Below are 57671 nucleotides of genomic sequence, written 5' to 3' on the forward strand. Positions count from 1 at the left end.
CACCACGTTGTTTACAGTCTGCATCTACTTGATATGGAGATAAATCCCCACTTTTCGCTACAGTACTACTTGCTTTGGCTGCTTTTATTGTCTTACTGTAGTTCTGGTTAGCACAAGGGGTGTCTTGAAAACTATTGCCACAACGATACATTGTGGCAGCCGTTGTCACCTGCGTATAACATAACACCACGCAGGTGGTGATGCTAAGCAAAAATAGTTTCATATGAATAAGCAGTGGGCGTTTTTTGTAATAAATGATACTAACTTATTAGTGGTGGTGGCCGCCTGCACCATGTACGTGTTGGTGCGCTACTTCTTCTTTATTTGCAGGGCGAACATCTTTAATGGTGGCAGTAAATACAACACGCTCGCCAGCCCAAGGGTGGTTTCCGTCAACAATCACCTTGCCGTCAGCAATTTCTGTTACTGTGTATAGTACAACATCACCAGTTTCATCTTCACCTTCAAACTGCATGCCTACTTTTAACTCAGCAGCAGGAAAGGCACTGGCTGGTTCAATTTGCACTAGCTCTTCATCGTACTCACCAAAAGCATCCGCTGGTTGTAAGTCCACAATCACAACATCGCCGACATCTTTACCATGCATGGCTTCTTCAACTTTTGGGAAAATATTGTCATAACCACCATGTAAATATGCTACTGGGTCATTGCTTGATTCAAGCACGTTGCCATCAGCATCTTTAAGTTCGTAAGTCATTGTGACAACAGTGTTCATAGCAATTTGCATGGTGAAATCCTCTACCTAGGTTTTTTAAAAATAATGTTGAAATTTTAATCTATATTTTTGAAATTGCTTAAATGTAGGCAATATTTATTTTCAGGCTTGCACGTTCTTCAGGTGTTTAGCGATTAGTCTATCTAGTGACGCAGCAAAAGCTTGTCTGTCACCTTGGTTAAAAGCTGATTGCCCACTGATTTCTACACCATTACTACGCAGCTCTTCCATTAGGTTACGCATACTTAGGCGTTCCTTAATATTGGCTTCGGTATAGAGTTCACCGCGTGGATTTAGGGCATAAGCCCCTTTTTCAACGACCTGTGCTGCAAGTGGAATATCCGCCGTAATCACCAAGTCTCCAGCTTCTAGCGCAAGCACAATGTGATTGTCTGCGACATCAAAACCACTCGGAACTTGTATGGTTTTAATGTACGCAGAAGGTGGCGTGCGTAAAAACTGATTAGCGACGAGTGTCGTCGTGATTTTTGTGCGCTCAGCTGCTCTAAATAAAATCTCTTTAATCACAACTGGGCATGCATCTGCATCAACCCAAATCTTCATCATTTATATTGCGTTAGCGACCTCTGCCACCAGTTCTTTGTTGGCTGCCTGAATTCGCCGTAGCCCTGTTTTGCTGACCACGCGGAGCATGGCTACGGTTGCCGTTGTTAGTAGGTTTCGGTGCAAATATCGCCGCTTGCGGCATGGCTTGATGTCTAGCCGCCTCAGACATTGGTTTTTGTGATCTAGGCTGAGCAGGTGCAGGCGGTGTACGTTTAGGTTGTTGGCCTTGAGGTGATGCACCATTTTTTTGTGGCGCAGCTTGTCTGCCATTTTCTTGAGGTTTACGACGTTGGCCTTGTTGCGGGCGAGGGGCGCGTGGCGCTTCTGGCTCTGGGTTGGCTGCTGGTGTAAATCCTTCAACGCTAACTCTTGGAATTTCGCGTTTAATCAGTTTTTCAATGTCTTTTAATAACTTAATTTCTTCTCTATCGACTAACGAAACTGCTGCACCACTACTGCCAGCGCGGCCAGTACGGCCAATACGATGGACGTAGTCTTCTGGTACGTTTGGTAATTCAAAGTTAACCACTTGCGGCAATTGGTCAATATCTAAGCCACGCGCTGCAATGTCGGTTGCCACTAATACGCGCATACTACCGTCTTTAAATTGTGCAAGCGCCTTGGTACGAGCGCCTTGGCTCTTATTGCCATGAATCGCAGCTGCCTGAATGTCGTCTTTGATTAGCTTCTCAGCTAAACGATTTGCGCCGTGCTTGGTGCGAGTGAATACTAACACTTGCTTCCAGTCGTGGTGTTTAATCAAGTGGCTCACTAAGTCACGTTTATGTGCTTGTGGCACCATATGTACCGTTTGCTCAACAAGTTCTGATGCTGTATTGCGACGCGCAACTTCAACAAAACCTGGGTTGTGCAGTAAGCCATCGGCCAATGTTTTAATTTCTTCAGAGAATGTTGCTGAGAACAGTAGGTTTTGGCGTTGTTTTGGTAACATCGCGAGTATTTTCTTGATGTCACGGATAAAGCCCATGTCTAACATGCGGTCAGCTTCATCTAGCACTAAAATTTCAATTCCTGACAAATCAACATTCTTCTGATTGGCATGGTCTAGTAAGCGGCCTGGTGTTGCGACTAGAATATCGAGTGGTTTTTTCAGTCTAGCTATTTGCGGATTAGCGTTAACGCCACCAAAAATGACAGTAGAACTCAGTGGTAAGTATTTACCATAAGTTTTTACTGATTCTTCAATCTGTGCAGCAAGTTCACGTGTGGGTGTGAGCATTAAGCAGCGCGGGCGGCTTTTTGCCACTTCTGCTAATGGCTTTTGGCTGAGTAGGTGCAAAATTGGTAAGGTAAAGCCTGCTGTTTTGCCTGTGCCTGTTTGTGCGCCAGCCAATAAGTCGCCACCAGTTAATACGAGTGGAATGGCATTGGCCTGAATTGGGGTTGGTGATGTGTAGCCTGCATCGCTAATTGCGCGCAAGATAGGTTCAGATAAACCTAACGCATCAAAGTTAAGTGTGTTTGTTGTTTCAATAGTCAAAGTGTAGCTCCAGCTTGGAAATTTAGCGAAGTTCTGTATGAGTGGTTGAACGGTTAAACAGCTTGAGGCTAAGTGAAAAATGCCTGACGTAGTATTTTTGTACAGTGTTCAGGTTTATTGCACGATGCTATTTATTTCGCTCGCTGACTTTTTCAGCGCTTCTATCGCCAACCTATCACTATCAAAGCAACACCAATCGAGGGAGGCAACAGTAATCATCATTTATTTGTGTGAATAAAGATGAGAGATAAAAAGACCGCTACGCTGATTGGTTGCGTAGGGCATTAGATTTTTTGTGATTATACGGTAGATTGAAATTAAAGCTAGATAAAAATATTTGGTCAAATGCCGGATGCGAATGAAGTCATGCTAACGGCACAGGTGATGAGTGTTGTAGGTTTATACTCAGCACTTGTTGCTAGTGGTTGGCATGGTTATGACCATGCTCACGATCTAATATGCTGTAATAGTTTGAAGGTTCAAGCACTGTAGGAATGGGGTCTTCGTCATTGTTGGGATGGTCTTTGCTGAAATGTAAGCCTCTGCTCTCTTTACGTTCAATCGCGCTTCTGACAATCAATTCAGCAACTTGTAGTAGATTTCTGAGTTCTATGAGGTCGTTACTGATTTTAAAGTTGCTATAAAACTCATGTACTTCATCACGCAGCATGTGGATGCGGTGCAATGCGCGGCTCAGGCGTTTATCCGTGCGCACTATCCCCACATAGTTCCACATAAATCGACGAAGTTCATCCCAAGTGTGCGTAATCAGCACTTCTTCATCGGCATCGGTCACTCGGCTCTCATCCCAATAGGGCAAGTTAGGTATTTTACGTGGTGGTTGATTGAGAATGTCTTCGGCCGCTGCTTTGCCAAACACTAAGCATTCCAATAAAGAGTTGCTTGCTAATCGGTTTGCACCATGTAAGCCAGTGCAAGAGGTCTCGCCTATCGCATATAAATGCTTAACGTCAGTTTGGCCTTTGTCATCTGTCATTACCCCCCCGCAGGTGTAGTGCGCTGCCGGGACAACAGGAATAGGCGTCTTGCTAATATCGATACCTAATTCCAAACAGCGCTTATAGATGTTTGGAAAATGTTCTTGAATGAAGTTGAGTGGTTTGTGTGAAATATCTAGATAAACACAGTCAAGCCCGCGTTTTTTCATTTCAAAGTCAATCGCGCGCGCCACGATGTCTCTTGATGCAAGTTCAGCGCGAGAGTCATGCTCAGGCATGAATCTAGTACCGTCTGGCAGTTTGAGCAAGCCACCTTCACCTCGTACAACTTCAGAGATTAAAAATGATTTAGCATGCGGATGAAATAAACAAGTGGGGTGAAACTGGATAAACTCCATGTTTGCAACACGGCAACCAGCGCGCCATGCCATTGCCATGCCGTCGCCAGTGCTAACATCTGGATTAGTGGTGTATAGATATACTTTTCCTGCACCGCCTGTGGCTAGTACAGTATTCTGCGCACCAATTGTAATTACTTTTCCAGTGCTGTTGTCCAGCACGTAAGCGCCAAGACATGCGTTGTCATCTGCAATGGTTTGATTGGGATTTTTCACCTTGTGTGTCGTAATTAAATCTACGGCAATATGGTTCTCAAGCAAGGTGATATTGGGATGTTGTCTGACTTGGTCGGCGAGCGTGGTTTGAACCGCATTGCCGGTTGCATCTGCTGCATGGATAATGCGACGGTGGCTGTGGCCACCTTCACGGGTTAAATGGTAATTGCTGTTGTCATTTTCACGCGTGAATTTGACGCCTTGTTCTATTAACCATTCAACTGTTTCTTTTCCGTGTTCAACGACTTTTTTGGTGACTGCTTCGTCACAAAGTCCCGCACCTGCGATTAGCGTGTCCTGAATATGCGCGTCTAATGAATCCTCATTGTTAAGCACTGCGGCGATGCCGCCTTGCGCCCAATTGCTGGCAGTATCGTTAATGCGACGTTTACTGACCAAGCAGATCTTTTTATGATCAGCCGTCCTCAGTGCAAGCGAAAGTCCTGCTAGGCCACTGCCAATAATTAAAACATCAAATTGCTGCATAATTTACGAGGATTGAGTGGAGGAGAATTGAATTATTAGGAACTTCTGAGAGTGTATCGTGGTCATTATAAAAGGCAATAGAAATAACGTTGTAAACATAAATAAAGTAATCGTTTAATTTTATTTAAATGAAAAATTCTAAGCTGTGGAGGCGAACATAATGATACAACCCAGTAAAATTCAGGAATTAGCCCAATTTAACTTCATTCAACCTGCTAGCCAAGGTTATACTTATAGAAGTGAGAAATTTGATAATAAAATTGGACAAGCTAAAGTGGGTCTGGCAGAAGGGTTGCAAGTAGTGGCTACTGCGCCAGTTTCTGGTAATCGTGAAATTGATCACGAGCTTGTTTTGCGCGCGCAGCGTGGGGATAAGCGTGCGTTCGGACTGCTCGTTGATAAATATCAACGTAAATTGGCTCGTTTATTGTCACGCATGATTCGTGACCAAGCTGAAATTGAAGACGTGGTACAAGAGTCCTTCATTAAAGCCTACCGTGCATTGCCAAATTTTAGGGGCGATAGTGCCTTTTATACTTGGTTGTATCGTATTGGCATCAATACGGCAAAAAATTACTTAGTTTCTATGGGTCGTCGCCCAACTGTATCTACTGACATTGAAATCGAAGATGCTGAAAACTTTGATAGTGGTGATGAGTTACGTACGACAGAAACACCAGAATCTAGCATGATGACCAAGCAGATAGCACAAACCGTCAATGATACCGTTGAGGGCCTGCCTGAAGAGTTGAAAACGGCGATTACCTTACGAGAGATTGAAGGCTTGAGCTATGAAGAAATTGCCACGATCATGGGTTGCCCAATAGGTACAGTACGTTCAAGAATATTTAGAGCGCGCGAAACGATCTCGCTAAAATTAAGACCTTTATTGGATACGCCAGATAACAAACGCTGGTAATTGTACAGAAGCCAAAAGTAACAATGCATTGCTTGAGTGTGTATTAGGAGTTAATAATGAGTGAACAAATATCTGCTTTAATGGATGATGAAATCGCGGTAGAAAATGCTGAGTTTCTGATTACGTCTATCCATGTCAATAAGCAAGCTTCTCAGACTTGGAATCATTACCATTTAATTGGGGATGCGATGCGCGGAGATGTTGCTCTTCCTTCCGACTTTAAACAAAAGCTAATGCAGAAGATTGAGCAAGAACCTACTGTATTGGCGCCAAGCGCTTCACAACCCAGTGTAAATAGAACAGAAATGCTTAAAGATAAATTGCCTGCGCGATGGTCAATCGCTGCATCTTTTGCTGCTGTGATGGTGGTGGGCTGGATGGCACTGCAGCAACAGTCTCAAACTGATAGTCCATCGGCGGTGATAGAGGTGGCTGAGGTGTCAACAACGACCAATGAATCAATCCCCGCGGAGTATTTAACTGCACATCAATCATCAGCACCATCAACAAGTTCATACTATATACAATCGGTGAATTATTCAGAATGATTTTAACCAGTCGAGTTGTTTGGGCTAAATTTCTCGCAGGAATTACGCTATTTGCTTTGTGTGCGATGAGCTTGACTGGTCATGCTTCCACAGACGATGAGCTTTGGATTGTGTTGCAAAAAGCTGCGGTTGCAGCGCGTGCTTTAAGTTATGAAGGTATTTTCGTCTGTCAAACTGCTCAGCAGTCTAAGTCTGTACAGATCACACATTTATTTGATGGGAAAAACGAATTTGCAAGAAACGTTGTCCTAGATGGTGCAACCCGTGAAGTATTAAGTCAGGGTAACAATCTGATTATATACAACCAAAAAAATGAAAAAATAGTCATTGAAAAAAGACGTGGTCAGAACATGTTCCCGGCCATATTGCCGCTGAATTTTGATTCGATACGTGATAATTACACCCTGCATTCAAGTACTCAAGAACGAGTGGCTGATCGACAAGCGCGAGTGCTATTCTTAGAGCCAAAGGATAGGCTACGTTATAGCTACAAATTCTGGATAGATAGTGAGTATGGCTTACTGTTAAAGTCTGTCAGGTTTAATCAGCGTAGTGAGATCATTGAAAGCATTGGATTTAACCGCTTGTCATTGTTAAACTCAATAGCATTAGATTGGTTTACACCGAAAATCGATAGCAAAAAGAACTACGTGATGGAGGATGAGCCAGTCATTCTTCCTGATGGAAAGCTATCGGTTACTTGGGAGATTAAAGAGTTGCCCGCAGGCTATCGTAAAGTAGATCAGATGGTGCGTATGGTGCCGGGTAAGCCTTATCCTATCATGCACATGATTTTTTCTGATGGTTTAGCATCAGTTTCCTTATTCATAGAGCCTACAAATAAAAGTGGTAAAACCAAGGTGGCACTCGTCACAACTGGAAGTACAAGCTTTTATGCGGGTGTTAATAATGGACATCTCGTCACAGCGGTAGGTGAAGTGCCCGAGGCAACTGTCGTGCAGATTGCAAACGCAGTGGTCATCAGTAAATAAATGTAAGGTTAGTTTTAGTCACACTATGATAGAAGAATATGCGGTAGTGCTTCATTGCAAACAGGATGTCGCGGAGTTGGAAATTGAACGCAGGACTGCATGCGGCATTTGTGGGCAAAAACGAGGTTGTGGCAATGCAACTTGGGGAAAGTTGCTTGGTCATAAAAGTCACACATTTCAAGCGCAAAATACCATAGATGCAAAAGTGGGTGACAATGTCATTGTTGGCATCGATGAGCAGGTTGCGTTGAAATCTGTTTTTTTTCTTTATGTAGTGCCGTTGTTGAGCCTAATCATTTTTTCAGTGTTAGCTGAAGCATTATTTGATCACCAGTTATACGTGGTATTTGCTGCGATAATAGGGCTGTTGATTGGTTTTGTCTGGGTTAAATCACATCTGGCCGGTCGTGATAGGCATCACGCAATTATATTGCGCCAGGCGGAGGCTATGCCATCTTGTGGTGCTAATAAAGAGGTTAAGGATATTTGATCCCTGGTGTGTTAATTATTTGATTTTTAAACTAAACGAGGTGAGTGGATGATGAGAAGTTGGCTTGCTGCAATGGCAGTTGTTTTGTTTTCTGCAGTGAATGTGAATGCTAAAGATTTGCCAGATTTTACCGAGTTGGCCGAAAAGCAAGGACCTGCTGTTGTTAACATTAGTATCACGCAAAGTATGCGCGCAAGTAATGTGCAGCTTCCTGGCATGTTAGGCGATGAGCAAATGCAAGAGTTCTTTAAACGCTTTGGTATTCCTAATCTTCCTGGTCAAAATGGCGGCGCACAGCCTGAGTATAAATCTCAATCTTTAGGTTCAGGTTTTATTATCAGTCATGATGGTTATATTCTAACCAATGCGCACGTGGTGTCTGAAGCTGATGAAGTGATTGTTAAATTGTCAGACAAGCGCGAGTTTAAAGCAAAGATTATTGGTGCAGATAAACGTACTGATGTTGCATTAGTTAAAATTGAAGCAACAGGTTTGCCAAAAGTCGTGACTGGCGATCCAAACAAGTTAAAAGTGGGTGAGTGGGTAGCAGCGATTGGCTCTCCATTTGGTCTTGAGAACACCATGACTGCTGGTATCGTAAGTGCAAAAGGTAGAGCTTTGCCACAAGAAAACTTTGTACCTTTTATTCAAACCGATGTGGCCATTAATCCAGGTAACTCTGGTGGTCCATTGTTTAATCTCGCGGGTGAAGTAGTGGGGATTAATTCACAAATTTATAGTCGTAGCGGTGGTTCAATGGGCTTGTCATTCAGCATCCCCATTGATGTGGCGCTAGAGGTGACTAATCAGCTGAAAGCTTCTGGCAAAGTGACTAGAGGTTGGTTGGGTGTTGTGATTCAAGAGTTAAGTAAAGAACTCGCAGAATCATTCGGCATGAGAAATACGAATGGCGCTTTGGTGGCTGGTGTTGAAAAAGGTGGGCCAGCGGACAAGGGTGGCTTAGAAGCTGGTGATGTGATTACTAAGTTTGATGGTAAGACGATTTCGAGCTCTTCTGATTTGCCTCGCGCGGTGGGTGTTGCTAAGCCAGGTAAAGCGGTACCTGTAGAAATATTGCGTAAAGGTAATGAAAAGACATTGAGTGTCGCGATTGGTGAAATGCCATCGGATTCATCAGAGTCTGTACAAGCGAGTAAGCCTTCAGCGAAACAAGATGTGGATCGTATAGGTTTGATTCTAAAGGAACTAACGCCTCAGCAAAAGAAAAAGCTTAACGGTAAGAGTGGTCTGTTAGTCATTGATGCTCAGGGCGCAGTCGCTCAGGCTGGTATTCGTCGCGGTGATGTCGTATTGGGCTTGAATAATACTGAAGTGCAAAGTCTTGAGCAGTTTAATAAGCAGTTGTCTAGTTTTGGCGCCGGTAAGACGATTGCCTTGCTAGTGCTGCGTGGCGAAAATACATTGTATGTACCAGTGAAAATTCCAGCCGCTAAGTAAATGTCATCTCACAGCATAATTAAGGGCATGCATAATCTATAGATGTTAATACTTTGAATTTGCTGTAAAATCCGAGCTGTTCGGTTAACAATAAGGGCGCCTAGTGCGCCCTTATTGTTAAGGCCGTATCTGTTCTACTTGAACAGCTCGTTAGTCGTCAATTTAGTCATTATTAAAAATTAAACATGAAAAATATTCGTAACTTTTCCATTATTGCTCACATCGATCACGGTAAATCCACCTTGGCTGACCGCATTATTCACTTGTGTGGTGGCTTGGCAGATCGTGAGATGGAAGCGCAAGTGCTTGATTCTATGGATATTGAGCGTGAGCGTGGTATTACGATTAAAGCGCAAACGGCAGCTTTGGAATATAAAGCAGATGATGGACAGATTTACCATCTGAATTTAATTGACACGCCAGGTCACGTGGATTTTAGCTACGAGGTTTCGCGGTCACTGTCAGCTTGCGAAGGCGCACTGCTGGTGGTTGATGCCAGCCAAGGAGTTGAGGCACAAAGTGTAGCTAACTGCTATACCGCATTAGATTTGGGTGTTGAGGTGACAGCAGTACTGAATAAAATTGACTTGCCGTCAGCAGACCCTGATCGCGTGATTCAGGAAATTGAAGATGTAATAGGTGTGGATGCCTCTGATGCTGTGCGCTGTTCTGCAAAAACCGGTGTAGGTGTTCGTGATGTATTAGAAGCAGTGATTGCTAAAGTACCACCACCTGTAGGTGATGTCACTAAGCCACTAAAGGCCTTAGTCATTGATGCATGGTTTGATAACTATGTGGGGGTCGTGATGCTAGTGCGCGTGGTAGACGGCATACTTAAACCTAAAGATAAGATACGCTTGATGGCGACAGGATCTGAGCATCTGTGTGAGCAGGTGGGTGTGTTTACACCAAAATCGCTACAAAAAACATCATTGTCAGCGGGTGAGGTAGGCTTTGTGATTGCCGGTATTAAAGAGTTGGCTGCCGCTAAAGTGGGTGATACTGTGACTTTGGCTGGTAAGCCAGCAGCAGAACCGTTGGCAGGCTTTAAAGAAGTGAAGCCGCAAGTGTTTGCGGGCTTATATCCTGTTGAGTCAAATCAGTTTGAAGCTTTGCGTACCGCGCTGGAAAAGTTGAGTTTGAATGATGCGTCTTTGCTGTTTGAGGCGGAAAACTCAACGGCATTGGGTTTTGGTTTCCGATGCGGTTTCTTAGGCTTGTTGCACATGGAGATTGTGCAAGAACGCTTAGAGCGCGAATATGACATGGACCTGATTACCACAGCGCCAACAGTTGTATATGAGCTACTACTCAAAAATGGCGAGGTGCAGCAAATTGAAAATCCATCACGCTTGCCTGAGCCATCACGTATTGAAGAAATTCGTGAGCCTGTGATTATCGTAAATTTGTTGATGCCACAAGATTATGTTGGCCCAGTGATGACCTTATGTAATGGCAAGCGAGGTATTCAGCGCAATATGCAGTACTTGGGTCGTCAGGTGATGTTGAGCTATGAAATGCCATTGAATGAAGTTGTATTAGATTTCTTTGATCGATTGAAATCTGTATCACGTGGTTATGCAAGTATGGATTACGAGTTTTTAGAGTTCCGTGCGGCTGATTTGGTTAAGTTAGATATCATGGTGAATGGTGAGCGTGTTGATGCCTTGAGTTTAATTGTACATCGCAGTAATAGTGTTTATCGAGGTCGTGAAGTGGCGGCAAAAATGCGTGAATTGATTCCGCGTCAAATGTTTGATGTGGCAATTCAGGCGTCGATAGGCGCTAATATCATTGCGCGTGAAACTGTGAAAGCGATGCGTAAAAACGTGATTGCAAAATGTTATGGTGGTGATATTACACGTAAGCGTAAGTTGCTTGAGAAACAAAAAGAAGGTAAGAAACGCATGAAGCAAGTGGGTAACGTTGAAATCCCACAAGAGGCGTTTTTAGCCATTTTAAGAGTTGAAGATAAATAAAAGCTATTGAAACAAAAGCCATATACAAACCAAAGTTAAAACAAATAAGAAAATAGGGTAAAACGCCATGATGTTCGCGCTTTTCATGATAATCGTATTGCTGGTAACAGGGCTAATATGGCTATTGGATAGTTTAGTATTAAGTAAAAAACGCCCAGCGGGGGTGGATGAGCCAGTTATCGTTGAATATGCCAAAAGCTTTTTCCCTGTCATTCTCGTGGTTTTTTTAATTCGCTCATTTGTTGTCGAGCCATTCAAAATACCATCAGGTTCGATGATGCCTACTTTGCTGGCAGGCGATTTTATTTTAGTAAACAAGTTTACTTATGGATTACGTGTTCCAATTTTAAACAATACTTTCTTAAAAGTTAATCAACCCGCGCGAGGTGATGTGATTGTGTTTCACTATCCACCTAACCCTTCTATTGATTACATCAAGCGTGTTGTTGGCTTGCCTGGTGATAAAGTTGGCTACCAAGACAAGCGTTTAACCATTAATGGGCGTCCAGTCGAGGTTGAAGATGCCGGTTATTACGAGTATGTCATGTCTGGCCTTAATGTCGTTGAAGCCAAGCAATATCATGAGCAGTTAGGCGCAAAAAAACATGATATTTTAGTGCATGATGTGATCGGTAGTTATGACGTAGACACAATTGGTGCTAAATTTGCAGAGGGTGAAGAAGTGACTGTCCCAGATGGACATTATCTAGCGATGGGGGATAATCGTGACAATAGTTCGGATAGCCGTGTATGGGGGTTTGTACCTGAACAGAACCTTGTTGGTAAGGCGTTTTTTATCTGGATGAACTTTGATCAGGGGTCTAGAATTGGTAATAAAATAAATTAATTTTAAGCTGTATCAACGTCAATCAGTATGGAGATAAGCATGATAAACAAATTGATGAATATGAAAAGTGCAAAAAATCAACATGGCGCAACACTACTTGGCATGCTCATAGTTGGCGTGTTTATCGTATTTGTTGCTTTAATTGTCATGAAAGTGACACCAGCTTATATTGAGTTTATGTCGGTAAAAAAAGTATTAAAATCGATGCAGGATGAATCACTAGCTACAATGACTAATAAAGAAATCAAAGACTCATTTAATAAGCGTGCCTCTACTTCCTATGTAGAGGTAGTGACCGGCGCTGATCTTGTGATTGAAAAAGGTTCGAGTGGTACGGTAGTGATGGTTGACTATGAGGTCGTCAAGCCTATTATTGGTAATGTGAGTGTGCTGATTGATTTTTCAGCCCGTAGTGATGGTAAGTAGTGTATTTTAGAAATATAAATAAGCAGCGAATTTTTGGTGGTGTTGATGTCTAAACAAGACTTATTAAAGCGCTTGTCGCATCAATTTGTGAATGAAAACTTGTTAACCCAAGCGCTCACTCACAGGAGTTACGCTGGACTCAATAATGAGCGTCTTGAGTTCTTGGGTGATGGCGCTCTAAACTTTATTATTGCCCATCAGTTGTATCAGCGGTTTCCAAAACTGGCAGAGGGCGATCTTAGTCGACTGAGAGCACAGTTGGTGAAAGAGGCAACTTTGTCAGAAATTGCCTTATCACTCAATCTTGGTGATGCTTTGTTATTAGGTGAAGGCGAGCTTAAAAGTGCAGGTTGGCGCAGGCCTTCCATCTTAGCCGATGCGCTCGAGGCGATTATCGGCGCAGTTTATCTAGATAGTGGCTTTGAAGCCGCCCAGACCTTTGTACTAGGGCTTTATGCAAATAAGTTAGAGACGATTGATCCTAAAGTGATTGATAAAGATCCTAAGTCCTTGTTGCAAGAGTTGTTGCAGAGTAGAAAAATCGCAGTTCCTGAATATACAGTGACCCATACCAGCGGTGAAGCGCATGAGCAAAAGTTCGTCGTGGAATGCTTGGTTGAGAAACATCAAATTCGCACAGTAGGTGAGGGACGTAGCCGTCGCATTGCTGAACAGCAGGCAGCAGAACTCGCTTTGCTTGCGTTAAATAAACTCCATATTGGAAAAGTTAAAAAATGACAGATATTAATCAAGAGCTTGAAGTGCAGGCTGTGACTGCTTTCAACGGTCCCTATAAGTGCGGTACGGTGGCCATTGTAGGGCGTCCGAATGTGGGTAAATCCACGTTACTAAACCATATTTTAGGCATGAAGCTCGCTATTACTTCACGCAAGGCACAAACAACACGCCACCGCTTATTGGGGATACACACCACAGATGATACGCAGTATTTATTTGTGGATACGCCTGGTTTTCAGCAAAAGCACTTAAACACATTAAACAAAGGTCTTAATAAGACAGTCACACAAGTACTGACAGAAGTAGATGTCGTGCTGTTTGTGATTGAGCCAATGAAGTTGGGCGAAGCAGATCGCAAAGTGTTGCAGTTGTTATCAGATAAAACACCAACTATTTTAGTGGTCAATAAGTTAGATTTGATGGGTGATAAAGGCAATGTATTGCCATTGATTCAAGATTTTGACTTGGAGTTCCCGTTTTCAGAAATCGTGCCAGTGAGTGCCAAGAAGAGCCTGAATTTAGATGAGTTATTAAAATCTATCCGCACTTATTTGCCTGAGCAAGAGGCAATATATTCTGAAGATGAGTTGACTGATAAGAATGAGCGTTTTCTTGCGGCAGAACTAGTGCGTGAGAAAATATTTAGGTTGCTAGGCGATGAAATTCCATATTCAGTCGCTGTGGAAGTTGAAAAATTTGAAGTGGTAGGTAAATTGCGCCGTATTTTTTGCGCCATTATTGTGGACAAAGAAAGCCAAAAACCAATGTTGATTGGTAAAAACGGCGAGAAGCTCAAGCAAATTTCCACTGAAGCCAGACAAGACATGGAAAAATTGTTTGGTGGTAAAGTGTACTTGGAAACTTGGGTAAAAGTTAAGGGCGGTTGGGCTGATGATGCCCGTGCGCTAAAATCCTTAGGCTATTAATACGCTAGTAGAGATGTAAGTAGAGACCCTATGGCCTCGGTGAGTACACATCGTCAGGATAATCAAGCCGTTTACGTGCTGCATACTTATCCTTTTAAAGAAACCAGCTTAGTGGTTGAGTTGTTTGCGCGTGACTTTGGGCGCGTAGCAACCACAGCCAAAGGCGCAAGGCGCCCACGTTCTGCTATGCGCGGTATGCTGCAAGCGTTTCAACCGATGCTCGCTACTTGGTCTGGTAAATTAGAGCTTAAGACATTACACAGTCTTGAATGGAACGGTGTGCTACTTCTGTTACAAGGGGAGGCGTTGATGTGTGGTTTTTACCTCAATGAGTTACTGTTGAGGTTATTGCCACGAGAAGACCCGCATGAAGCTTTGTTTGAGTACTATGCCGATACATTAAAGACCTTGGCGATTAGTCATGATTTAGCCACAACACTGCGCCGTTTTGAGTTGAAATTTTTGCAAGAATTGGGTTACGCAATACCACTGCATGTAGATGCCAACGATACGCCTGTAGTAATACAGCAGCATTATCGTTACGAAGCCGAGCATGGTGCATACCCATTACGTGGTGCATTAACACGCCATGAAAACGGTGTGCAACTATCGGGTAAAACATTAATTGATATGTCAAACGATGATTATCGTGATGAGCAAACACAACAGCAAAGTAAGCAATTGATGCGTTATTTATTAGCGCATTACTTAGGTGACAAGCCTTTGCATACTCGACAATTGTTAATTGATTTACAGGGCTACTGACTAACTTATTGAGGCAGCTCAATGCTAACTTAGTATCAGGGCTGGCATAATATTACGATTTATAAGGTTATAAACTCATGATTAAATTAGGTGTTAATATTGATCACGTTGCAACAATTCGTCAGGCACGTGGCACTAAATATCCTAGTGTAGTACAAGCGGCATTGCGTGCAGAACAATCTGGTGCGGATAGTATCACGCTACATTTGCGCGAAGATCGTCGCCACATGCAAGATGCAGACATCTTTGCATTGCGTCCACTATTGCAAACCAAAATGAATCTAGAGTGTGCAGTAACCGATGAAATGCTGAATATCGCGATTAAAGTGATGCCACAAGATGTATGTTTAGTGCCAGAGCGTCGTGAAGAGCGCACTACTGAAGGTGGGCTGGATGTGGTTACCCATTTTGACAAAGTTAAACATGCGGTACAAAAACTAAGCGATGTGGGTATTCGTGTATCATTATTTATAGCACCTGATTTAGCGCAGATCGACGCAGCGGTTAAGACTGGTGCGCCAGTGATTGAGTTGCATACTGGGACTTTTGCAGATGCCGAAATCGAGCGTGTGCAAATTGCAGAACTTGATCGTATCGAGCGCGCACTGCATCATGCAAAGGATGCGCGTTTGGTGGTTAATGCCGGTCATGGTCTGCACTATCATAATGTACATCATGTTGCGCGCATGTATGGCTTTGAAGAGCTGAATATAGGCCATGCGATTGTGGCGCATGCCTTATTTGTCGGTTGGGATAATGCTGTACGTGAAATGAAATCTTTGATGAAAGAGTTTGCACCTAAGTAGCACTCTGGTAAAAGCTAAAAGGCGATTAATGATTTTTGGAATTGGTACAGATGTGGTTGAAGTCGCACGCATTAACGACTCTGTTGCAGAGTTTGGTGATACGTTCGCAAAAAAGATTTTGGCAGAAAGTGAAATGCTAAGTTATCAGCAGTCCAATATTAAATCTCGTTTTTTAGCAAAACGGTTTGCTGCAAAAGAGGCTTTTTCTAAGGCGCTCGGCACCGGGTTAAGAGCTCCTGCCACTTTGCAGAATATCGCAGTTTCCCATGATGATTTGGGTAAGCCTATTTTAGTGCTGGCGCCCGTGCTACAAGCATTTTTAGATTCAAAAAATATCAATAAAACACACATTAGTATTAGCGATGAGAAAAATTTAGCTGCTGCATTTGTTGTGTTGGAAATGTAATGGCAGCAACTACGATCGATTTGAATGTACCAGATATTGCGCGTCGTTTTGGAGGCGTTGCTAGGCTGTATGGTGCAGATGGTTTGGCTAAGTTGCAGTCATCGCATGTTTGTGTCATTGGTATTGGTGGCGTGGGAAGTTGGGCTGCCGAGGCTTTAGCACGCAATGCGGTAGGGACAATTACTTTAATCGATCTGGATAACGTAGCGGAGTCTAATGTTAACCGTCAGCTCCATGCCTTAGATCATACCTTCGGCAAAGCTAAGGTCACTGCAATGCGCGAGCGTATTTTGAGTATTAACCCGTTCGCACAGGTGCATGAAATTGAAGATTTTGTGACTGTTGAAAATGTCAGTGTGATGCTAAATCCGCCGTATGATTATGTCATTGATTGTATTGATGATGCCAAAGCCAAAATAGCAATCGTGGCTTATTGTCGACAGCACATGCTGGGCTTAGTCACAGTAGGTGCAGCAGGTGGTAGGCTAGACCCTACACGTATTCAAGTGGCTGATTTGGCTCATGTGTCTGGTGATCGTTTATTGGCGAAAGTGCGTAACCAGTTGCGTCGAGACCATCAGTTTCCTAAAGCGACTAATTCAAAAAAATCTGATAAATTTGGAATACAGGCAGTCTATTCCGATGAAGAGGTAATTAAACCTAATAGCACTTGCGATATAGAGTCTAATGCTGGAGTGACAGGGCTTAACTGTGCGGGTTATGGGTCTAGTGTGTGTGTCACAGCACCATTTGGTTTTACTGCCACAGCTTTTGTCCTTAAAGCTTTATTAGCTAAGTAAATATAGGCTGATTTAATATCTCTGTATTTTCTTTAGCTAAGCGCGCATGATTGATACACATCGTCGCCCGATAGATGTAAATCATAAATGGGTGGATATATGAAATTAAGTGACTTCTTAAATCAGTCTTGCGCGAACCTGAATCATGCTGGTCAGTTATCACCGTTAATCTTGAGCATTGCCGATGCTGGTAAGCAGATTGCAGTTTTGGTTGCAAAAGGTAAGCTAGCCGGCGTTACAAATAAGCTTGATAGTATCAACGTGCAAGGCGAAGCCCAAATGCAGTTGGATATTAGCAGCCATGATATTTTCATCGATTGTTTATCAACCACTAAATTAGTGGTTGGTGCAGTATCTGAAGAGTTAGCTTCCCCTTATTACTTTGATGGCTACGCTGTAGATGCCCCATATTTAGTATGTTTTGACCCGCTTGATGGTTCTTCAAATGTTGCATTTGATGGTGTGGTTGGTTCTATTTTTTCTGTACTACCTGCACCCTTGAATGCTGAGCGCAGTGAGGCCATGTTTTTACAACAAGGTATTCATCAGATTGCCGCTGGCTATGTGCTGTATGGGCCTGCTACCATGCTAGTGATTACGCTAGGGGCTGGCACACATGCGTTTACCTTAGATCCAGAGACACAGGTATTTGAATTAACGCACCCTGATTTACAGATTCCAGCACATTATCCAGAGTTTGCAATTAACGCCAGTCGGCAACGCTTTTGGGAGGCGCCTATGCAGCAATATATTGCTGACTGTATCGCCGGTGAAGAGGGTGTTAGGCAATGTAATTTTAATATGCGATGGATGGCCAGCATGGTGGCGGATATCCACCGCATATTAATGCGAGGTGGCGTATTTCTTTATCCAAAAGATCGCCAAGTAACAGACCGAGCAGGTCGGTTAAGATTATTATATGAAGTGAACCCGATGAGTATGTTAATTGAGCAGGCTGGCGGGAAAGCCAGCACGGGTCGTGCATCTGTGTTAGGTTTACAACCGACACAGATTCATCAGCGTGTACCTGCAATATTAGGGTCTATACAAGAAGTCGATTTAATTGAGCAGTATCATCAGCGGTGAGGTTTTTAAACTGAGTTGTCATTAAGGGGCGTTCTATGGCGATGATATCTTTAAGGCAATTATTAGATCATGCCGCCGAGCATGATTATGGGTTGCCTGCATTTAATATCAATAATATGGAACAGATACATTCGATTCTGCTGGCAGCCAATGAGGTAGATAGTCCTGTTATTTTACAAGCTTCTGCTGGTGCACGCGGGTATGCAGGTGAGCCGTTTTTAAGGAAAATGGTTGAGGCTGCGATTGAGCAATACCCGCATATCCCTATTTGTATGCATCAAGATCACGGTGCATCACCTGCGGTGTGCCAAATGGCTATTCGGAGCGGATTTTCTAGTGTGATGATGGATGGGTCATTATTGTCTGATGCTAAGACCCCAGCTAGCTATGAATACAATGTGGAGGTAACTAAGCGCGTGGTCGAGTTTGCACACGCCGTGGGCGTTTCTGTTGAGGGTGAACTGGGCTGTTTAGGCTCGTTAGAAACTGGGCAGGCAGGTGATGAAGATGGTAGTGGTGCAGTAGGCATGTTGAGTGAATCGCAATTGCTGACAGATCCTGATGAGGCGGCGGCCTTTGTGGCTGCAACTAAAGTGGATGCCTTAGCCATTGCCATCGGAACCAGTCACGGCGCTTATAAATTCAGCAGGCCACCCACAGGAGATACACTTGCTATTGATCGCATTAAAGCGATTCATGCACGCATCCCTAATACACATTTAGTGATGCATGGCTCCTCAAGCGTTTCACAAGACTCATTGGAGATGATTAGGAAATATGGCGGGAAAATCAAAGAAACCTATGGAGTGCCAGTATCGCAAATTGTAGAAGGCATTAAAAATGGCGTGAGAAAAGTGAATATAGATACAGATATACGCTTAGCCATGACGGCAGCCATTAGAGAAAGCATGGCCTTGCACCCAGAGGATTTTGATCCACGTATCTATTTTAAATCTGCCATCTTGGCAGCACAGCAATTATGTAAAGACCGTTTTGAAGCGTTTGGAAGCGCTGGGCGTGCTAGCCAGATTAAAGTGGTATCAATGGAACAGATGGCTGCGCGCTATACCAAGGATTAATCAATGAACAGTTCGCGGCGAGGCTTGATTGTAGGTAATTGGAAACTGCATGGAACCCTTGAAGGTAATCGTGATTTATTGTTGCAATTAATAGCCAACTTTAAAGATTTGAATGCAGTCGATTTTGCAGTATGTTTACCTTATGTGTATCTGTTTCAGGCGCAACAGCTACTGGCTGGTAGTAATATTCTGTGGGGATCGCAGAATGTGAGTCAATATGATGAAGGTGCCTACACCTCTTGCATTTCAGCCGCCATGATTGCAGAATTTGGTTGTCAATATGTGATTCTTGCGCACTCTGAGCGACGAATGCTTAGGCTGGAAAGTTATGAAGTGACTGCTCAGCGTCTTTTACGCGCATTAGAGGGCGGCTTAACGCCAATTTACTGTGTAGGTGAGGCGCAAGCTGAACGTGATGCAGGGTTGGCTGAAGATACGGTTAAGAAGCAGGTGCTCAACATGTTGCACAGTTTGGATGACGATGCGTTTGCTCGTGCCAAACAATATAATATGGTTGTGGCTTATGAGCCAGTCTGGGCGATCGGTACGGGTCAACATGCAAGCCCGCAACAAGCACAATCAATGCATGCTTATATCCGGCAACTGATTGCCACCAGAGCGCCTGATTTTGCACAGCACATACGGATTATTTATGGCGGAAGCCTAAGCGCTGATAATGCAGATGCAATGCTGAAAATGCCTGATATTGATGGTGCATTACTTGGGCGCTCTGCATTAGTAGCAGAAGCGTTTACAGAAATTGGCCGTATCGCTAATGACTTAGCTTTAGAAGCGCATCAGTAAGCCTAAATACTGAACCTATAGTAAAGGCAGTAGTCATTGTTAAATGTCTCAAGCCACCCATCTCTCATTTAAAGGTAATAAATCTTATCTTCCTAGCAAACTTTGCGTGCAATGTGGACGCACCATGACATGGCGTAAGTCATGGTCTAAAAATTGGGATTCTGTTAAATACTGTTCAAACACATGTAAGCAAAGCGCAAAAAAATGATGAGAAATGTAATCGTGATATTGGGTGACCAACTCAATTTGGATAACCCAGCATTAGAAGGGTTTAACCATCAGCAGGATATGGTGTTGATGATAGAGGCGCCAAATGAGTCGACGCATGTATGGTCACACAAAGCACGTATTGCATTGTTTTTATCAGCGATGCGTCATTTTGCAGAAACCTTGCAAGGTCAGCATTATCCCTTACGCTATTTAAAGCTAGGTGATCATGATTATATTGATTTAGCCAGTGCATGGTTAGCTTTGCTATCAGAATATGACCCGCAACAAATCATCGTTTGTGAGACGGGAGATTATAGGGTTTTAAAAGTGCTAGAGGATTGTGCATCAACATTAAATAAACGGCTGATCGTGCGAGATGATACGTTTTTCTTATGTAGCCAGGCGGACTTTAAGCGTTGGACCGGACAAGGTAAACAGTTGCGCATGGAGTATTTCTATCGATACATGCGCAAACGCTACCAAGTGTTGATGGCGGGTGAAGAGCCTATTGGTGGAAAGTGGAATTATGACCACGAAAACCGGAAATCTTTTAGTAAGGATGGCCCACAAAACATTCCAGCTGTTCCCCAGTTCGAAATAGACCAAATTACTCAAGCAGTTTTTGCTGATGTTGAGCGATTCTTTCCAGAGCACCCTGGTAAGCTGGATCATTTCTGTTGGCCAGTCACACGAGCGCAAGCACTATTATTTTTGCAATACTTTATAGCGACTAAATTAGTTGATTTTGGTGTGCATCAAGATGCAATGTGGCAAAGTGATTTAGCCTCAGGTGCGTTTTTATGGCACTCATTACTAGCCTCATCCCTCAATTTAAAACTGCTGCACCCAAAAGAAGTGATTGACGCAGTAGAGCAAGCTTATGAAAAAAACAATTTACCTTTAGCCAGCGTAGAGGGGTTTGTTCGGCAAATACTAGGGTGGCGAGAGTTTATCCGCGGACTATATTGGCTAGATATGCCTGCCATGGCTCAAGCTAACCACTATGAGCATCAGCGAGATTTACCAAATTGGTACTGGACAGGTAAAACCAATATGAATTGCATGCGTCAAACTATTACGCAGACTATGCAGTATGGATACGCACATCATATTCAGCGCCTCATGGTAACGGGCATGTTCGGTTTATTAGCAGAAATTGAGCCTAAACAAGTTGCAGATTGGTATTTAGCAGTCTATGTTGATGCGGTCGATTGGGTTGAGTTACCCAATGTAATCGGTATGGCTTTACACGCAAATGGTGGAAGATTTACAAGCAAACCTTACATTGCCAGTGGCGCTTACATTAAGCGCATGAGTAATTACTGCAATAGTTGCAGTTACCAGCCAGAGATTAAAACTTCTGCAAAAGCTTGCCCTGTGACTACGCTATACTGGAACTTTCTCATCAAGCATGAGCAAGTGATGCTCAATAATCCAAGAACAGTGCTAATGGTTAAAAATCTTAATCGATTTAATCATGAAGAAAAGATATTGATTCAACAGAAAGCCCAGCAGGTCTTAGATGCACTTGATGAAATTTAAGAGTATATTGACGCTAGCTAGGTATTGATGGCTTATGTGAATTTTCATGATACTGTCATAATTGGCAACTATGCTGAATGAAATAATTAATTAAAAAATATCATGCGTTCAGTTAACTCTCCTCTCAAATTACTCAATCGAGATATCAGCATACTTGCGTTCAATGCGCGTGTGTTGAGTCTTGCGCAAAACACAGAGTATCCTCTGTTAGAGCGTTTACGTTTTCTTTGTATCGTATCATCTAATCTGGATGAGTTTTTTGAAGTGCGCGCTGCACCACATGTGGATGCTATGCGTGATAATGAAAAAAAGACAGATGTTAATGTCCAAAGCTATTTAGAGATATCTAAAGCTGCCCATACTCTAGTGGAAAAACAGTATGAAATCTTTAACACAGATTTAATGCCTGCTTTAGCTAGTCAGGGTGTACATTTGGTCTCTCATGGTGACCGCACAATCGAGCAAAAGCGTTGGGTAGCACGTTATTTTGAGTCTAATGTCCGTCCTTTATTGGTGCCGGTTGCACTTGACCCGTCTCATCCTTTTCCGCAAGTTGCTAACAAATCACTCAACTTTATTGTGTCATTAGGTGGCACAGATGCTTTTGGTCGCAATAATAATATTGCCATTGTGAAAGTCCCAAGAGCGCTACCTCGATTAATTAAACTGCCCAAAAATCTCAGCGGCAAGCAACAAAAATTTGTTTCATTGTCTAGCATCATACGTGCGCACTTAGCTAGCTTATTCGCCGGCCGAGAAGTGCTGTGCTTCTCACAGTTTAGAGTGACCCGACACTCAGACTTAGCCGTTGATGAAGAGGATGTTAAAAACTTGCGTACTGCCCTCCGAAAAGGCTTAGTGCAACGGCACTTTGGTGAGGCCGTGAGGCTAGAGGTATCACATGGATGTGATGAAAAGTTAGCGAAATTACTCTTACAACAATTTGACTTACCTAAGCAATCGCTTTATCGCGTGAATGGTTTGGTGAACTTAGCGCGCTTGATGCAATTAGCAGATTTAGCTGAGGGTGATCATCTTAAATTTAAGCCTTATGAGCCACAAATCAGCCAGCAGTTAGTGCCAAATCAATCATTTTTCACCCAGCTTAAACAGCAAGATATTCTGATTCATCAGCCCTACGAGAGCTTTGAATCGGTGATTGATTTCTTGCGTGAAGCGGTGAACGACCCGGATGTACTTTCCATCCAGCAAACTATCTACCGCACAGGTTCAGACCCGCGCATGCTGAAACTACTACAAGAGGCTGTGCGTCGTGGTAAAGAGGTAATGGCTGTTGTTGAACTGAAAGCTAGGTTTGATGAAGAGGCAAATATTAACTGGGCAGAAGATTTAGAGTCTGTAGGCGCACAAGTAGTTTATGGTATTGTAGGGCTGAAAACACATGCAAAAATGTTGCTGGTCATGCGCCGTGAGGCAGGTGGACTTAAATATTATGGACATGTTTCTACTGGCAACTATAACCCACGCACAGCGCGTTTATATACCGATGTGAGTATGCTGACGGCCGATGCGCAGATTACTCGTGATATGGAGCATTTGTTTAGACATATCGCTAGCCAAGTAAAACTACCTCGCATGCAGAAACTGTTGGTTGCACCTTTTAATTTGCATAAACAGATGCTTGCCAAGATTAGGTCTGCCGAGCTTAGTGCAAAAGCTGGCAATGCTGCTTCCATTATTTTAAAAATGAATGCATTAACTGATGAAGCTCTAGTGAAGGCATTGGTAAAAGCAGGGCGTGCCGGTGTACAAATTGATCTGATTCTACGCGGTGCTTGTATTTTACCGATTGATGCGCCTGGACTAGAGGGGCGCATTCGTGTCCGTTCAGTCATTGGGCGATTGCTAGAACATTCCCGCGTGTTTTATTTCAAAATTGCAGAGGTTGAGCACATGTGGCTATCCAGCGCAGACTGGATGAATCGTAACATGATGCGTCGCGTAGAAATTGCATGGCCAATTACTGATGCAAAAAATCGCGGGCGTATCTTGCAAGAGTGCTGCCAAATGTACTTAGACGATAATCATGATGCTTGGATATTAAATGCCGATGGTAGTTACCAGCCTATTGCATCACAGATGCATAGTCGAACCAAATCTGGTGAGCCTGTTCGTATTTATAGCGCACAATTACAACTTTTGCAGAAATATACGGATTAAATAAACTGGTTAAATCAATCATGGCGAACTTAATCATTTGGCGACATGCCGAGGCAGAGGCGCAAAGTGAATCAGGTCACGATAGTGACCGTGCATTAACCAAACGCGGTCATAAGGATGCTGCCAAAGTTGCCAAATGGCTACATAAACACATGCCGGATCAAGTAGACCTACTGTGCAGTCCTGCGCAACGTTGTTTGCAAACTGCACAAGCTTTGCATGATTTAAACCATGCTGAAATCAAAATAGCTGATTTTTTAAGTGTGGATAGCAATGTTGCGCGCATCATTAAAGATATATCAAATCTGAGTGACACTCAAACCATCTTAATGGTAGGGCATCAGCCTAACCTTGGTTGGTTAATCAGTAAGTTTTTGGGCGCAAACGAAAGTGCATGTACGGTTAAAAAAGGCGCTGTTTGGTGGTTAAAGCAGCGCAAAGTTGGTCACTCGTCACATTATTATATTCATGCGGTTATTCAGCCTCATTTTTAAACACTCAGTATTGTTTCTTGAGATAATCTCATCGATACGCGTGCTAGTTATCTAGCCGCACATACTTGTATACACTAATGTTTAACTGTGTTAACTTAGAGCTGTAGGCATATTACGATGCATCTATTTGATGATCTTAATAGCTGACCTATTTATACCATTTCAGTGAGCTAAAAGATTTAAAGCGTCTTTCTAACTAAATTTTATGGATGTTTAGAAATTTTAATGATAAGGAGTACTTACTATGGTTTTAGTTAAACGTTTTTTCAGTGCCTTTCTTGCGGCTTCAATTTTATTTACAGGGTCTATTCAAACAGTGCAAGCTGCGATGATTAGTTCAGAGCAAGTGGCTGAGCAAGCTTTTACAGGGTCTGCTGATCAAGATCGTGCGCGTATTATCAGTGCATTGTCACGTGAAGACGTTCAGGTTGCGCTAGTAGAGCGTGGCATTGATCCAGTACAAGCGCGTGAGCGTGTTGCGTCTTTAACAGACGAAGAAGCGAGTGCAATGGCATCACAAATTGAAAATGCACCTGCTGGCGGTATTATTGGTGCGATTGTCTTAGTGTTCCTCGTGTTGTTGTTAACTGATATTTTAGGCTTTACTAAAATCTTCCCGTTCACACGTTCTATTCGTTAATCAAAAGCGCATTTAGCTTTAGGTAGTGTAGATTGTTAGCCAGCATGTTTCGCAATGTACTCATGCTGGCTTTCTTTTTGTTATTGAATGCATGTGCAGCAACAGGTGTGCGTGAGACAGTGCAAAATAAAGACCTCCCTAGGCAACACGAGCTAACAAAAACACCATTTTTCCCACAAGAGCTATATCATTGCGGTCCAGCCGCATTAGCAACTGCACTCAATGCGATTGATATCAATGTGACACCAGATCAACTGGTGCCAGAAGTCTACATCCCAGCTCGTCAAGGTAGTTTACAAATTGAAATGTTGGCTGCGTCGCGTAGGCACGGCGCTTTATCTGTCAAAGTTGCACCTAGGTTAGATGCTGTTTTGAAAGAGGTTGCTGCAGGTAACGTAGTAGTGGTGATGCAAAATTTGGGCTTATCATGGGCCCCATCTTGGCATTATGCAGTGGTCGTTGGCTACAATCTTGAGCAGGAGAAAATCTGGTTACGCTCTGGAACATTCGAGCGGTTCGAAATGACATTAAGTACCTTCCAAAGGACTTGGGCGCGAAGTGAGTATTGGGCATTCGTTGCATTAAAACCAGGTAGCTTACCTGCAAGTGATGACCCAGATGCAGTCGCAAAGGCAATCGTCGCTTTCGAAAAGAATTCAAATAAGAAAGATGCTTATTTATCCTATGATGCTGCAGTTAAGCGATGGCCCGATCATTTGGTCCTACTCATGGGGCTTGGTAACAGTGCCTATGCGCTAGGAAACTATTCACATGCAACTAGCGCTTTTCGTGATGCAACTACTGCACATCCTGACTCTGCAGCAGCACACAATAATTTAGCCAATATGCTGATGATACTAGGAGATGCTAAGGCTGCCAAACTTGCTGCAGAAAAGGCACTAGCGTTAGCTGGTGCTGATCAAGCAATGCGGGTGCAAATTGTAAAAACGATTGAAGAGATAAACAGCTACACGGCTAAAAATCCGCATTAATTACATTCGAATTGCTGCCAGAAGTGATTTGATATGATTGTGCTGTGACTACAGTATTACACTAGAGTGTTGCTGAGATGTATCACTCTATTGCCAGCATTCTGATTAAATGCGTCTTGCAGCGCGCGATTCAGGTGGATTAACCCGTACCAATCGCGCGACATACAACATTACTTCATTTATTTCTTTTTTGGTCTGCCTGTTTTAATCGCAGGCACTTTGCTCATGGCGGCTTTTAATGCTGCATCTGTCATTGCAGTCAATTGCATGATGCCTGCACGTAGTAACTCGCTTTTTTTGGCAGGTTGTCCTAATTTAGTTAGGCGCTCTTTTAATACAGAGAATTGTGCGTACTCTGTTTTAGGCATAGTAAAGCTGTCACGCTCCATTTTCAGTTTAGGAGTTTTTTCTTTCACCGTTTTTGTTTTCTCAGTTTTTTTAGGCATAGCAACTGATGCTTTTACAGTTGTCTTGCTTGCTGGCGTAGTTTTTACTGTTGTAGATTTTGTAACTGTCGCTTTAGTTGGTGTAGATTTTACTGCTGGCTTTGCTGTAGGCGTTTTCGCGGCTGCTGCTTTAGTCGGCGTGATGCTTGTAGTTTCAGATTTTTCTGTACTTGATTTTAAGGCTTCAGCTTGAGTGGCATTGATTTTTGACATGGCTTTTCTCCGAATAAACGATATAAACAGTTTATACTGTTTATATTTGAACGCAAATGAATTTTTTGTGACAGTTTTATCATGCGCTAATCAGTTCAAAATGCCAGTTAATTTTCTGCCATGCTAAGGTTTCTTCGTCCAATAGATAGTGAGATTGAGGATATTTCGTTGCCCATGATTTTGGCAGTGTCAGTTTAAAACTGTTGTTGTTTAATGCTAACTGTATACCGCGCAGATTCGGCATTTGTCGTGCATGGCATAAAATGACAGCCAGCCGCATACAGATTAGCTGCATGACAAATACTCGGTCAGAAAAGTCTGCTTCTAGTCGTTTCAGCTTCCCGCGGTGACCTAAAATAATTAAGCTTAAGCAATGCAATTCACTTTGTGAGAAGCCAACAGGTTCTGTGTGATCTAATATATAGGCGCCATGCAAATGAGCATCTACTGGAGAGATAACGCCACCGATTTCATGCAGAAGTGCTGCCCAACGCAGTTTACGCGCATGTTTAAAACGTTCACCGTCTGCAAATGTAACGTTTTCGCCGATTTTTTCAAACAATTTTTCAGCGACTTCAGCAACCGTTTTTGCATGTGTTTCATCTACATCAAACTTACGTGCTAAACGTTGGATAGAAGCGTTTCTTAAATCTAACATGTCGTTCTCACGTGCTAACATGTCGTAGAGTAGGCCGTGGCGAAGGGCGCCTTTGGCTACATTTAGCGTATCAATGTTTAAAAACTCAAACACAGCAATTAAAATTGATAGACCGCCACCAATGACGGGTTTGCGATCTTCTTTTAAACCATTCAGGCGTAGTTTGTCTGCGTAACGTGCTTTCAGTAACTCTTCACGTAACCAATATAAACTTTCTTTGCTGACAGAGTCTGCAGGTTTTCCATATTGCACTAGCACGTCGGCAACAGCACCGACTGTCCCAGATGCACCATACGCAATATCCCAATGCTGATGGTTAAAGTTTTCACCTAGGGTTTCAAAAATAGATTCAGCAGATATTTCTGCACGTGTGAATGCTTTCTCTGTAAACTCACCATTGGCAAAGTGTTTAAGTGACCATGCAACTGAGCCTACGTGTAAAGATGCTGTATGTGTCGATTCAAAGCCATGACCAAGGATAAACTCAGTTGATCGTCCTCCAATATCGATGACTAATCTTTTTTCGTCCGATTGTGGAAGAAAGCGGCTTACACCTTGATAAATAAGGCGAGCCTCTTCAACGCCAGAGATAACCTCAACTTCAAAGCCGAGTGCTTTTTTCGCGAGTTTTAGAAAATAGTCACGGTTGTTCGCTTCTCGTAATGTTTGCGTAGCAACAGCACGCACATGTGTTGCATCAAAACCTTGTAAGCGCTCACCAAACCTAGATAAGCAACGAATACCACGTTCAATCGCCTCAGTGGTCAAGTTACGGTCTTCATCTAGGTCGCCACCCTGACGCACAGCTTCTTTAATGTACTCTACTCGTTCAATATGGCCACTATCTAGTCTGCCAATTTCAAGTCTAAAGCTATTAGAGCCTAAATCGATTGCAGCGAGTAAAGCTTTATCTGCGGGTGGGTTGCTGGATTGATTGTTCATAAATGATGAGGAGTTTTTGAGCGAGTTTTATGTAAAACAATAATACTGTTTATTTGGTGATTATAGTTTGAAACTTTAGTGACAATTTCTAAATTTATTAATAATTGATAAAGTCATCAAGCATATTGCTTGAAAAATTGTGAGTAATCCCCACATACCAACTATTGTTTTTCATTCTTAACATTAGGAGCTTAATTTATGTCCACTGCGACAGCACAACAAGAAATTCATCCAAAAGAGTCAATGGCTTTTCAAGCTGAGGTGAAACAACTGTTACAGCTAATGATTCACTCTTTGTATAGCAATAAAGAAATTGTATTGCGTGAGTTGATTTCAAATGCATCTGATGCGGCAGATAAATTACGTTTTGAAGCATTAGCGAATGGTACGCTATATGAAAATGACAGTGAGTTAAAAATCCGTCTGGCTTTTGATAAAGAAGCGCGCACCTTAACCATTACTGATAATGGCATCGGCATGAGCCGTGACGAAGTGATTGCAAACATCGGCACCATAGCGAAATCAGGCACTAAAGAATTTTTTAATGGACTCACTGGCGACCAAGCCAAAGATGCTAACTTAATCGGCCAGTTCGGTGTGGGTTTCTATTCAGCATTTATCATTGCAGATAAAGTAACATTGACGACGCGACGTGCTGGAGCAACAGAGGCTGTTCGTTGGGAGTCTGCTGGTGAAGGTGACTTTACGATTGAAGCTGCAGATAAAACCAGCCGCGGTACTGAAATTACCTTGCATTTGCGTGAAGGTGAAGATGAGTTCTTAAGTGACTGGAAATTAAAGACCATCATTCGTAAATATTCAGACCACATTACGTTGCCGATTGTGATGAAAAAGTCTGAATGGAAAGATGGCGCTGAAGTGGCGACCGATGAAGAAGAGACTGTTAATAAAGCTTCAGCATTATGGGCGCGTAGTAAAAACGATATTACAGAAGAAGAGTATCAAGAGTTTTACAAACATGTGTCACATGATTTTGAAAACCCGTTAGCCTATACGCATAGCCGTGTAGAAGGTAAGCAAGAGTATATTTCGTTACTCTATGTGCCTAGCAAAGCGCCGTTTGATTTATATGACCGTGATCGTCGTCATGGCATTAAACTTTATGTGAAGCGCGTATTTATCATGGAAGACGCTGAAAAGTTGATGCCACAATACCTACGCTTTGTTCGTGGGGTGATTGATACCTCTGATTTGCCATTAAATGTCTCGCGCGAGATTTTACAATCAAGCCGTGATGTGGATGCGATTAAAGCTGGTTCAGTGAAAAAAGTGCTTGGTTTGTTAGAAGACATGGCCGAAAACAAACCTGAAGATTACGCTAAGTTTTACCAAGAGTTTGGCCGTGTACTCAAAGAAGGTCCAGGTGAAGATTTTGCTAACAAAGATAAAATCGCTGGCTTGCTACGCTTTGCCTCAACTAAGGCGGATACTGATGTTCAAGAGGTGTCGTTTAAAGATTACATCTCACGCATGCAGCCAGAGCAAGATGTGATCTACTACATCACAGCAGATAGCTTTGCAGCAGCCCAACATAGCCCGCACTTGGAGATCTTCCGTAAAAAAGGCATTGAAGTATTGCTGATGAGCGACCGTGTGGATGAGTGGTTGTTAGGTAGCTTGACCGAGTTTGAAGGCAAAAAACTCCAATCAATCGCTAAAGGTGATTTAGATTTGGGTAAGCTCGAATCTGAAACTGAAAAAGAGATTCAGAAGAAAATCGAAGAAGAATCTAAAACCTTGGTAGAAAAAATCAAGCAAACATTGGGTAGCCAAGTAAAAGATGTGCGCGTGACGCATCGCTTGACGGACTCTCCAGCTTGCTTGGTGAGTGATGCGCACGACTTATCAGGTAATTTAGCGCGTATTTTAAAAGCGGCTGGTCAAAATGCACCAGAAAGTAAACCAATATTGGAAATCAATCCAACACATAAGCTGGTAAAACGACTTGAAACTGAATCTGCAGAAACTGTCTTTGCAGATTTAACACACGTACTATTTGATCAGGCGCTTCTCGCTGAAGGTGGTACATTGGAAGATCCTGCTAGTTTTGTAAAGCGTATGAATAGTTTGATTAGCTAAGCTGTTGTTATAAAAAACAAAAGCCGCCAAACGTAAGTTTGGCGGCTTTTTTATTGGTGTTTAAAATACATGACTGAAATGTAACATTCAAACATCTGTCATAAAGCTGGCTCATTTTTTGCTAAAATAACAATACCATTCAATAATTTAAGACTCACTCATATGAAAACGCCAGCCGAAACGAAAGCCAAACCTAAGAAAACCGTTAAAGCTAAGTCAGGCGCAATACCTAAACTTGCTCCAATTGACCAGGCTTTACAAAATCATTTGATATTTTCTAGCTTCAAGACTAGCGATGCAGCCACGCCTAGAGACTGGTATGACGCCGCAAGTTACACCGTGCGTGATCACGTGGTTGAGCGGTGGGTAAAAACAGCGGAGTCTTATTATCGTGATGATCCTAAGCGCGTTTACTACTTATCACTAGAGTTCTTAATTGGGCGCATGTTGAGTAATGCTGCACTAAACTTGGGCATCAGTGATGAGCTTAAGGCTGGAATGGCAACCTTGGGCCATGATCTAGAAAATACCATAGAGTTGGAAACAGATGCGGCACTAGGTAATGGTGGTTTGGGTCGTTTAGCAGCTTGCTTTTTAGATTCAATGGCAACGATGGATATCCCAGCTGCGGGATATGGTATTCGCTATGAGTATGGCATGTTCAGACAGTCCATTGAAAACGGACGTCAGGTAGAGAATCCAGATAATTGGCTACGTTACGGCAATATTTGGGAGTTCCAGCGCCCAGAGGCAACCTACAATATTAAATTTCACGGACATGTTGTTAAGTTTCCTAATGACAGAGGTGAAGAGGTTCAGCATTGGGTAGATGCAGAGCATGTGATTGCGATGGCACACGATGTACCTGTGCCTGGATATGGTACTGAAACAGTCAATAATTTGCGTTTATGGTCAGCCAAAGCGGCGCGCGAGTTTGACTTGAGCCATTTTAATGATGGTAATTACGAAAAAGCAGTTGAAGAGCGCAACGCAACAGAAAACATCTCAAAAGTACTATACCCTAATGACACTTCTGTACTGGGTAAAGAGTTACGACTAAAACAACAATACTTTTTTGTTTCAGCCTCTATTCAAGACATTTTGCGTCGATTCTTAAGCACACATGAGATTAAAACCCAAGATGACTGGAAGATGTTGCCAGAGAAAATTGCGATACAGTTAAACGATACGCACCCATCAATCGGTGTGGCGGAGATGATGTATCAGTTAGTGGATGTACACCAACTGCCATGGGCGTTTGCGTGGGAGCAAGTCGTCAAGATTTTTGCTTACACCAATCATACCTTAATGCCAGAAGCACTTGAGACATGGACAGTAGATTTGTTTGGCCGATTATTGCCGCGTCACCTAGAAATTATTTATCAAATCAACTACGAGTTCTTACACATGGTCAATCACCATTTCCCTGGTGATCCTGAGTTGTTAAGACGTGTATCGATTATCGATGAAGATCACGGACGTCGCGTAAGAATGGCGCATTTGGCAGTTGTTGGTAGCCATACGGTCAATGGTGTGGCTGCACTTCATAGTGAACTACTCAAAAGCACATTGTTTGCTGATTTTGATCGTATCCTTCCAGGGAAGTTGACCAACGTCACCAATGGGATTACACCACGCCGCTGGTTAAATCAAGCGAACCCTGGGCTCACCAATTTGATTGAAAAAGCGATTGGCGCTGAGTTTAAAAAAGACTTGGCACAAATTAAAAAAATTACGCCATTGGCTGATGATGCCGATTTTAGAAAAGCATTCGCACAAGTAAAGCTTGCAAACAAAAAACGTCTGGCTGCAAAAATCGAAGCTAAAACGGGAGTTAAGTTGAATGTAAATAGCTTGTTTGATGTACAAATCAAGCGTATTCATGAATACAAACGCCAATTACTCAATGTGTTGCATGTGATTACCTTATATAACCGTATTCGTCGAGGTGAACAAGGAATTACACCACGTACGATTATTTTTGGTGGTAAAGCAGCACCTGGTTATTGGATGGCAAAACATATTATTCGTTTGATCAATGACGTTGCTACTATCGTGAATGAAGATGTTGCCGTGGGTGATAAGCTGAAAGTGGTGTATTACCCTAACTATGAGGTTTCTGCCGCTGAGATTTTATTCCCAGGTAGTGATTTATCAGAACAAATTTCAACTGCAGGTACCGAGGCAAGCGGTACTGGTAATATGAAAATGGCCTTGAATGGCGCATTAACCATCGGCACGCTCGATGGTGCTAACGTAGAAATTAAAGAAGAAGTGGGTGATGAAAATATTTTTATCTTTGGTTTAACTACGCCGCAAGTCGCAGAGTTAAAGGCAAGTGGTTACAAGCCGCGTGATTACTACAATAACAATCCAGAGCTTAAGCAAGTGTTAGATATGATTGCGGATGGATATTTTTCTATCGATGAGCCAAATCGTTATCAAGTGATTGTTGATAATTTGCTGAATAATGACCAATATTTATTATTAGCAGACTACGCAAGCTACATTGAAGCACAAGAGCGCGTAGGTAAACTATACCAACATCAGGATGATTGGACACGTATGGCGATACTGAATGTAGCGAATATGGCTAAGTTCTCAAGTGACCGCGCGATTGGTGATTATGCTAAAAACATTTGGCATGTAACACCTCATACAAATGTTAAAGCTAAAAAATAATCAATCAAAAAACACTGTTGTTTCTGCTTGGTTACTTAAATAACCACTCATTGTTAATTCCGATTGTTTGTCGTAAGATTAAGCCAATATTGGGGCCTAATTTTACAATAAAGAACGGAGTAGCATATGCGTCACCTAGTAGCAATTTTTGGGTTTGTGTTGTTTGCAACGCATGCTAACGCGTTAAGTGTTAATGAGTTAACCAATGCGGAAGCAAGTGGTGGCTTAAAAGAAGCATTGATTCAGGCTGCAGGTAAAGCGGTTGGTCAACTAAGTGCCGTAGATGGATTCTTAGGCAATAAAGAAGTCAAAATTCCCTTACCGGAAACGATGCAAAAAGCGGAAAAAGCCATGCGCATGTTTGGCATGGGTAAACAGGCTGATGAGCTAGTACTCAAAATGAACCGCGCTGCCGAAGCGGCGGTGCCAGAAGCTAAAGCCTTGCTGGTTGATTCAGTTAAAAAGATGAGCGTTGCTGATGCCAAAGCAATTTTGGCGGGTGGAGATGACGCGGCCACACAATATTTCAAAAAAACCACTTCAGCGCCTATGGCTGAAAAATTTCTGCCCATTGTAAAAAAAGCGACAGAGAACGTGCAACTCGCTCAGCAATATAACAAGTTTGCAGAAATGGGCAGTAAGTTTGGCGTTGTCAAAAAGGAGCAGGCTAATCTTGAGCAATACGTCACACAGAAAACATTGGATGGTGTTTATTTGATGATGGCGAAAGAGGAGGCGGCTATCCGTAAAGATCCTGTAGGACAAGCAAGTAACTTACTTAAAAAAGTGTTTGGTACCCTGATTCAGTAAGTTAGGCGCAAAGTAACAGAAGGTAAAGCAGGGAGACCTAGAAAAGATGAGAGTTAATCCTGTTAAGTCCCCTACTACTTTATCAATTTGAATAATGAGTAAAATCAAGTCGCCAAAACTAAGTTAAGTATTGTGCATTTATAAATCTACTGATTAGCCATTTCTGCCCAAATCAAGGCCTCAGTTTGACAGATGGTGACCTGCGTTAAGCTCAATCCAACTTTGCATGATAAGTTTACTATCTGATCTTGATCAAAGGCTTCACAAGCAATCGCTAGCCCAAGATATGGCGCATATTTTCCGTTGTTATGTAGCAATGCTTCTACCACCAAAGGTGGAAGGTTCATCTGCTCAAGCACTTTATCCATAGGCAGGCGCAATAAAACATCGAGTAATGAAAAAATTCCTGTGATAAACAATTCATCTTGCTCGTTTTTAGAGAGTGAATCAGCAGCACATAATTCAGTAAAACGTGCACGTACTAATGCATTTTCCATTAGTGCTAAATCTAGTGGGTTGCTATTGCCACTCGTGAAAAGTAATAAGGTAAGCCACCGATAAAGACTTTGGCGACCAAGTATAAGAAGCGCCTGATCAATACTATTAATTTTGCCTGCCAAACCAAATCCAGCACTATTGATATAACGAAGGATTTTGAAAGATAAAGCAGGATCCTGTTTAAAGATTTGAACTAACTCAGTATTTTCAGCATCCTGCCGAAGAAGATTCAATAAATTAAGTATTTTAATACGTCCCGCGTCCAGCGCAGGTGCCTCCCACGCCTCCCTGTTAGTGATAAATGCCCCTTGAAAGTAACTAAAGGGTAATTTAGTACAAACATGGAACTCATCAAGCAACTTAACATTAATCGCAACCAAGTTTTTGTTCATTACTTGCTTGTTAACCTCATCAATTAAAGAATTGATTGTGGGCAAGTCATTAGCACCAATGTCGATCAAAACAAATTCGGCTAATTCTAAAAATGGCTGCAAATCAGGTAGCTTGAGATTCCCCTGCAAGCCAAAACGAAAACCTGCATTTTTAAGTGTGATAAGGCGAGTGAGATACTCACTACTGTTTTGCGTCAGCTCTTCAAGCGATGTCAGTACAAGGATAACCCCTTCTGTTGGTAACTTCTCAATGGGAGCACGCTTTAAAGAAGAAGGTAAAATTGGAATAAAAGCTAAACGTGACCCAAGTAGGCGTTTAATATCCATCCTGAGAATGCTTCCTAACAACACATCGTCATATAGATTACGCACCAACTCTGAAGACTTCCGCACGAGCTCGTTGACACTCCGAGTGAGTGTAAATGAATGCCCCACAACTTTTTGATCTTTATTTAAGACAGCTTCACGACAAACAAATGATGGCGTCGCTATATTTTCCTGAACTGGAAATTGTGATATTCCCACATTCTTTATTGGGGAAAGCTTATTGAGTTCAGCAAAATTTGCCTTATCTACCGCACTTTCTCTTTTTTTTGAATCTGGAGTGATCTGATTTTTCCTACCAGTTAGAAACTTAAAAAGAGAGCTCATCATCTGTAATATTCCTAAAACTTATTTAATGCATGATTGATATCGACAAAGGCCGATTCAACTTTGAGGTATAACGTCTGTAGACTAAATAAATATCTGATAAAGAGATTTAAATCCAAGCCATTTTCGATGTCGGCGATTTAATCATCGAATCGCGGTGCCAATTTCTTCATCATTAATCGTTCTGAAGTCTCTATTTTTTGAGAAGTGCTGTCGAATTAAACCATTTGTATTTTCATCTATACCATGCTCCCACTAATCATAGCGAGGCAAATAAAAAATATGGAATAGGCCACAACTGAAAGATTAAATTTAGGCAAACTAGACTATAAGGCTTAATCAAGCCTCGCTACAAATAGCATTACTATACCTAATGTTCCACAGCAAATCCTTAATATTGAATATTATCAATTGGTATCTGAGTAAATTAAATAGAAATACTTTTTTAATAAAGTTATTCTTGAATTAACTGCGCATATTTTGCCCGAATCTTTGCTGCTTTTGGTGCGGCGACTGCCATGCAATACGGTTGGTTGGGGTTCTTGTCAAAATAGTACTGATGGTAATCTTCAGCAGGGTAAAACACTTCAGCGGGGTTTACTTCAGTCACAATCGGGTTGGGCCAGATATGTTGCTGATTTAGTGCGGTAATCATATTAACCGTGGCGGTGCGTTGTGCTTCATTTTGGCAAAATACGGCCGAGCGATACTGCGTACCAACATCATTGCCTTGGCGGTTGGGTGTGGTGGGGTCGTGCGATACAAAAAATATTTCTAATAGTGTTTCAAAGCTGATTAAATCTGCATCGTAAGTGATTTGAATCGCCTCGGAGTGGCCTGTATCGCCATTGCAAATCTGCTTGTAGGTTGGGTTGGTGGTGTGGCCGCCGATGTAGCCTGATACGACTTTTTTTACGCCGTTCAGCTGGCTGAATACTGGCTCTGTGCACCAAAAGCAACCACCAGCAAATACTGCAATTTGTTCCTGACTCATGATGTAATCCTTATAATAATGCTTTGAGTGTTTAAGCTATATTTTATGCTTAGCGCTAATTATCCGCTGTGTTGTTAGTCCAAGTATCAGGCTAAACATTCATTTTTTCTCAATATTTCTCATCGCCATTATCCATGCAGTTAAACGCTTTATATGTAGATTTTAATTCTTACTTTGCTTCAGTTGAGCAGCAGTTGGTGCCTGAGCTTAGGGGTAAGCCTATTGGTGTGCTAGCTGTGATGGCAGAAACCACTTGCTGCATTGCTGCGAGTTATGAAGCAAAAGCGTTTGGTATTAAAACCGGTACGCTGGTCAGTGAGGCACGTAAGCTTTGCCCAGATATCATTTTTGTAGAGGCGAGGCCGCCTGTTTATGTGCAGTACCACCATTTTTTAATTGATATTGTAGAAAGCTGTACGCATGTAGAAAAAGTACTTTCTATTGATGAGATGGTGTGTAAGCTCACAGGTAGCCAACAGCAGCCAGAAAATGCACTTAAATTAGCAGCTAAGATTAAAGCATCGCTTGCGGAAAAAGCAGGGGATTTTATTCGATGCTCTATCGGCATTGCCCCTAATACTTTTTTGGCCAAAGTGGCGTCTAATATGCAAAAACCTGATGGCTGCGTAATGATAGAGCCACATGAGTTGCCTCAGCGTTTGTTTGGTTTGAAACTACGAGATTTAAACGGGATTGGAAAGCAGATGGAAGCGCGTTTAAACCGATATAAAATTAGTACTGTAGAACAGTTGTACGCAGCAAACCGTCAGCAGTTACAAGTAGCATGGGGTAGCGTAGAGGGGGAGCGCATGTATGATAAGTTGCGTGGTTTAGAGCCTTATTACGTTAAAAATGCGCGTAGCAGTTTAGGGCACTCCCATGTAATGCCGCCTGAACAGCGCAACGAAGTTGGCGTAAGGGCGGTGTTGCACAGATTGCTACAAAAAGCCTGTATGCGCATGCGAAGTTACGATTTGCTTGCTTCAAGAATTAGCGTTAAGGTGAAGTTTAGAAATAAGCCAAGCTGGCAAAAAGAAAGTGCGCTGTCTCCAACAGATAACACTTTAAGGCTGATTGAAGCACTAGAAACTTTTATGCAGCAGTATCCCAAAACTAATGCCGAACCTTATGCGGTAGGGGTGTCTTTTTCAGGCTTAGTCACAGCTGATGAAGTTGCGAGGGATTTGTTCCAAATTGCTCCGCTAGAGAGTGAGAAAAAGCTTAATCAGGCGATAGACACCCTCAATATGAAGTTTGGCAAAAATACCATTTACTTTGGCGGTGCGCATGAGGCGTTGAAAGATGCGCCGATGCGTATTGCGTTCAATCATATTCCAGACATTGATGTTGAAAGTGATGAGTAATGCCTTCATTCATTCCTTCATTAGGGTATTGGCTAAGTAAAATCATTAGTTACAAAGCGTTAACAATTACAGGTAAGCCAATTTAAAACAATCGCGTTATCTGATCATAGTCACCATCAATTTAATTTATGTAACTAGGTGACTTAATCAATGCTAGACATAGAGGAGAAGTAAAATGCGTAATGTTAAGTTTAACCTTGTCAATGGTATGCGTGTAACGATGGCTCTGCCTGCATTAGTTGCAGTGGTGTTTGCAACCCCTGCATTAGCTACTGATCAATATATTGATACTGCACGTGTGATTTCAGTAACGCCACAGACAGAGCGTATCAATGTGCCACAACAGGAATGTCGCACAGAATATCAACAGCAAAGTTACTCTCAAGGCGGAAGCTCAATCACAGGTGCGCTGATTGGCGGTATTGCAGGTGGTTTACTAGGTAATACTGTAGGTAAAGGCAGTGGTCGTGTTGCCGCTGCTGCCGTGGGTGCTGGTGTTGGTGCTATTGCCGGTGACCGAATTGCAAATAGCCGCCAAAATGTAGTGACACGTACCGTGCCAGTTCAAACTTGTTATCAGGTAGACCAATGGCAAACGGTCAATGCCGGTTACTTTGTTACTTACGAATACAATGGTAGAACATACAACACCGTAACGACTGAACATCCTGGCCGTTATGTAGATGTGAATGTTGCTATAGCACCAAACCGATATGCAGTTTCGCAAATTAGCTACCTTGCACCAGATCATCGTCGTGACGGTCAATGGAGAGGTCACCGCGCTCATGGAAAGCAAGATTGGAAAGATAATGGACGCTATAATCGCCACGACCGGGATGATCGTCGATATTACTGAGATAGACGTTTGAATAGCGTTGATGAGTATTTAATGTAGATAGGATTTAGCTGATCACGGACCTAGTAGCAATCAAGACTACTAGGTTTTTTTACGTCATTTACTCCATACAAGTGCTGTTGCAAGTAAAATTACTAACTAACCTAATCAATTGAAAATGACTGAGTGAAGCTTACTTTAGATTGTGTATCAACTGGACCGCTGTTCTCATTGCCCCACACTAGTGGGCTGGCATATTTGCTTTCCAAAGCGCATATTAGCTATGCACATTTACCCTTAGAAGCTTTGGTTTGTGAGCAACATCACCTAGCGCCAGTTCCAGATTACCCTATTGCTGCAATTGCTGCCGCTGAAGATGGGTTGGATGTCGGTAACGCTTATTGGCTACGCGCACATCCTGTCCACTTGATGTTGCAAAGGGACAGCTTCAGTTTAAGCGAACCTTGCCCGCTTCGTGTGACTCAAGAACATGCGCAAGCGATGATGCTGACTTTGAATCAGCATTTTAAACAGGATGGTTTGAATTTTTGCTTAGGTGACTCCGGAGCATGGTATCTCACTTTGGCAGAGTCGCCTCAAATTAAAACCGCATTACCCGCCATGGCGATGGGTAAAAATATTGCACATTTTATGCCGCAAGGTGCCAATGCTAGTCGTTGGGTTTCTTACCTAAATGAAGTGCAAATGTTGTTACATGGTCATCCAGCCAATGCAACGCGCGAGCAAGAGGGGGATGTTGTGGTCAACAGTGTTTGGCTTTCTGGAGGTGGTGCAATGCCAGCGCCATCAAATATGAAAGTTGGGTTTGATTGTTTTACTGGAGATGATATTTTTTATAAAGGGTTGGCTAAGCATTCTGGTGTTGTGTATCGGGCAGTATCTACATCTTTGCAAGACGCAATTTTACAATTGAGTAAGCAATCAAGTGTGCGTTTGCAGTTGGCGTATCAGACAATGCTGGATGATAATACCTTTCAAGTGTTACTTGATGGACTCAGAACGAAAAAAATTAGCCAATTAGTGATTAATTTGGCCTGTTATGAACAGACCCTAATTGCAAGAATTAAACCAATAGATTTTTATAAATTTTGGCGAAAAAGTAAACCGATGAGCGCATACCTAACATGACTTCGATTACTAAACGTAGCGCGCCAGTAGACGTCGTCCAAAGTCTGCAGTCATCAGGGCTCTCGCCCCTAATGTCCCATTTGTTAGCCGCACGCGGTGTGTCTAATGCTGCACAAACTAGTATTCATCTAAATGCCTTGCTACCACCCCAGCAGTTGACTAATAATCAGGCGATGGCTAAGTTATTGGCAGAAGCAATTAAGGCCAATAAAAAGTTATTAGTTGTTGGGGACTACGATGCCGATGGTGCTACAGCCACTGCAGTTGCTGTGAAAGGTTTGCGTATGTTTGGTGCAAACGTAGACTTCTTAGTGCCTAATCGTTTTGAATATGGGTACGGACTCACGCCTGAAATTGTGAAGCTTGCAGCAACACAAGCACCAGACATTATTGTGACAGTAGACAATGGTATCGCCAGTGTTGATGGTGTTGCAGTTGCTAACGCCATGGGGATGCAAGTATTGATTACAGATCACCATTTACCTGGGTCGCAAACGCCAGAGGCAGCATGTATTGTTAATCCTAATCAGCATGGATGTGCATTTTTAAGTAAAAATCTTGCTGGTGTAGGTGTTATGTTCTATTGCTTACTGGGCTTGCGAGCCGAGTTACGTGAGCAAGGTGCTTACCAATCAAAACCGGAGCCCAATTTAACAGAGTTATTAGATTTAGTCGCACTAGGCACAGTCGCCGATTTGGTTAGGTTGGATGAGAATAACCGCATTTTAGTGGAACAGGGCTTACGTAGAATCCGTGCCGGCGTATGTAGTCATGGTATATCAGCCATACTTAAGGTGGCAGGGCGAGAGCCATCAAAAGTGATGGCTCAAGATTTAGGTTTTTATGTAGGACCACGTCTTAATGCCGCAGGCAGGTTAGATGATATGACACTAGGCATTCAATGCTTATTAGCAGAATCAGAGAAAGATGCTGTGGTGCTCGCTCAGCAACTGCATGATTTGAACAAACAAAGACGCAGTATAGAAGCTGATATGCAACAAAGCGCTAATATCTCTCTCGATGACATTACCGTTGCCGACCAATACTCCATTAGTATTTACGAGTCGGACTGGCATCAGGGTGTGATTGGCATTTTAGCTTCACGGATTAAAGAACGTCATCATCGCCCAGTCATTGCTTTTGCCGATGGTGGAGCTGGACTGCTTAAAGGCTCCGGACGGTCAATTGCAGGCTTGCATCTGCGTGATGCTTTGGATTTGCTCAGCAAGCATCAGCCCGATTTGATATTGAAATTTGGCGGTCATGCCATGGCGGCAGGGCTAACCATCAAAGCTGAAGACTTTAACTTGTTCAAGTTAAGTTTTGAGGCTGTCGTTAAAAGTCTACTTACCGAGGCTGATTTAGAAGCAGTATTGGAAGTAGATGGAAGTTTGAGCGCGAGTGATATGACCTATGCAGTTGCTCAAACATTAGAAAATCAAGTATGGGGGCAGGGCTTTCCGCCACCTTTATTCTATGATGAGTTTGAAGTGGTGAATCAGCGTATTTTGGCTGAAAAGCATTTAAAACTCAGCTTGAAAGCCCGATCAGGCTCATCTTCAATTCTGATAGATGCCATTTATTTTAATCAAACACAGTTCCTAGATGGTCCGATTCTAGCGGCGTATCAATTGCAAACTAATGATTACAATGGCTCTCAAAAAGTACAATTAAATATCAGGCATGTAAACGTTTAAGGCCATCATGCAAACAGACTCACACTTACTTACTAAGCAAATGTTTCATCCGGCATTGCCTGCGCGCCCTACGGATGCCCACAAAGGAACATCTGGTAGTGTTGCAATTATTGGTGGTGATCAGGGCATGTTGGGTGCAGTTTTATTGGCAGCGAGGGCTGCATTATTCTCTGGGGCAGGGCGTATTTATGCTGCAATGTTGTGCAAAACAGCGCTAACAATTGATTTTCTGCATCCGGAAATCATGATGCGAACACCCGAGAGTATTGCAAAGTTACCTCAGTTGAATGCGTTGGTCATCGGGCCTGGCTTGGGACAGTCAGACGTAGCCCTAGACTTGTTAACCTTTTGGCTTAAAAAAGAGCAGCTTTTAGTGCTGGATGCAGATGCACTAAATTTAATTGCTAAATACCCACATCTAGCTGACTTGGTGAGAGCTAGGCAAACTGACACGATTGTGACTCCTCATGTGGGTGAGGCAGCTAGGTTAATGTCTTTAAGCGTAGCAGCGATTCAAAAAAACAGAGTTGATGCTGCAATCGGATTAGCACAATCATTGCGGGTCATTTGTGTGCTTAAAGGGGCGGGTACTGTGATTGCCGAAAAAAATAAGCAGTATTGGATTAATTCAACAGGTAATCCAGGGCTTGCTGTTGGGGGTACTGGCGATGTGTTGACAGGTATTATTGCAAGTTTAATTGCGCAAGGTTTGTCACCAGTTGATGCTGCTAAGCTAGCTGTTTATGTGCACGGTGCCGCCGCAGATGTTTTGGTTGGTCAGGGAGTTGGGCCTGTCGGATTAACAGCCTCTGAGCTTTTGATTGAGGTGAGAACCCTGCTTAATCAACTCAATCAATTAATTTAATTTTTCACAATATTTTAGTTAGATATTAAAAGTATTGTATTTTAGTCTGCTCGATTAATTTACTTGCCATTTAATCCAAGTGAATAAGATGTTGCCATTTCCTTTCCCGCCAAAAATATAAGTAGATTGTAATGCTAGCTGTTTATATTCAACGGAGGCTAAAGGAGCAATTACCGGCAGTGGCATGTAGTTGAAGTCTTCACGCAATGTCAGCCCAAGCGTATATCCAGCACCTAAACGAATATTATTACTTGGGTACCACATTTTTTGGAAGGCGTATCCAGCTACTGGTTGAATCTTGCTGTGAGAATCAGCAAAGGCCATGGCGTAAATGCCATGCCAGTCACCATCCTCGTCATATCTGTATTTACCAATCCCCATGCCCCAGGGTTGTTCATTGTATCCATCAATTTTTTCTTGGCTGTAGTAATGGCGGTTGTGCCATGTATTGACTGGTAGATATAGCTCATAGCTATCAGCATCCCATGTACTAGATAATGTGTTTTTAATGTTAGACCACATACCATCTGACGGAGTCTCAGCAAATGCGTTGACAAGAGGGAAGGCTACAATTAAAACAGTAAGTGCAAGTTTTTTAATCATAGTCGATCATACTATCAATTGAGTCTGAGTCCTAATCTCTAAAAATTAAGATACAATATTGTAAGGTCGTAGCGTATTGAAATTCCGTCTGAATTGCTTTTGGATTCTCGTGATGTAGGGACATAAGCCATATACTTTTAGTTTAAAAATCTTAATAAAATTAGGGGTAGCATGCCTAGAAAATTAGTGGTTGCCAATTGGAAAATGCATGGCAACTTAGCATCAAACCGACAACTTCTAATCGACTACCTTGATCGATTAAGTGCTTTAAAAAGTGTTGATATTGTTGTATGTGTTCCATATCCATACCTTGCGCAGGCCCAAAGTATGCTGCAAGGTACTGCGATTGCATGGGGTGCACAGAACTTAAGTAAAGATGCCGTTGGTGCATTTACAGGTGAAGTTAGTGCAAATATGTTGAACGATTTCGGTGCAACACATGTCATTATTGGGCACTCTGAACGAGCCACAGCTTATTGTGAGTCTGATGAAAATATTGCGGCGAAATTTATGCAAGCTAAGGCGCATGGTCTTGTACCGATTCTCTGTGTTGGTGAAACATTGATAGAGCGCGAAGCTGGCGTGATGGAAATGGTGGTTGCAAAGCAGATTGATACTATTATTAATCTGTATGGTGCTGATGTTTTTGCAAATGCAGTAGTTTCTTATGAGCCTATTTGGGCGATTGGTACTGGTTTGGCTGCCAGTCCTGATCAGGCGCAAAGTATGCACGAATTTATACGTAATAGAATTGCAAACCATAATAAAGAGGCGGCAAGTGGCTTGAAAATCCTTTACGGGGGGAGCGTAAATCCGCAAAATGCGGTACAATTATTCTCTATGCAGGATATTGATGGTGGCTTAATTGGTAAATGTTCGTTAAGCGCGCAAGAATTTGAAGGAATTTGCCAGGCAGCATCTTAAATGTGTGTGATTGAGGTGGTAGTGCTTTTCACTTTGTATACAATGGTTTAAGTGTTGGTAATGGTTGATAAGGTAAAAAATGGAAAATATAGTATTAGTAATTCATGTGTTAGCTGCTAGCGGAGTAATTGGCTTAGTATTGTTGCAGCACGGTAAAGGTGCTGACATGGGTGCTTCATTCGGTAGTGGTGCGTCTGGCAGTTTGTTCGGCGTGTCAGGCTCATCTAATTTCATGAGTCGTGCAACCGCAGGTTTTGTGTTTGTCTTTTTTGTCACTAGTCTAACGTTGGCTTATATGGCAAGTGATAAAGCGAATGGCGGTGGTGTGGTTAAAGCGATGGTTGCTCAATCAGTTGATGGTGCTAAAGTTGCACCTGCTGCTACAACAGAAACACCTGCTACAGAGGCTGTGCCAAAATAATTATTTAGTAAGCATGCCGTCGTGGTGGAATTGGTAGACACGCTATCTTGAGGGGGTAGTGACGAAAGTCGTGAGAGTTCGAGTCTCTCCGTCGGCACCAAATTTGGTTGGTTTAGGTTGTAAATATCAGGTTTTAAGTTAGTTTGTTCTGGCTGAGATAGTACTTGTTTTTATTTGTTGCAAATTCTTTAGTGATTTAGTCTGGGGTTTGTTAGTGCTAGAAAATTATTTTCCGATATTGTTGTTTATTCTCGTGGGCTTGGCCGTTGGTGTTGGTCCGCTAATCCTATCTAAATTGGTCTCTCCAAGTAGACCTGACTCTGCAAAAAATTCTCCTTACGAGTGTGGTTTTGAAGCGTTTGAAGATGCTCGCATGAAATTTGACGTGCGTTACTACCTTGTTGCCATCCTCTTTATATTATTTGATTTGGAAATAGCTTTCTTATTCCCTTGGGCTGTTGTATTGCAGGAAATAGGTTTGTTTGGCTTTCTTGCCATGATGGTTTTTTTAGGCGTGCTTGTGATTGGCTTCATCTACGAATGGATGAAGGGCGCATTGGAATGGGATTGATTGAGTCATGAGTATTGAAGGTATTTTAGAAAAAGGGTTTGTCACCACTACGTTAGATACGGTGATTAACTATACTCGAACAGGTTCTTTATGGCCGATGACTTTTGGTCTGGCTTGTTGTGCGGTAGAGATGATGCATGCAGGTGCTTCCCGTTATGACCTTGACCGTTTCGGTATTGTTTTCCGTCCTAGCCCTCGGCAGTCCGATGTGATGATTGTAGCTGGTACTTTAGTCAATAAAATGGCACCAGCATTGCGTAAAGTGTATGACCAAATGGCTGAGCCGCGTTGGGTTATTTCTATGGGTTCATGCGCTAACGGTGGTGGTTATTACCATTACTCTTATGCGGTAGTGCGTGGATGTGATCGTATTGTTCCTGTTGATGTGTATGTTCCAGGGTGCCCACCTACAGCAGAAGCGTTGTTGTACGGCATTATTCAGTTGCAAAATAAAATTAAACGTACAAACACCATCGCCCGTTAAGTTAATGGGTCTGTTAAATTAAGAACAAAATTATGTCAGCTAAATTAGATCAGCTATTAGTCAGTTTGCAGGCAGTGCTTGGTGAAAAAGTTACCAAGCAAACTGTTGCGCTGGGTGAAGTTACTATCGAGTGCCGTGCCGAAGATTATCTCGCTGTTTGTCAGTTATTGCGTGATGATCCTGCATTAAAGTTTGAGCAGTTAATTGATTTATGTGGTGTGGATTATCAAGAATACGGCGAAGGTAGTTATGATGGCTTGCGTTATGCAGTTGTTTGCCATTTTCTTTCAGTTTCACTGAACCATCGTGTGCGCCTAAGGGTGTTTGCTAAAGATGAAGACTTCCCAGTTCTGCCTACTTTGGTTAATGTATGGTCTGTCGCTAATTGGTTTGAGCGTGAGGCTTTTGATCTATATGGCATTATGTTTGAGAATCACCCAGACTTGCGCCGTTTATTGACTGATTATGGCTTTGTCGGTCATCCATTCCGTAAAGATTTCCCTATGATAGGTAACGTCGAAATGCGTTATGACCCTGAGCAACAACGTGTAATTTATCAGCCTGTATCTATTGAGTTACGTAATAACGTGCCACGTGTGATTCGTAATGAAGGAGCGCATCGTGGCTGAGATTAGAAATTACACCATGAACTTTGGTCCACAGCACCCTGCAGCGCACGGTGTGTTGCGTTTAGTGCTGGAGTTGGATGGCGAAGTGATTCAGCGTGCCGACCCACACATTGGTTTATTACACCGTGGTACTGAAAAATTAGCTGAAAATCGTACCTACTTGCAAAGCGTACCTTACATGGATAGATTGGATTACGTGTCCATGATGTCTAATGAGCATGCTTATGTGATGGCCATTGAAAAAATGCTGGGGCTTGAAGTTCCGGTGCGTGCACAATATATTCGTGTGATGTTCGATGAAATTACCCGTGTGCTTAATCACTTGTTATGGTTGGGTGCCCATGCGCTAGACGTAGGTGCAATGACGGTATTCTTGTATGCGTTCCGTGAACGTGAAGATTTGTTTGATGTGTATGAGGCGGTTTCTGGTGCACGTATGCATGCGGCTTACTATCGTCCTGGTGGCGTTTATCGTGATTTGCCAAACGCTATGCCGCAATATCAAGTGTCATCAATGCGTAATGCTAAGACAGTAAAAGCGCAAAATGAAAATCGCCAAGGTTCACTATTGGATTTTATTGAAGACTTCACTAACCGTTTCCCAACTTATATCGATGAATATGAAACATTGTTGACGGATAATCGTATCTGGAAACAACGTACTGTTGGTATTGGTGTGGTGACTCCAGAGCGCGCTCTAGCGCTTGGTATGACTGGTCCAATGTTACGCGGCTCAGGTATTGAGTGGGATTTACGTAAGAAACAGCCTTATGAAGTCTATGCAGATTTAGATTTTGATATTCCGGTAGGCGTTAATGGCGATTGTTATGATCGTTACTTGGTGCGTATGGAAGAGTTCAGGCAGTCTAACCGCATCATTAAACAGTGTGTGAATTGGTTACGTAAAAATCCAGGGCCGGTGATTACCTCAGACAATAAAGTCGCGCCTCCAAACCGTGAGGGTATGAAAACCAACATGGAAGACCTAATTCACCATTTTAAACTATTTACTGAAGGCTTTCATGTGCCAGCCGGTGAGGCGTATGCTGCTGTTGAGCATCCGAAAGGTGAGTTTGGTATTTATATGGTGTCAGATGGTGCTAATAAGCCTTACCGCTTAAAAATTCGTGCACCAGGATTTCCACATTTGGCTGCATTAGATGAGATGACAAAGGGGCATATGATTGCTGACTTGGTCGCAATCATTGGTACTCAGGACATCGTTTTCGGGGAAATTGACCGATGAACGTAGTTTCTAACATTTATTCACCGTTGTATTTATTGTTGTGTGCATTTTCGTCATTGCAATGCGCGTCATTGCATTGTTCGGAGTAGGAACCAATTAGCATGTTAAGCCCAGAAGCAATTATTAAAATAGATTATGAGTTAACAAAATACCCTGCTGATCAACGGCAAGCAGCGGTGATGAGTGCCTTACGCATAGTGCAAACTGAGCGTGGCTGGTTATCTAAAGAAAGTATCACAGAAGTAGCCCAGTATTTAGGTATGCCTGAAATCGCAGCAATGGAAGTTGCTACTTTCTACAATATGTATGATTTGTCTCCGGTTGGAAAATACAAAGTCACTATCTGCACGAATATTTCATGCATGTTACGAGGGTCTGATGAAATCGTCAGTCATTTGCAGGGTAAGCTTGGTGTTGGTTTTAATGAAGTGACACCAGACGGTAAGTTCTGTTTAAAAGAAGGTGAGTGCATGGGGTGTTGCGGTGGCGCACCTTTGATGCACGTCAATAACACGGAAATGCATGAGTTTTTAACAACGGATAAGGTAGATGCAATTTTAGAGGGGCTTAAATAATGGTCGCTTCTAGCAAACCAGTAATCAAGACCGATTTGGCAGGGCAAACGCTAGTTACTTTACGTACGCTGACGGAAGACAACCCGGCATCACTAGATACCTACTTGAAGTTGGGTGGTTATGCAGCATTAAAACGTATCGTGACTGAGAAAGTTAAGCCTACTGATATTATTACTGAAATCAAAACATCTGGCTTACGTGGTCGTGGTGGCGCAGGTTTTCCTACAGGGCTTAAATGGAGTTTCATGCCTCGCTATTTTGATGGTGTGAAATATCTTGTGTGTAATACTGATGAGGGCGAACCAGGTACCTTTAAAGACAGGGATATCATTCGCTACAATCCACATCAGTTGATTGAAGGGATGGCGATTGCAGCTTATACCTTAGGAGCTCGCGTAGGATATAACTATATTCATGGCGAGATATGGCAAGACTACGAAATATTTGAAGCCGCGTTACATGAAGCAAAAGCTGCAGGTTACCTAGGTGAGAATCTGTTTGGTACTAGCTTCAGCTTCGATCTATATGCTGTGCATGGTTATGGTGCTTATATTTGTGGTGAAGAAACTGCACTAATCGAGTCAATCGAAGGTAAAAAAGGTCAGCCACGTTTTAAACCACCATTTCCAGCTAGTTATGGTGTGTTTGGCAAGCCTACTAATGTAAATAACACAGAAAGTTATACAAGTATTCCGTGGATTATGCAAAATGGCGGCCAAGCCTTTGCTGATTTAGGCGTTGCAAATTCTGGTGGTACAAAGTTATTCTCAGTATCAGGTCATGTTGAAAAGCCAGGTAACTATGAAGTTAAAATGGGAATGCCATTTACTGAGTTATTAGCGTTAACTGGTGGTGTTTGGAAGGGACGTCAGTTGAAAGCTGTTATCCCTGGAGGACCATCAACTGCGGTAATGCCAGCGTCAGCTATTCTCAGTGCAACGATGGATTACGATGGCTTAAGCAAGGCAAGGTCTAGTCTCGGTGCTGGATCTATGATCGTAATGGATGACACAACCTGTATGGTGAAGACATTGCATCGGTTGTCATACTTCTTTTATGAAGAGAGCTGTGGCCAATGTACGCCGTGCCGTGAAGGTACTGGTTGGGTTTATCGTGTGATTGATCGTATTGTTAAAGGGCAGGGCAAGATGGAAGATTTAGACCTGTTGACTGACATCAGTAACAATATTGCAGGTCGCACAATATGTGCACTAGGTGAGGCTGCAGCAACGCCAGTGTTAAGTTTCATTAAGCATTTCAGGCCAGAGTTTGAGTATTATATTCAGCATGGCAAGAGCATGGTTGACGGTAAGTAAACTGTAAAGACGGTAAAAATACATAATGTTGAATATTGAAATAGATGGTAAATCGATAGAAGTCGAACACGGCAGCACCATTATTGATGCGGCTGATAAAGTCGGTATTGCGATTCCACGTTTTTGCTACCACCCTAAACTGTCAGTAGCAGCAAACTGCCGCATGTGCTTGGTGCAGGTGGAGAAATTTAACAAGCCATTGCCAGCCTGTGCAACACCAGTTGCCGATGGTATGAAGATTTTTACTCGATCAAAATCTGCGATTGAAGCGCAGCAAAGTGTGATGGAGTTTTTACTGATTAATCACCCATTAGATTGTCCAATTTGCGATCAAGGTGGCGAGTGTGATTTGCAGGATGTCGCCGTTGCTTATGGTGTAAGTGGCTCTCGTTATACTGAAGAAAAACGTGTAGTTTTTAATAAAAATATCGGTCCGTTGGTGAGTACCGATATGACGCGCTGTATTCAGTGCACACGCTGCGTTCGCTTCTTGAAAGAAGTGGGTGGTATGCAAGAGTTAGGCATGATTGGACGCGGAGAACATGCCGAAATTACTGCTTATGTAGATAAGAGCGTTAATTCAGAACTATCTGGCAATATTATTGATTTATGCCCAGTTGGTGCGTTAACAAGTAAGCCGTTTAGATATTCTGCCCGTAGCTGGGAGTTGACACGCAGACCAAGCATTGCTGCGCACGATAGCTTAGGTTCGCATATTGAAGTCCACGTAAAAGACAATAAAGTGATGCGTGTCTTACCTCGTGAAAAAGAAAGTATCAACGAGTGCTGGTTATCAGATCGTGACCGTTTCTCATATGAAGGTCTTAACAGCCCTGATCGATTAAAAGTACCAATGATTAAGCATAATGGTGCTTGGGTAGAAACAGACTGGAAGACCGCGCTTGAGTTTGCTGCTGGCCAGTTAAAAGATATCACTAATGAATATGGTGGTGAAGCTTTGGGTGTGTTGGTATCACCTAACAGCACGATGGAAGAGGGTTATCTAGCTAAAAAGCTTGCGAATGGCTTAGCTAGTGGCAATATTGATTATCGTTTGCGCCAAACTGATTTCAGATTAGATGGTAAACGCTTAGGCACGCCATGGATGGGCTGCAATATTCATGAGATTGAAGAGCTTGATCGTATTATTGTGATTGGCTCTAACTTACGTAACGAGCACCCGTTACTAGCGCAGCGTTTCCGCAGGGCTGTGGCTAATGGTGCTGAGTTGTCTGTAGTGAGTCCTTTGGATAACGACCCTCTAATGCCTATCGCGCACAAGGTGATTGTGCGTCCAAATGATATGGTGAATGTGTTAGGTCAAATACTTAAAGCAATGTCAGGTTTACAACGCCTATCATTATGTTTGCCTCCAACGCTAACTGCGCTCTTGGATGACATTAAAGTCCGACCAAATACCCAAGCAATTGCAGAGAGTTTGGCCGGGCATGGTAAAGACTACGATTTAATCGCACCTAAAGTCGGTATATTCTTAGGTAATATGGCCTTAAGTGACCCGCGCTTTACTGAAATGTATAGCTTGGCTGAGGCGATTGGTGGTATTACAGGCGCTAAGGGCGGTATTTTGCCAGCAGCCGCAAACAGTACTGGTATGCATATGATGGGTGTGATGCCATCAAGTACAGGTATGCACGCTCGTGCAATGCTTGAAGTACCACGCAAGGCTTATTTGTTATTGAATATTGAACCAGAGCTTGATTGCCAACATGCTGCTTTAGCAAAAGCTGCGATGGAAAAAGCTGAGTGTGTGGTTGCGCTGACCGCTTATAAGTCACAGGCATTAGACCATGCTGATATCTTATTGCCTATCACGCCATTCACAGAGACATCAGGTACTTTCATGAGTATGGAAGGTCGTGTTCAGAGCTTTGCGGCAGCAGTAAGACCTCTAGGGGAATCTCGTCCAGCTTGGAAAGTATTGCGCGTATTAGCGAACACATTGGGGTTGGATGGGTTTGATTTTGAATCTAGCGAGCAAGTCAAAGATGCAATTTTTGCAGGTGAAAAGCCTTCTGCAGTCGTTTGGCGCAGTTTGAATAACAACTTGAGAGAACTCGTAGAGATTCAGGTAAATATTAAACATGATGGCTTGCAACGTATCGGTGAAGTGCCGCAATACGAATCTGACCCAATTGTTAGACGCTCACCACCATTACAAAAAACCAAATATAACACTAAGCCTATGGCACGTATGTGTAGCCGTCAATTAGCGTCGTTAGACTTGGTTGAAGGTGATCATGTACTAGTGAAACAGGATAAAGGTAGTGCGATATTGGCTGTACGTTTAGATGAGCATGTGGCAATGGGCTGTGTGCGTGTGACAGCAGCGCACGAAGCAACAACTGGCCTTGGTGATTTAATGGGAGACATCACGGTTGAAAAGCTATCTCCACAGCAGTTACAAGACATTAATACAAACATTACGGAAGCGCGTGCCTAATGGAATGGTTATCAAATCTATTTGGTAGTTACTGGCCAGCAGTTGAAATCACAGGCTGGACTTTGATTAAAATTGTTGCAATAGTGCTACCGTTGATGGGTGCTGTGGCCTACCTTACTTTAGCTGAGCGAAAAGTAATCGGTTACATGCAAGTGCGTATTGGGCCTAATCGGGTTGGTTATTTTGGGTTGTTACAGCCGCTAGCGGATGGTATTAAATTACTATTCAAAGAGGTGATTCTACCTACAGCCTCTAATAAAGCACTATTTTTACTAGGGCCTGTTTTGGCAATTGCTCCAGCGTTTGCAGCTTGGGCTGTTGTACCATTTGATTTGAATATGGTGCTTGCTGACGTGGATGCTGGCTTACTTTATATTCTTGCAATGACCTCTGTGGCTGTATATGGCGTGATTATCGCGGGTTGGGCTTCTAACTCTAAATACGCATTTTTAGGTAGTTTGCGTTCAGCTGCACAAATTGTTTCATATGAAATCGCCATGGGCTTCGCACTCGTTGGTGTGTTGATGTGTGCAAATAGCTTAAATCTAGGCAAGATTGTGCTAGGGCAAGAGGGTGGCTTCTGGCATTGGTACTTCATCCCATTGTTCCCTTTGTTTATTGTTTACTTTATTAGTGCAGTTGCTGAAACAAACCGTGCGCCATTTGACGTGGCTGAGGGCGAGTCTGAAATTGTTGCGGGTTTCCACGTTGAATATTCAGGGATGGCATTTGCGGTGTTCTTCTTAGCTGAATACGCTAATATGATTTTAGTATCGATGTTGGCTGCACTCATGTTCTTAGGCGGTTGGTTATCTCCTGTGCCGTTCATTCCAGATAGCTTCCTATGGTTACTTGCCAAAGTTGGCTTCCTTTTATTCTTATTTTTGTGGTTTAGGGCAACATTCCCTCGCTATCGCTATGACCAGATCATGCGTTTAGGCTGGAAAGTGTTTATTCCAATTACTATTGTGTGGATTGTGTTTGTAGGTGGCATGATGCAGACTCCATGGGCTCATTTGTTTCACTAAAGTTTTTTCACTAGGTTTTTTTCACTAAGATTAGTGATTAGGTTTTGAATAAATTATGATTAAATCGATTAAACAAACATTAGGTAGCTTAATGTTATGGGAGTTGCTTAAAGGGATGGCATTGACAGGCCGTTACTTTTTTGCGCCTAAAATCACGGTTCAATACCCTGAAGAAAGTACGCCTCAATCTAACCGATTTCGCGGTTTACATGCACTACGCCGTTATCCAAATGGCGAAGAGCGTTGTATTGCTTGTAAGCTCTGTGAGGCTGTATGTCCTGCTATGGCGATTACGATTGAATCTGAGCAGCGTGAAGATAATACTCGCCGCACCACGCGTTACGATATAGACCTGACTAAATGTATTTTCTGTGGCCTGTGTGAAGAGTCCTGCCCTGTCGATTCAATTGTAGAGACACGTGTGTTTGATTATCACGGTGAGCAGCGCGGAGATTTGTTATACACAAAAGAAATGCTGTTAGCTGTGGGTGATAAGCATGAAAAACAAATTGCAGCAGACAGGGCGCAAGACAAAGTTTTTAGATAGATAACAAATGAATTACTAGATTTCAAATACAGTAATAGATTTACAGTGAAGCCTCATACATCGTTTAAGCACTTTTAATAGATAACCATTTAACAATATGACATTTTTTGGCTTGCATTTTCAAGACCTCGTTTTTTATACACTCGCAATTATCTTGCTGATTGCAGGATTACGTGTCATCACCACGCGCAATCCTGTTTATGCGGCACTTTATCTTGTGCTGGCATTTTTTACAGCGGCAGGGATATGGTTGCTACTAGAGGCAGAGTTTTTAGCAATTGCCTTGGTATTAGTTTACGTTGGTGCGGTGATGGTGCTGTTCTTATTTGTGGTGATGATGCTTGATATCAACTTAGATAAGTTACGTGAAGGCTTTTGGAAAGCACTACCAGTGGCTTTACCTGTCGGTGGATTAATGGCAGTAGAAATGGTCATGATCGTAGGTGCACGTAACTTTGGAGCTGATGTTGTTGCGGCTCCTCCGGCACGTCCAGCTGATTACAGTAATACTGCTGAATTGGGCCGCGTGCTATATACGGATTACTTGTTACCATTTGAGCTAGCTTCGGTGGTGTTGCTAGTCGCTATCGTAGCGGCGATTGCATTGACATTGCGTGATCGTAAAGACAGTAAATCGATGGATCCTGCTAAACAAGTGCTGGTTAAAAAAGCTGATCGACTAAGAATTGTAAAAATGGATGCTGTTGTGGAAAAAAATGATGTGGTAGATACATCAGCGCAAGCTGATGATAAAGGGGCTAAATAATGGTCGGATTATCTCATTACCTCATTTTAGGGGCCTTGTTGTTTGCCATCAGTGTGATTGGTATTTTTCTAAACAGAAAAAACGTCATTATTTTATTGATGGCCATCGAATTAATGCTATTGGCAGTTAACCTTAACTTTATTGCCTTCTCTCATTATCTTAACGATATTGCAGGGCAGGTTTTCGTGTTTTTTATTTTAACGGTAGCAGCTGCAGAGTCAGCTATCGGCTTAGCGATATTGGTCGTGTTGTTTAGAAATTTACGCACCATCAATGTTGACGATTTAGACAGTTTGAAAGGCTAAGTGTTTAGCATGACTATGCAACAAATCTATCTTGCAATCCCTTTGCTTCCTTTATTGGCTGCTATTGTTATCGGTCTGTTTGGCAAGCATCTGCCTAGAGCTGCAGCACATGTGTTAACCATTGCTGGTGTGGCAATTTCTTTTGCCTTGTCAATGTACGTGCTAAAAGATGCCATGGTAAGTCAGCCTTATAATGAGACTGTGTACTCTTGGTTAAAAAGTGGAAATTTCTCATTTGAAATTGGCTTTCTAATCGACAGACTCAGTGCCATGATGATGGTCGTGGTCACCTTTGTTTCATTGATGGTACATATTTATACCATCGGCTATATGCATGAAGATAAAGGCTACGCACGTTTCTTTAGTTATATCTCTTTATTCACTTTCTCAATGTTGATGTTAGTGATGAGTAATAACTTCATGCAGCTGTTTTTTGGCTGGGAAGCGGTAGGTTTGGTTTCTTATCTGCTGATTGGTTTCTGGTACACACGCCCAACAGCTATTTACGCAAACTTAAAAGCATTTTTAGTGAACCGTGTAGGTGACTTTGGTTTCCTTCTAGGGATTGGTTTGGTCTTGTATCATTTTGGTAGCCTTGATTACGCGGCCGTGTTTTCAGTTGCACCTGGAATGGCAGATACCAAAATTAACCTAATTGGCAATGCTTCTTGGTCACTGATGACTGTGACATGTATTTTGTTATTTATAGGAGCGATGGGTAAATCTGCACAAGTACCATTGCATGTATGGTTACCAGACTCAATGGAAGGCCCAACGCCTATTTCCGCTTTAATTCATGCGGCAACGATGGTAACGGCAGGTATTTTCATGGTGGCACGTATGTCACCGTTATTTGAGCTATCATCAACAGCATTATCGTTTGTGATAATTATTGGTAGTATCACAGCGCTGTTTATGGGCTTTTTGGGGATTATCCAGAACGACATTAAGCGTGTAGTGGCTTATTCTACATTGTCGCAATTAGGTTATATGACCGTGGCTTTAGGTGCTTCTGCGTATTCAGTTGCGATCTTCCATTTAATGACACATGCGTTCTTTAAAGCGCTGTTATTTTTGGGTGCTGGTGCAGTGATTATGGGGATGCATCATGATCAAGATATTCGTAACATGGGCAACCTTAAAAAATACATGCCAGTGACATGGATTACTTCATTAATTGGCTCACTTGCGTTGATTGGTACGCCGTTACTTTCAGGCTTCTATTCTAAAGACAGTATTATTGAAGCGGCTAAATTCTCTACTGTAACAGGTAGTGGGTTTGCCTACTTCGCAGTGTTAACTGGCGTCTTTGTGACAGCGTTTTATAGCTTCCGTATGTATTTCTTGGTGTTCCACGGTAAAGAGAAATGGCGTGAAGTGAAACATGACGCGCATCATGAGGAAGACCATCACGATGAAGATCATCATCATGGTTTAAGTCCAACCGATGATCCGCACGAGCCAGGATGGGTTGTGAAGTTGCCATTGATTCTATTAGCAATTCCATCATTGGCGATTGGCTATTTTGCAATCGAACCAATGCTATTTGGTGATTTCTTTAAAGGCATCATCTATGTAGATGCTCACGCTCACCCAGCCATGCATGAACTTACACATCATTGGCACACGATATTCCACTCTTCGTTGGGCATGGCGATACATGGTTTAATGACATTGCCATTTGCATTAGCTGCATCAGGGGTTGTTTTAGCGTGGTTCTTCTATATGAAGCGTCCTGATATCCCAGCAGCCATTCAAGCTAGATTTAGCTTGATCAATAAAGTGTTAGAAAACAAATATGGTTTTGATAGCTTTAATGATCGGTTCTTTGCAGCTGGTTCACGCTTTTTAGGTAATAAACTATGGCAAATTGGCGACGTTAAAATCATTGATGGTGCTATGGTGAATGGCACCGCTAATCTTATTGGTAAGTTGTCTGGTGTTATTCGCAAACTACAAACGGGTTTGATTTACCACTACGCGTTTGCGATGATTATTGGCGTGTTTTTAATGCTATCTCTTGGTCTTTTAAAGATTTAATTCTTTTCTAAAGTATAAAAAATGCTTGATTACTTTTTGCAACATATCCTTAGTTTCTCCATCTGGCTACCAATATTGGCAGGCGGTTTGGTACTGTTTACTGCGAATGACAATAAACCTAACTTAACTCGCTGGGCTGCATTGTTTGGTAGTGTGGTCAGCTTTTTAGTGACTATTCCACTTTATACACACTTTAACTTTGCTGATGGTGGATTTCAGTTCCAAGAGAACTTCCTTTGGATTATGTCTTTTAACATTCATTACCATTTAGGTGCTGATGGTATTGCGATTCCATTGATTTTACTGACTAGCTTCACGACTGTGATTGTTGTGATTTCAGCATGGGAAGTGATTGAAAAGCGCGTTGCTCAATACATGGCCTCTTTCTTGATTATGAGTGGCCTGATGATTGGCGTATTCAGTGCATTAGATGCAATTCTGTACTACGTGTTTTGGGAGGCGATGCTAATTCCAATGTTCTTGGTGATTGGTATTTGGGGTGGTCCTAACCGTGTTTATGCGACTGTTAAGTTCTTCCTATATACGCTACTGGGCTCATTGCTTATGTTGGTAGCGTTTATCTACATGTTTCATCAAACAGGTAGCTTTGCGATTACTGATTACTACCAATTGCCAATGTCTTTAGATGTGCAAGTGCTCATTTTCTTGGCATTCTTTGCGGCATTTGCAGTAAAAATTCCAATGTGGCCTGTACATACCTGGTTGCCAGATGCCCACGTTGAGGCGCCAACAGGTGGTTCTGTAGTGTTGGCTGCGATTGCACTGAAATTAGGTGGTTATAGCTTCTTACGTTTTGCAATGCCTATTGCACCAGATGCTGCACACCATCTATCAGGTTTCATGATTGCATTATCACTAATTGCCATTGTATATATTGCATTAGTTGCATTAGTGCAAAAAGATATGAAAAAGCTTATTGCTTACTCTTCAATTTCACATATGGGCTTTGTGACATTAGGGTTCTTTATCTTTAATAACTTGGGCTTAGAAGGCGCAGTTGTACAAATGGTTTCACATGGCTTCATTTCTGCCGCCATGTTCTTGTGCGTAGGTGTGCTGTATGACCGTGTACATAGTCGTCAAATAGAAGCTTATGGTGGTGTGGCAAATACGATGCCAGTGTTTGCTGCTTTCGCAGTATTGTTTGCAATGGCAAACAGTGGTTTACCTGGCACTTCTGGTTTTGTGGGTGAGTTCATGGTGATCTTAGGGGCTATTCAAGTTAACTTCTGGTATGCGTTCCTTGCATCATTTACATTAATATTTGGCGCTGCTTATACCTTATGGATGGTAAAGCGCGTATTTTACGGTGAAGTCGCCAATGCTAATGTTGCAGCACTTAAAGACTTAAATAAACGTGAGTTTTTAATATTGGCGATATTGGCCATATTAGTATTAGCGTTAGGTGTTTACCCACAACCGCTTACTGATATGACCAATGCAACGG

56 protein-coding genes and 1 tRNA gene (2 of these 57 only partly in view) are annotated in these 57671 nt (G+C 42.5%); 47 read left to right on the forward strand and 10 right to left on the reverse strand.

Annotated elements, in window-relative coordinates:
* The 5 genes from A391_RS0105045 to nadB all read right to left on the reverse strand — a co-directional run.
* Positions 1-223, reverse strand: partial view of a hypothetical protein gene (locus tag A391_RS0105045; RefSeq protein WP_019897807.1) — the start only. 269 nt of this gene lie to the left of the window's left edge; 223 of the gene's 492 nt are visible here — the first part of the coding sequence; the start codon lies at positions 221-223; its stop codon lies off the left edge, out of view.
* 45 nt (positions 224-268) lie between these two features.
* Entirely contained in the window at positions 269-748 is a 480-nt protein-coding gene (locus A391_RS0105050) for an FKBP-type peptidyl-prolyl cis-trans isomerase (protein WP_019897808.1), read from the reverse strand.
* Between the two features lie 90 nt (positions 749-838).
* Positions 839-1300 (reverse strand): YaiI/YqxD family protein, encoded by a 462-nt coding sequence (locus A391_RS0105055; RefSeq protein WP_019897809.1) that lies wholly within the window; start codon positions 1298-1300, stop codon positions 839-841.
* Positions 1301-1313: 13 nt separating this feature from the next.
* Complete coding sequence (locus A391_RS0105060) at positions 1314-2804, reverse strand: DEAD/DEAH box helicase (protein ID WP_019897810.1); 1491 nt, start codon at positions 2802-2804, stop codon at positions 1314-1316.
* A 418-nt stretch (positions 2805-3222) separates the two neighbouring features.
* Complete coding sequence (gene nadB / locus A391_RS0105065; RefSeq protein WP_019897811.1) at positions 3223-4863, reverse strand: L-aspartate oxidase; 1641 nt, start codon at positions 4861-4863, stop codon at positions 3223-3225.
* A gap of 301 nt (positions 4864-5164) precedes the next feature.
* Here nadB and rpoE point away from each other — a divergent pair, with 301 nt between their 5' ends.
* From rpoE to A391_RS0105175, 23 genes are all read left to right on the forward strand, one after another.
* Positions 5165-5782, forward strand: a complete 618-nt coding sequence (gene rpoE / locus A391_RS0105070) for an RNA polymerase sigma factor RpoE (RefSeq protein WP_036317050.1) — start codon at positions 5165-5167, stop codon at positions 5780-5782.
* A gap of 56 nt (positions 5783-5838) precedes the next feature.
* Positions 5839-6330, forward strand: coding sequence for a sigma-E factor negative regulatory protein (locus A391_RS0105075; protein ID WP_019897813.1), 492 nt, complete (start codon positions 5839-5841; stop codon positions 6328-6330).
* Positions 6327-7322 (forward strand): MucB/RseB C-terminal domain-containing protein, encoded by a 996-nt coding sequence (locus A391_RS0105080; RefSeq protein ID WP_019897815.1) that lies wholly within the window; start codon positions 6327-6329, stop codon positions 7320-7322. The genes A391_RS0105075 and A391_RS0105080 overlap by 4 nt, the downstream gene beginning before the upstream one ends.
* Positions 7323-7347: 25 nt before the next feature.
* A complete protein-coding gene (locus A391_RS0105085) occupies positions 7348-7812 on the forward strand; it encodes a SoxR reducing system RseC family protein (protein WP_019897817.1) in 465 nt (154 codons plus the stop codon).
* Positions 7813-7860: 48 nt separating this feature from the next.
* Positions 7861-9270, forward strand: a complete 1410-nt coding sequence (locus A391_RS0105090; RefSeq protein ID WP_019897822.1) for a DegQ family serine endoprotease — start codon at positions 7861-7863, stop codon at positions 9268-9270.
* Positions 9271-9455: 185 nt separating this feature from the next.
* On the forward strand, positions 9456-11249 hold the full coding sequence (gene lepA / locus A391_RS0105095) for a translation elongation factor 4 (protein WP_019897824.1): 1794 nt from the start codon (positions 9456-9458) through the stop codon (positions 11247-11249).
* Positions 11250-11316: 67 nt separating this feature from the next.
* Positions 11317-12096 (forward strand): signal peptidase I, encoded by a 780-nt coding sequence (gene lepB, locus A391_RS0105100; protein ID WP_019897826.1) that lies wholly within the window; start codon positions 11317-11319, stop codon positions 12094-12096.
* 39 nt (positions 12097-12135) lie between these two features.
* Positions 12136-12522 (forward strand): DUF4845 domain-containing protein, encoded by a 387-nt coding sequence (locus A391_RS0105105; protein ID WP_019897828.1) that lies wholly within the window; start codon positions 12136-12138, stop codon positions 12520-12522.
* Positions 12523-12567: 45 nt separating this feature from the next.
* Positions 12568-13260: a ribonuclease III gene (gene rnc / locus A391_RS0105110; RefSeq protein ID WP_019897829.1), complete on the forward strand. Its 693-nt coding sequence runs from the start codon at positions 12568-12570 to the stop codon at positions 13258-13260.
* Positions 13257-14186 carry a GTPase Era gene (era, locus tag A391_RS0105115; RefSeq protein WP_019897831.1) on the forward strand — a complete coding sequence of 310 codons (930 nt, stop codon included), beginning with the start codon at positions 13257-13259 and terminating at the stop codon, positions 14184-14186. The genes rnc and era overlap by 4 nt, the downstream gene beginning before the upstream one ends.
* Positions 14187-14216: 30 nt before the next feature.
* Positions 14217-14951: a DNA repair protein RecO gene (recO, locus tag A391_RS0105120; protein ID WP_019897833.1), complete on the forward strand. Its 735-nt coding sequence runs from the start codon at positions 14217-14219 to the stop codon at positions 14949-14951.
* Positions 14952-15028: 77 nt separating this feature from the next.
* Complete coding sequence (pdxJ, locus tag A391_RS0105125) at positions 15029-15757, forward strand: pyridoxine 5'-phosphate synthase (protein WP_019897834.1); 729 nt, start codon at positions 15029-15031, stop codon at positions 15755-15757.
* A gap of 28 nt (positions 15758-15785) precedes the next feature.
* Positions 15786-16163, forward strand: coding sequence for a holo-ACP synthase (gene acpS / locus A391_RS0105130; protein ID WP_019897835.1), 378 nt, complete (start codon positions 15786-15788; stop codon positions 16161-16163).
* Positions 16163-16963, forward strand: a complete 801-nt coding sequence (locus A391_RS0105135; protein WP_019897837.1) for a tRNA threonylcarbamoyladenosine dehydratase — start codon at positions 16163-16165, stop codon at positions 16961-16963. Before acpS ends, A391_RS0105135 begins: the two co-directional genes overlap by 1 nt.
* 99 nt (positions 16964-17062) lie before the next feature.
* Positions 17063-18049 (forward strand): class 1 fructose-bisphosphatase, encoded by a 987-nt coding sequence (locus A391_RS0105140; protein ID WP_019897838.1) that lies wholly within the window; start codon positions 17063-17065, stop codon positions 18047-18049.
* A gap of 35 nt (positions 18050-18084) precedes the next feature.
* Positions 18085-19128 (forward strand): class II fructose-bisphosphate aldolase, encoded by a 1044-nt coding sequence (fba, locus tag A391_RS0105145; protein WP_019897839.1) that lies wholly within the window; start codon positions 18085-18087, stop codon positions 19126-19128.
* A 3-nt stretch (positions 19129-19131) separates the two neighbouring features.
* Positions 19132-19932, forward strand: coding sequence for a triose-phosphate isomerase (tpiA, locus tag A391_RS0105150; protein WP_019897840.1), 801 nt, complete (start codon positions 19132-19134; stop codon positions 19930-19932).
* A gap of 43 nt (positions 19933-19975) precedes the next feature.
* Positions 19976-20140: a DUF2256 domain-containing protein gene (locus tag A391_RS14690; protein WP_081621918.1), complete on the forward strand. Its 165-nt coding sequence runs from the start codon at positions 19976-19978 to the stop codon at positions 20138-20140.
* On the forward strand, positions 20137-21684 hold the full coding sequence (locus A391_RS0105155; RefSeq protein WP_019897841.1) for a cryptochrome/photolyase family protein: 1548 nt from the start codon (positions 20137-20139) through the stop codon (positions 21682-21684). The genes A391_RS14690 and A391_RS0105155 overlap by 4 nt, the downstream gene beginning before the upstream one ends.
* 102 nt (positions 21685-21786) lie before the next feature.
* Positions 21787-23865, forward strand: a complete 2079-nt coding sequence (ppk1, locus tag A391_RS0105160) for a polyphosphate kinase 1 (protein ID WP_019897842.1) — start codon at positions 21787-21789, stop codon at positions 23863-23865.
* Between the two features lie 20 nt (positions 23866-23885).
* On the forward strand, positions 23886-24359 hold the full coding sequence (locus tag A391_RS0105165; protein WP_019897843.1) for a SixA phosphatase family protein: 474 nt from the start codon (positions 23886-23888) through the stop codon (positions 24357-24359).
* 244 nt (positions 24360-24603) lie between these two features.
* Positions 24604-24999 (forward strand): PA2779 family protein, encoded by a 396-nt coding sequence (locus A391_RS0105170; protein ID WP_019897844.1) that lies wholly within the window; start codon positions 24604-24606, stop codon positions 24997-24999.
* Positions 25000-25043: 44 nt separating this feature from the next.
* Positions 25044-25991, forward strand: coding sequence for a PA2778 family cysteine peptidase (locus A391_RS0105175; protein WP_051089099.1), 948 nt, complete (start codon positions 25044-25046; stop codon positions 25989-25991).
* A 179-nt stretch (positions 25992-26170) separates the two neighbouring features.
* On the opposite strand, the gene A391_RS0105180 is transcribed toward A391_RS0105175, so the two are convergent.
* On the reverse strand, positions 26171-26650 hold the full coding sequence (locus A391_RS0105180; protein ID WP_019897846.1) for a hypothetical protein: 480 nt from the start codon (positions 26648-26650) through the stop codon (positions 26171-26173).
* 79 nt (positions 26651-26729) lie between these two features.
* Positions 26730-28250, reverse strand: a complete 1521-nt coding sequence (locus A391_RS0105185; RefSeq protein ID WP_019897847.1) for a Ppx/GppA phosphatase family protein — start codon at positions 28248-28250, stop codon at positions 26730-26732.
* A gap of 198 nt (positions 28251-28448) precedes the next feature.
* Between A391_RS0105185 and htpG the strand changes: the two genes are divergently transcribed.
* The 3 genes from htpG to A391_RS0105200 all read left to right on the forward strand — a co-directional run bounded on the left by htpG (position 28449) and on the right by A391_RS0105200 (position 33842).
* Positions 28449-30350, forward strand: coding sequence for a molecular chaperone HtpG (gene htpG / locus A391_RS0105190; protein WP_019897848.1), 1902 nt, complete (start codon positions 28449-28451; stop codon positions 30348-30350).
* Positions 30351-30512: 162 nt separating this feature from the next.
* On the forward strand, positions 30513-33032 hold the full coding sequence (locus A391_RS0105195) for a glycogen/starch/alpha-glucan phosphorylase (protein WP_019897849.1): 2520 nt from the start codon (positions 30513-30515) through the stop codon (positions 33030-33032).
* Between the two features lie 126 nt (positions 33033-33158).
* Positions 33159-33842 carry a DUF4197 domain-containing protein gene (locus tag A391_RS0105200; RefSeq protein WP_019897850.1) on the forward strand — a complete coding sequence of 228 codons (684 nt, stop codon included), beginning with the start codon at positions 33159-33161 and terminating at the stop codon, positions 33840-33842.
* Between the two features lie 146 nt (positions 33843-33988).
* Here the strand turns inward: A391_RS0105200 and A391_RS0105205 are convergent, their stop codons facing one another.
* Together A391_RS0105205 and msrA are read right to left on the reverse strand one after the other, a co-directional pair.
* Complete coding sequence (locus A391_RS0105205) at positions 33989-35386, reverse strand: EAL and HDOD domain-containing protein (protein ID WP_019897851.1); 1398 nt, start codon at positions 35384-35386, stop codon at positions 33989-33991.
* A gap of 451 nt (positions 35387-35837) precedes the next feature.
* Positions 35838-36377, reverse strand: coding sequence for a peptide-methionine (S)-S-oxide reductase MsrA (msrA, locus tag A391_RS0105210; protein WP_019897853.1), 540 nt, complete (start codon positions 36375-36377; stop codon positions 35838-35840).
* A 134-nt stretch (positions 36378-36511) separates the two neighbouring features.
* Between msrA and A391_RS0105215 the strand changes: the two genes are divergently transcribed.
* The 5 genes from A391_RS0105215 (at position 36512) to A391_RS0105235 (ending at position 42287) form a co-directional block, all read left to right on the forward strand.
* The gene (locus tag A391_RS0105215) at positions 36512-37741 is read left to right on the forward strand and encodes a DNA polymerase Y family protein (RefSeq protein ID WP_019897854.1); all 1230 of its coding nucleotides are present in this window, start codon (positions 36512-36514) and stop codon (positions 37739-37741) included.
* Positions 37742-37916: 175 nt separating this feature from the next.
* A complete protein-coding gene (locus tag A391_RS0105220) occupies positions 37917-38597 on the forward strand; it encodes a glycine zipper 2TM domain-containing protein (RefSeq protein ID WP_019897856.1) in 681 nt (226 codons plus the stop codon).
* Positions 38598-38762: 165 nt separating this feature from the next.
* Entirely contained in the window at positions 38763-39725 is a 963-nt protein-coding gene (locus A391_RS0105225) for a hypothetical protein (protein WP_232416139.1), read from the forward strand.
* Positions 39722-41422 carry a single-stranded-DNA-specific exonuclease RecJ gene (recJ, locus tag A391_RS0105230; protein WP_019897860.1) on the forward strand — a complete coding sequence of 567 codons (1701 nt, stop codon included), beginning with the start codon at positions 39722-39724 and terminating at the stop codon, positions 41420-41422. The genes A391_RS0105225 and recJ overlap by 4 nt, the downstream gene beginning before the upstream one ends.
* A 7-nt stretch (positions 41423-41429) precedes the next feature.
* Positions 41430-42287, forward strand: a complete 858-nt coding sequence (locus A391_RS0105235; RefSeq protein ID WP_019897862.1) for an NAD(P)H-hydrate dehydratase — start codon at positions 41430-41432, stop codon at positions 42285-42287.
* 54 nt (positions 42288-42341) lie between these two features.
* On the opposite strand, the gene pagP is transcribed toward A391_RS0105235, so the two are convergent.
* Positions 42342-42890, reverse strand: coding sequence for a lipid IV(A) palmitoyltransferase PagP (gene pagP / locus A391_RS0105240; RefSeq protein WP_019897863.1), 549 nt, complete (start codon positions 42888-42890; stop codon positions 42342-42344).
* Positions 42891-43061: 171 nt separating this feature from the next.
* On the opposite strand from pagP, the gene tpiA (A391_RS0105245) reads away from it, so the two are divergent.
* The 16 genes from tpiA (A391_RS0105245) to A391_RS0105320 form a co-directional block, all read left to right on the forward strand.
* Positions 43062-43814, forward strand: coding sequence for a triose-phosphate isomerase (gene tpiA / locus A391_RS0105245; RefSeq protein WP_019897865.1), 753 nt, complete (start codon positions 43062-43064; stop codon positions 43812-43814).
* 79 nt (positions 43815-43893) lie between these two features.
* A complete protein-coding gene (gene secG / locus A391_RS0105250) occupies positions 43894-44235 on the forward strand; it encodes a preprotein translocase subunit SecG (RefSeq protein ID WP_019897866.1) in 342 nt (113 codons plus the stop codon).
* Between the two features lie 15 nt (positions 44236-44250).
* Positions 44251-44335 (forward strand) — tRNA-Leu (locus A391_RS0105255).
* A gap of 114 nt (positions 44336-44449) precedes the next feature.
* The gene (locus A391_RS0105260; RefSeq protein ID WP_029144011.1) at positions 44450-44806 is read left to right on the forward strand and encodes an NADH-quinone oxidoreductase subunit A; all 357 of its coding nucleotides are present in this window, start codon (positions 44450-44452) and stop codon (positions 44804-44806) included.
* 7 nt (positions 44807-44813) lie between these two features.
* A complete protein-coding gene (locus A391_RS0105265) occupies positions 44814-45290 on the forward strand; it encodes a NuoB/complex I 20 kDa subunit family protein (RefSeq protein WP_019897868.1) in 477 nt (158 codons plus the stop codon).
* 32 nt (positions 45291-45322) lie between these two features.
* A complete protein-coding gene (locus tag A391_RS0105270; RefSeq protein WP_019897869.1) occupies positions 45323-45919 on the forward strand; it encodes an NADH-quinone oxidoreductase subunit C in 597 nt (198 codons plus the stop codon).
* Positions 45912-47165 (forward strand): NADH-quinone oxidoreductase subunit D, encoded by a 1254-nt coding sequence (locus A391_RS0105275; RefSeq protein WP_019897870.1) that lies wholly within the window; start codon positions 45912-45914, stop codon positions 47163-47165. The genes A391_RS0105270 and A391_RS0105275 overlap by 8 nt, the downstream gene beginning before the upstream one ends.
* A 101-nt stretch (positions 47166-47266) precedes the next feature.
* Entirely contained in the window at positions 47267-47740 is a 474-nt protein-coding gene (nuoE, locus tag A391_RS0105280) for an NADH-quinone oxidoreductase subunit NuoE (RefSeq protein WP_019897872.1), read from the forward strand.
* A complete protein-coding gene (gene nuoF, locus A391_RS0105285) occupies positions 47740-49056 on the forward strand; it encodes an NADH-quinone oxidoreductase subunit NuoF (RefSeq protein ID WP_019897874.1) in 1317 nt (438 codons plus the stop codon). Before nuoE ends, nuoF begins: the two co-directional genes overlap by 1 nt.
* A 25-nt stretch (positions 49057-49081) precedes the next feature.
* On the forward strand, positions 49082-51517 hold the full coding sequence (gene nuoG, locus A391_RS0105290; RefSeq protein ID WP_019897876.1) for an NADH-quinone oxidoreductase subunit NuoG: 2436 nt from the start codon (positions 49082-49084) through the stop codon (positions 51515-51517).
* The gene (gene nuoH / locus A391_RS0105295; protein WP_019897878.1) at positions 51517-52545 is read left to right on the forward strand and encodes an NADH-quinone oxidoreductase subunit NuoH; all 1029 of its coding nucleotides are present in this window, start codon (positions 51517-51519) and stop codon (positions 52543-52545) included. The genes nuoG and nuoH overlap by 1 nt, the downstream gene beginning before the upstream one ends.
* Before the next feature lie 55 nt (positions 52546-52600).
* Complete coding sequence (gene nuoI, locus A391_RS0105300; protein WP_019897880.1) at positions 52601-53092, forward strand: NADH-quinone oxidoreductase subunit NuoI; 492 nt, start codon at positions 52601-52603, stop codon at positions 53090-53092.
* Between the two features lie 97 nt (positions 53093-53189).
* The gene (locus A391_RS0105305) at positions 53190-53858 is read left to right on the forward strand and encodes an NADH-quinone oxidoreductase subunit J (protein ID WP_019897881.1); all 669 of its coding nucleotides are present in this window, start codon (positions 53190-53192) and stop codon (positions 53856-53858) included.
* Positions 53858-54163 (forward strand): NADH-quinone oxidoreductase subunit NuoK, encoded by a 306-nt coding sequence (nuoK, locus tag A391_RS0105310; RefSeq protein WP_019897883.1) that lies wholly within the window; start codon positions 53858-53860, stop codon positions 54161-54163. Before A391_RS0105305 ends, nuoK begins: the two co-directional genes overlap by 1 nt.
* Before the next feature lie 9 nt (positions 54164-54172).
* Complete coding sequence (nuoL, locus tag A391_RS0105315; RefSeq protein ID WP_019897885.1) at positions 54173-56203, forward strand: NADH-quinone oxidoreductase subunit L; 2031 nt, start codon at positions 54173-54175, stop codon at positions 56201-56203.
* Between the two features lie 21 nt (positions 56204-56224).
* On the forward strand, positions 56225-57671 hold the 5' portion of the coding sequence (locus tag A391_RS0105320; protein WP_019897887.1) for an NADH-quinone oxidoreductase subunit M. It continues 53 nt past the right edge of the window; 1447 of the gene's 1500 nt are visible here — the first part of the coding sequence; the start codon lies at positions 56225-56227; its stop codon lies off the right edge, out of view.

Source organism: Methylotenera mobilis 13, from assembly GCF_000384255.1.
Taxonomy (GTDB): Bacteria; Pseudomonadota; Gammaproteobacteria; order Burkholderiales; family Methylophilaceae; genus Methylotenera; species Methylotenera mobilis_B.

Bases quoted from the DNA above. Each gene is read 5' to 3' on its own strand.
- A391_RS0105055 (WP_019897809.1), bottom strand. From the start codon at position 1,300: ATGAAGATTTGGGTTGATGCAGATGCATGCCCAGTTGTGATTAAAGAG.
- A391_RS0105170 (WP_019897844.1), top strand. From the start codon at position 24,604: ATGGTTTTAGTTAAACGTTTTTTCAGTGCCTTTCTTGCGGCTTCAATT.
- A391_RS0105180 (WP_019897846.1), bottom strand. From the start codon at position 26,650: ATGTCAAAAATCAATGCCACTCAAGCTGAAGCCTTAAAATCAAGTACA.
- A391_RS0105140 (WP_019897838.1), top strand. From the start codon at position 17,063: ATGAAATTAAGTGACTTCTTAAATCAGTCTTGCGCGAACCTGAATCAT.
- A391_RS14690 (WP_081621918.1), top strand. From the start codon at position 19,976: ATGTCTCAAGCCACCCATCTCTCATTTAAAGGTAATAAATCTTATCTT.
- A391_RS0105200 (WP_019897850.1), top strand. From the start codon at position 33,159: ATGCGTCACCTAGTAGCAATTTTTGGGTTTGTGTTGTTTGCAACGCAT.
- A391_RS0105205 (WP_019897851.1), bottom strand. From the start codon at position 35,386: ATGATGAGCTCTCTTTTTAAGTTTCTAACTGGTAGGAAAAATCAGATC.
- tpiA (WP_019897840.1), top strand. From the start codon at position 19,132: ATGAACAGTTCGCGGCGAGGCTTGATTGTAGGTAATTGGAAACTGCAT.
- recO (WP_019897833.1), top strand. From the start codon at position 14,217: ATGGCCTCGGTGAGTACACATCGTCAGGATAATCAAGCCGTTTACGTG.
- lepA (WP_019897824.1), top strand. From the start codon at position 9,456: ATGAAAAATATTCGTAACTTTTCCATTATTGCTCACATCGATCACGGT.
- A391_RS0105270 (WP_019897869.1), top strand. From the start codon at position 45,323: ATGTCAGCTAAATTAGATCAGCTATTAGTCAGTTTGCAGGCAGTGCTT.
- fba (WP_019897839.1), top strand. From the start codon at position 18,085: ATGGCGATGATATCTTTAAGGCAATTATTAGATCATGCCGCCGAGCAT.
- era (WP_019897831.1), top strand. From the start codon at position 13,257: ATGACAGATATTAATCAAGAGCTTGAAGTGCAGGCTGTGACTGCTTTC.
- A391_RS0105305 (WP_019897881.1), top strand. From the start codon at position 53,190: ATGACATTTTTTGGCTTGCATTTTCAAGACCTCGTTTTTTATACACTC.
- A391_RS0105135 (WP_019897837.1), top strand. From the start codon at position 16,163: ATGGCAGCAACTACGATCGATTTGAATGTACCAGATATTGCGCGTCGT.
- A391_RS0105220 (WP_019897856.1), top strand. From the start codon at position 37,917: ATGCGTAATGTTAAGTTTAACCTTGTCAATGGTATGCGTGTAACGATG.
- nuoL (WP_019897885.1), top strand. From the start codon at position 54,173: ATGACTATGCAACAAATCTATCTTGCAATCCCTTTGCTTCCTTTATTG.
- nuoH (WP_019897878.1), top strand. From the start codon at position 51,517: ATGGAATGGTTATCAAATCTATTTGGTAGTTACTGGCCAGCAGTTGAA.
- secG (WP_019897866.1), top strand. From the start codon at position 43,894: ATGGAAAATATAGTATTAGTAATTCATGTGTTAGCTGCTAGCGGAGTA.
- nuoE (WP_019897872.1), top strand. From the start codon at position 47,267: ATGTTAAGCCCAGAAGCAATTATTAAAATAGATTATGAGTTAACAAAA.
- nuoF (WP_019897874.1), top strand. From the start codon at position 47,740: ATGGTCGCTTCTAGCAAACCAGTAATCAAGACCGATTTGGCAGGGCAA.
- nadB (WP_019897811.1), bottom strand. From the start codon at position 4,863: ATGCAGCAATTTGATGTTTTAATTATTGGCAGTGGCCTAGCAGGACTT.
- lepB (WP_019897826.1), top strand. From the start codon at position 11,317: ATGATGTTCGCGCTTTTCATGATAATCGTATTGCTGGTAACAGGGCTA.
- rnc (WP_019897829.1), top strand. From the start codon at position 12,568: ATGTCTAAACAAGACTTATTAAAGCGCTTGTCGCATCAATTTGTGAAT.
- A391_RS0105215 (WP_019897854.1), top strand. From the start codon at position 36,512: ATGCAGTTAAACGCTTTATATGTAGATTTTAATTCTTACTTTGCTTCA.
- A391_RS0105185 (WP_019897847.1), bottom strand. From the start codon at position 28,250: ATGAACAATCAATCCAGCAACCCACCCGCAGATAAAGCTTTACTCGCT.
- acpS (WP_019897835.1), top strand. From the start codon at position 15,786: ATGATTTTTGGAATTGGTACAGATGTGGTTGAAGTCGCACGCATTAAC.
- A391_RS0105265 (WP_019897868.1), top strand. From the start codon at position 44,814: ATGAGTATTGAAGGTATTTTAGAAAAAGGGTTTGTCACCACTACGTTA.
- A391_RS0105105 (WP_019897828.1), top strand. From the start codon at position 12,136: ATGATAAACAAATTGATGAATATGAAAAGTGCAAAAAATCAACATGGC.
- A391_RS0105195 (WP_019897849.1), top strand. From the start codon at position 30,513: ATGAAAACGCCAGCCGAAACGAAAGCCAAACCTAAGAAAACCGTTAAA.
- A391_RS0105090 (WP_019897822.1), top strand. From the start codon at position 7,861: ATGATGAGAAGTTGGCTTGCTGCAATGGCAGTTGTTTTGTTTTCTGCA.
- A391_RS0105050 (WP_019897808.1), bottom strand. From the start codon at position 748: ATGCAAATTGCTATGAACACTGTTGTCACAATGACTTACGAACTTAAA.
- A391_RS0105165 (WP_019897843.1), top strand. From the start codon at position 23,886: ATGGCGAACTTAATCATTTGGCGACATGCCGAGGCAGAGGCGCAAAGT.
- A391_RS0105075 (WP_019897813.1), top strand. From the start codon at position 5,839: ATGAGTGAACAAATATCTGCTTTAATGGATGATGAAATCGCGGTAGAA.
- A391_RS0105155 (WP_019897841.1), top strand. From the start codon at position 20,137: ATGATGAGAAATGTAATCGTGATATTGGGTGACCAACTCAATTTGGAT.
- pagP (WP_019897863.1), bottom strand. From the start codon at position 42,890: ATGATTAAAAAACTTGCACTTACTGTTTTAATTGTAGCCTTCCCTCTT.
- recJ (WP_019897860.1), top strand. From the start codon at position 39,722: ATGACTTCGATTACTAAACGTAGCGCGCCAGTAGACGTCGTCCAAAGT.
- htpG (WP_019897848.1), top strand. From the start codon at position 28,449: ATGTCCACTGCGACAGCACAACAAGAAATTCATCCAAAAGAGTCAATG.
- nuoI (WP_019897880.1), top strand. From the start codon at position 52,601: ATGATTAAATCGATTAAACAAACATTAGGTAGCTTAATGTTATGGGAG.
- pdxJ (WP_019897834.1), top strand. From the start codon at position 15,029: ATGATTAAATTAGGTGTTAATATTGATCACGTTGCAACAATTCGTCAG.
- A391_RS0105080 (WP_019897815.1), top strand. From the start codon at position 6,327: ATGATTTTAACCAGTCGAGTTGTTTGGGCTAAATTTCTCGCAGGAATT.
- A391_RS0105175 (WP_051089099.1), top strand. From the start codon at position 25,044: ATGTTTCGCAATGTACTCATGCTGGCTTTCTTTTTGTTATTGAATGCA.
- A391_RS0105085 (WP_019897817.1), top strand. From the start codon at position 7,348: ATGATAGAAGAATATGCGGTAGTGCTTCATTGCAAACAGGATGTCGCG.
- tpiA (WP_019897865.1), top strand. From the start codon at position 43,062: ATGCCTAGAAAATTAGTGGTTGCCAATTGGAAAATGCATGGCAACTTA.
- msrA (WP_019897853.1), bottom strand. From the start codon at position 36,377: ATGAGTCAGGAACAAATTGCAGTATTTGCTGGTGGTTGCTTTTGGTGC.
- A391_RS0105235 (WP_019897862.1), top strand. From the start codon at position 41,430: ATGCAAACAGACTCACACTTACTTACTAAGCAAATGTTTCATCCGGCA.
- nuoK (WP_019897883.1), top strand. From the start codon at position 53,858: ATGGTCGGATTATCTCATTACCTCATTTTAGGGGCCTTGTTGTTTGCC.
- ppk1 (WP_019897842.1), top strand. From the start codon at position 21,787: ATGCGTTCAGTTAACTCTCCTCTCAAATTACTCAATCGAGATATCAGC.
- nuoG (WP_019897876.1), top strand. From the start codon at position 49,082: ATGTTGAATATTGAAATAGATGGTAAATCGATAGAAGTCGAACACGGC.